Source organism: Clostridium celatum (assembly GCF_021412605.1).
GTDB classification, from domain to species: Bacteria; Bacillota; Clostridia; order Clostridiales; family Clostridiaceae; genus Clostridium; species Clostridium celatum.
Genome location: NZ_JAJKGM010000008.1, coordinates 57,672 through 109,888, shown reverse-complemented (window position 1 = coordinate 109,888; position 52,217 = coordinate 57,672). Strand labels below are relative to the sequence as shown.

Genomic DNA, 52,217 nt, shown 5'->3' with positions numbered 1-52,217 from the left:
GAAGAAAAGAGACAGTTGAGCGAAGCTTCGCAGATTCAAAAAATCTGCATGGGCTTCGCTATGCTCGCTTCCGCGGATGCGAAAAAGTTTCAGAGCAATGCCTGCTAACTGCAGCAGTGCAGAATATGAAGAAGATAGCAACAAGACTATCTTTGTTATTTTCATATTATATTATTAAATTTTATAATATTTTTAATATTAAATTTTATCCACAACTAATAATAGAAAAACCCTCTGTTTTTAAACAGGGGGTTTTTCAACAAACTGAAATAAAAAGTCAGCTTATTGCTGACTTTTTATTTTAATTATAATTATGAGAATAAGCTTTAAATGTTTTAAATAATAATTTTTGTTGTTTAATTTATTTTTAGAGAAAATATAAACATAAAAGCAAGTTGATTTTTTTATGGAAATTATAGTGGGGAAATAGATAAGTTTTTGTTAAATATGATAATTAAATGTAGCTATAGAGATTATTATAGGTTGAAAAGAAAGGGATTCTGGAGTATAATCTAAAAAGTATTAAAATAGAGTAACGGATGAAAGGAATGTTATATAGATGAGATTAGGGATTGTAGGACTACCAAACGTAGGGAAAAGTACATTATTTAATGCTATCACTAAAGCTGGAGCAGAATCAGCAAACTATCCATTCTGTACAATAGAACCAAACGTAGGTGTTGTTAGTGTACCAGATAAGAGATTAGATGTATTAGAAAAAATGTATGGAACAAAGAGAAAAGTATATACTGCTGTTGAGTTTTATGATATAGCAGGGTTAGTTAAAGGAGCTTCAAAAGGTGAAGGTCTTGGAAATAAATTCTTATCACACATAAGAGAAGTTGAGGCTATAGTACATGCTGTTAGATGTTTCGAAGATGAGAATGTAGTTCACGTTGAAGGATCAGTAGATCCAATTAGAGATATTGAAACTATAAACTTAGAGCTTATATTTGCAGATTTAGAAGTTTTAGAAAGAAGAATGGAAAAAGGAGTAAAACTTGCTAGATCAGGTGACAAGAAAGCTAAAGCTGAATATGAAATAATGGAAAAGGTTAAAGCACACTTAGAAGCTAACAAACCAATAAGAACTTTAGAATTAACTGAAGATGAAGAAGTTTTTGTTAAATCTTTATTTATGATTACTTCTAAACCAGTTTTATATTCTTGTAATATATCAGAAGACGATATGATGGCTGGAAATCTAGAAAATGACTATGTAAAAATGGTTAAAGAATATGCTGCAAACGAAAATTCAGGTGTAGTGGTTGTTTGTGCAAAGCTTGAAGAAGAATTATCAGGATTAGAAGATGAAGAAAAAGCAGAAATGCTTGAAGAATATGGATTAACTGAATCAGGATTAGATAAACTTATAAGAGCTTCATACAAATTACTTGGATTAATAAGTTACTTAACTGCAGGTGTTCAAGAAGTTAGAGCTTGGACAATAAAAGAAGGAACTAAAGCACCAGCCGCTGCAGGTAAAATCCATTCAGATATTGAAAGAGGATTTATTAGAGCTGAAGTTGTTGCATATGATGATTTAGTAGAATGTGGTTCAGAGGCAGCAGCTAAGGAAAAAGGTCTATACAGATTAGAAGGTAAAGAATATGTTATGAAAGATGGAGATGTTGTAAACTTCAGATTTAATGTATAATTAACTTTAAATTATATAGGGTATAATATAAAAGTAAAATCTACAAGTATCTTATTGTATTTGTAGATTTTATTTTTTTATTTGAAATTTATTATAAAATTTATAAGAGATTTATAGTAAATATTGTTGAAATTTTCTTAGAGATTTTCATTGTAAATTTTATTTAATAATATTTAAAAATAATGATAGAAAATGATATTTTTTCTGAATAATATTACATAAAAAGGAATAAGAAATGTTTGTTTGTATAGTTTTATTAAAAACTAATAAAAAGTATTGAAAATGCTAAGTTTTATAAAGAAAAATTCAAATAAAACTTGAAGGAATTTCAATTATTTTATAGAATATATAATGTAGTGGTGTAAAGTGGTTAAAAGTGGTTAAATATTACTTACTGGAGGTGCAAAATGTTTATTGGAGAATACCAACATAGTTTGGATAATAAAAATAGAATTGTTGTACCTTCAAAGCTTAGAGAAGAGCTTGGAGAAAAGTTTGTAATTACTAAAGGACTTGATGGATGTCTTTATGCTTATCCACAAAAGGAATGGATTATACTTGAAGAAAAACTTAAGAAGTTACCACTTACAAATAAAGAGGCACGAGCTTTTGTGAGATTTTTTTTCTCAGGAGCATGTGAAGTGGAAACAGATAAACAAGGAAGAGGATTAATTCCATTAAATCTAAAAGAATATGCAGGCATAGAAAAGGAAATAGTAAGTATAGGCGCATTAACCAAAGTAGAAATTTGGAGTAAAGAAAAATGGCAAGCATATAATGAATTAAACATAGATTTTAATTCGATTGCTGAAAAAATGGGCGATTTAGGAATATAAGGAGTTTTAAAATGGAATTTAATCACGTATCAGTTTTGTTAAATGAATGCTTAGAAGCATTAAACATTAAAGATGATGGTATTTATGTTGATTGTACTTTAGGTGGAGCAGGACATTCAAGTGAGATAGTTAAAAGATTATCTAGTGAAGGTAGACTTATAGGTATAGATCAAGATAAAGATGCATTAAGAGCGGCAGGAGAAAGATTACATAATTTTAAGAATGTAACTCTTGTACATAACAATTTTCATAACATAGGAGCTATTTTAGAAGAGCTTGAAATTGAAAAAGTTGATGGTATTCTAATGGATTTAGGTGTTTCTTCTTATCAATTAGATGAAGGTGAAAGAGGCTTTAGTTATATGAAAGATGCTCCTCTTGATATGAGAATGAATAGAGAAAATAATTTTTCAGCTTATGATGTAGTAAATGATTATAGCGAAGAAGAATTATATAGAATCATAAGAGATTATGGAGAAGAAAAATTTGCAAAAAGAATTGCAAAGTTTATTGTTGAGAGAAGAGAAGAAAAAGCTATTGAAACAACTTTAGAATTAGTTGAGATAATAAAAAATGCAATTCCAGCAAAAGCAAGAAGAGAGGGGCCACACCCGGCTAAAAGAACTTTCCAAGCTATTAGAATTGAGGTAAACAGTGAACTTTCAATTTTAAATAAGGCCATGGAGGATGGAGTAAATAAGCTAAACAAAGGCGGAAGAATGGCTATTATAACATTCCACTCATTAGAAGATAGAATTGTTAAAAATAAATTTAGAGATTTAGCTGTATCATGTAGATGTCCAAAAGAGTTTCCAATATGCGTATGTGGAGAAAAAGCAAAGGTAAAGGTTATAAGCAGAAAAGCAATAGAACCAAGTAAAGAAGAAGTAGAAATAAACCCAAGAAGTAGAAGTGCTAAACTAAGAGTTATAGAAAAAATATAAATATTATGAAAAATTAGTGGGGGTGTGAATAAAATGGGTGTAAGAGAATATGATTATATAAGAGGAAATACAGCTCTAGTACCAGAGAGAAAAATTAAAGAAAAAGAACGCCAAAGAGAAGAACAAAAAAGAGCAATAGAAAAGAAAAATCATTTAAAAAGAAAACAATTTATAAAGAATACTTTTAAGGTTGCAAGTTTAGCATTTATATTATCTTTTATTGTTTTACTTATAGATGGATATGTATATAAGTTACAAGAAAACTTAACTACTATAGAAGATGCTGTAAGAGAAGAGTTAGATGTAAATGAAGCATTAAAAGTAGATATGCTACAGTTTGCAGCTTTTGATGTAGTTAAAAGTGCTGCAGAAGAAATAGGAATGGTTTATCCAAAGGAAGAGAGTACTATAAGTATTGATATGTCTAAAGAATATTTTTCTCATATAAAGGAAGAAGAGAAAGGTAATAGCAGTTTATTTGGGAAATTAATAGAAATATTCAATTAATTATATAATTATAGACTCTTAATTGGCCTAAAGTATTTACCTATAAGTAAAGAGATATTGTTATTCATGATTATTTAATTAGTTGAATATTTCATGGAGGAATGAGTATGAATAAAAAGTATTTTAAAGACCGGGCATTGATTAGAAAAAGAATGACGCTTGCCTTATGGTTTATTACAGCAATATTTCTTATACTTATACTTAGGCTATCTTACATAATGATAGTTAAAAGAGAAGATTATTCATCAAGAGCAGAAGAGCAATGGACGAGTGAAGTGCGAATAGATGCACGAAGAGGAAGGATATTAGATAGAAATGGAAACGAGCTTGCAGTATCGGCTAATGTATATAGAGTAGACTTTGATTTAAATTCTATAAGACAATATTTGAAAAAGAATGATAAATCAACAAGTGATATTGCTCCATTAATTGCAGAAGCATTAGCTATGGAAAGTGACAAAGTTTTAGAAAAACTTGAAACTAAATTACCTAGTGGAGCAAATGCTGGATCGGCAACTCTAGTTAGAAGAATAGAAAAAGAAGAGGCTGATAAAGTTAAGGCATTAGAGATTTCAGGAGTTATAGTTTCACCAGATACTAAGAGATATTATCCAGAAGGTGAATTTTTATCTCATGTTTTAGGAAGTACAAATGTAGATGGACAAGGATTAACAGGAGTTGAACTTCAGTATAATGAATATTTATCAGGAGTTCCAGGCCTTAGAAGAACAGAATTAGATAGAAATAGTGAAAATTTACCATATACTATATCAGAATTTACAGCTCCTATAGAAGGTAAAGATGTTAGTTTAACAATAGATAAAAATATTCAGGCTATAGCAGAAAAGGTAGCTGAAAAAGGACTTGTAGAAAATAAAGCAGCCAGAGTATCTATATTAGTTATGAATCCTAATAATGGTGAAATTTTAGCTATGGTTAACAAGCCTGATTTTGATCCGAATAGTCCATTTGATGGATATGAAGATTTTATTGGAGAAACAGATGCAGAAAAACTTCAAAAAATGTGGAGAAATAGCTTAGTAAATGATACATTTGAACCAGGATCAATATTTAAGGTAATTACTATGTCAGCAGCTCTTGAAGAAGGACTTGTTAGTGAAACTGATACTTTTAATTGTGGAGGAAGCTTACAAGTTGGACCACATACAATAAAATGTTGGAAAACTTCAGGACATGGAGAGCAGACATTATCTGAAATTCTTCAAAACTCATGTAATGTTGGTTTTATGAAGCTTGGAGAAAAAATTGGTAAGGAGAAACTTACAGAATATATAAAGAAATTTGGCTTTGGTAAGATATCAGGAATAGACTTACCAGGAGAAGCTAAGGGAATAATTAAGTCTGCAGCTAATATAAATGAAGCGGACCTTGCAACAATATCTTTTGGACAAACTAATACAGTAAATGCAGTTCAATATATGACAGCATTTAATGCTATAGTAAATGGTGGAACTTTAATAGAACCACACATTATGAAGTCTGTAACACATGAAGATAGTCAAGGAAATCTAGTGGTAGATGAAGAATTTGAACCTACAATTACAGAAAATGTTATTTCGGCAGAAACTGCAAGTACATTGAGAGACTTTTTACAAAGAACAGTAGCACAAGGTGGTTCTAATAAGACGTATATTCAAGGATATCATATAGGTGCAAAGACTGGAACAGCACAAAAAGTAAATCCTGTTACAGGTGGATATGAAAGTGGTAAATATATTTCTTCAATGGCAGGATTTGTTATGAATGGAGAAGAAGCTCAATTTACAGTGTTTGTAACCATAGATGAACCAAGTGCTGGCGCTTATTATGCAGGTGTAGTAACAGCTCCATTAGGTAAAATTTTAATTAATGATATAATAAATTATTTAGAAACAGAGCAAGATGAGGATGTTATCTTAAAGGATATAGTAATACCAGAAGTAAGAGATATGTCAGTAGAGGATGCTAAAAATATATTAAAAGATTATAATTTGAAGTATAATATTTATGGAAATGGGTCTATAATAACAAATATGAACCCTTATCCTGGATATACAGTTAAAGAAGGCTCTACTATTAATCTTTACACAGATGAAAATGAAACTTATAATAAGAGTGTTGTTATGCCAGATTTAAGTGGATATTCAAGTGAGGCAGCTACGGAACTTTTAAAATCACTAGGTATTGATTATACTCTTCAAGGTGATGGAGTAGTTAATAAGCAAAGTATTCCTAAGGGTGAGTTAATTTCAGTTGGTACTACAGTAAAGCTTACTTTAAGTGCTGAATATGGTGATTAACAAATTTCCCTTTGTTATTTAGCATGTGGGAAACTCACATGCTAAATTTTTTGTTTATTAGTAGTATAGATATTTTAAAGGAGAGATAGATTATGAATTTAATTGAGTTATTACAAGATGTGGACTTTAATTTAGTAAAAGGAACTTTAGAAAAGGAAATAAATCATATTCAATACGATAGTAGAAAAATAACAAATGGTGATATTTTTGTATGTTTATCAGGCTTTGAAGTTGATGGTCATGATTATGCTAAGAAGGCTATAGAAGCTGGAGCCACAGTAATTATATGTGAAAAAGATTTAGATTTTGATAATATAGATGAGTCAGTAACTGTTATTAGAGTAAATGAGGGAAGAAAAACATTAGCAACTATGTCAGCTAATTTTTATGGACACCCTACTAAAAAGTTAAAGCTTATAGGGGTTACAGGAACTAATGGAAAGACTACTAGTGTATATATATTAAAATCTATATTAGAAAAAGCAGGTAAAAAAGTAGGGTTAGTTGGAACAATTGCAAATTACATAGGAAGCAAAAAAGTTAAATCAGAAATGACTACACCTGAATCGTTAGAGTTACAAAAACTATTTAGTGATATGGTAGAAGAAGGCTGTGAATATTGTGTTATGGAAGCATCTTCACATTCATTAGAGTTAAATAGAGTATATGGTTGCAATTTTGAAGTTGGAATATTTACTAATATAACAAGAGACCATATAGATTTTCATAAGACTTTTGATAATTACTATAATGCAAAGTTTAAGCTTTTTGAAAGAAGTAAAACATGTGTTATTAATGTAGATGATAATTATGGATATAGAATAATAAATGATTTAAAGGGATTAGATAAGAATGTAACTACTTATTCAATAAAAGAAGAAAGTGATTTAAGAGCCTATGACATTAAATTAGAAGAACAAGATATTATATTTAATGTAAATAATGTAGAATATAAATTTGTTCTTCCAGGAGAATATAATATTTATAATGCATTAGGTTGTATAGGAGCAGCTAAAGCTTTAGGCATTGATGATGAAAGCATAAAGAAAGGTTTATTAGATGTAGTAGTTCCAGGTAGATGTGAAAGAATTGGTCAAAAATACAATTTACCGTATGAAATAGTTATTGATTTTGCTCATACTCCAGATGGACTTAAGAATATACTTGAAACATTAAGAGGATTTACAAAGAATAGACTTATTGCTGTTTATGGTAGTGGTGGAGATAGAGATAAGGTTAAGAGAGCTGAGCTTGGAAGAATAGGTACAGAGATTGCTGATTTAGTAATAATTACATCTGATAATCCAAGAACAGAAGACCCACTTGCAATATTAAAAGAAATTGTATTTGGTACAGAAAAGACAAATTATATAGCTATTGAAGATAGAGTAGAAGCAATAAAAATGGCAATGAACATGGCAGAGCCAGGAGATGTAATTGTGTTAGCTGGTAAAGGACATGAAACATATCAAATAATGCCAGAAGGTAAAGTTCATTTTGATGAAAGAGAAGTAGTTGATGACATAATAAATGGAAGAAAGTAGTGTGATAGTTATGGAAATGTCATTTGAAGAGATAGTAAAAGCACTTGAAGGTAAGGTTATAGTAGATAATCATTATAAAAACTTTAATAAATTTTGTATTGATAATAGAAAGATAGAAAAAGATAATATATTTTTAGCAATAAAAGGTGAAAAATTTAATGCTAACAATGTTGCTATAAAAGCCTTAGAAGATGGTGCATCTATAGCCATTGTAGATGAAGTGAATTTTGATTTAAATGAGGCTGAAGGAAAAGGAATTATTATAAAGGTTGATAACACAATAAAGGCTTTATTAAGATTAGCAACTTATTATAGAAATAAATTAAATGTTAAAGTTGTTGGGGTTACAGGTTCAACAGGTAAAACATCGACAAAAGATTTAATTGCAGCACTATTAAGTAGTAAATATAAGGTATTTAAAACAAAAGGTAATTTTAATAGTGAAATAGGATTACCACTTATGATACTAGAATTAACTTCAGATATAGATGTTGCTGTATTAGAAATGGGAATGAGTGATTTAGGAGAGATAGAAGTATTAGCTAGGGTTGCAACTCCTGATATAGCAGCTATTACAAATATAGGATTATCTCATATGGAACACCTAAAAACTCAAGAAAATATATTAAAAGCTAAGATGGAGATAACAACTTGTTTTAATGAAAATAACATTCTAGTTATTAATGCAGAAGATAAGATGCTTAAAAATATTTCACAAAAAGGATATAAACTTAAAAAAATTGGATATAATCATGAATATGATGTTTACGCTTCTAATATTATATTAAGGGAAGAAGAAACAGAGTTTTTAGCTCATGTTGGTAATAAAGAGGCTGTATTTACTTTAAAAATGGCAGGAAAGCATAATGTTTTAAACACAATGATAGCTATTGAAGTAGCCAATAATCTAAATGTATCTTTAGAGGAAATGATAAAAGGCTTAGAAAATTTAGAAGCAACTTCAATGAGATTACAATTAATAAAAAAAGATGGATTTACTATTATTAATGATTGTTATAATGCTAGTCCTGATTCGATGAAATCTTCATTAGATGTACTTTCTGCCTATAAAAACAATAGAAGAATAGCAATTTTAGGAGATATGTATGAATTAGGTACAGAAGCTACTAAAGCACATATGGAAATTGGTGAATATGCAAGAGATAAAGTTGATCTTTTAATAGTAATAGGAGAACAGAGAAATAACTTTAAAGATGGTTATAAAAATGAAAATATATTTATGTATGAAACTAAAGATGAATGCATAAAAGAATTAAAAAATATTGTAAAAAAAGATGATGTAATATTAGTTAAGGCATCTAGAGGTGTGAAACTTGAAGATGTAACACAAGCTCTTACTGAGTTAACAGTATAACTAAGGAGGTGAACTGCTATTAAAGCAGTAGAAAGATGGGGGATAGAATAATAAGTATGTCACAGTCAGAAATTTTTAAGATTTTAGCAATAACATTAATTTTAGGTACACTAATTGCCTTAATTTTAGGACCTATAGCAATACCAATATTAAGAAGACTTAAATTTGGTCAAAACATTAGGGAAGAAGGTCCAAAGAGTCATTTAAAGAAAGCAGGAACTCCAACTATGGGAGGAGTAATATTTATACTTTCAACTTTAATTGTAATGTTAATAATGAGCAGTAGCTTTACAGAAAAAGGTATGATAGCTTTATACTCATTAATAGCATTTGGATTTATTGGATTTTTAGATGATATCTTAAAGATAATAAAGAAACAAAGTGAAGGTTTAAAGGCTTGGCAAAAGATGGTGTTATTACTTATAGTATCTGGAGCTTTAGGGTATTATGCATATTTAAATTTTCAACACGATGTAATAATACCATTTACACAAATTAAAATACCTCTAGGTATTATGTATATACCTTTTATAGTTCTTGTATATGCAGCTACTACAAATGCAGTTAATTTAACTGATGGATTAGATGGTTTAGCATCATCAGTATCAGTATTAGTTTTAACATTCTTTGCTGTAGTTTGTGTAATAATGAAAGAATATTCTTTAGCTATATTTGCAGTTGCATTAATTGGTGGACTTTTAGGATTCTTAAAAAACAATGCTTATCCAGCTAAAGTATTTATGGGGGATACAGGATCTCTGGCAATAGGTGGTGCTATAGCAACTATAGCAATAATATTAGAAGAACCATTGCTAATAGTTATAGTTGGTGCAATTTATGTAATAGAAGCTTTATCAGTAATAATTCAAGTAACTTCTTTCAAGCTTACTGGTAAAAGAGTATTTAAAATGGCTCCAATTCATCATCACTTCGAACAATGTGGTTGGAACGAAGTAAAAATAGTTACAATATTTTCAATAATAACTGTAGTTTTATGTATAATAGGTTTTTTTGCAATTTAGTAATTAAATTGGAGGAATGTCTATGAAATTTTATAAGCCCAATGAAAAGAGACTCTTAGGCGAAATTGATTATGGAATGTTTACTACATTATGCATTTTATTATCTATAGGAGTTATTATGGTATATTCGGCAAGTTCGTTTTACTCAATGTTTCATAATAATGATAGTATGTATTTTTTTAAGAGACAATTATTATGGGCAATTATAGGGCTAGTAGCAATGATATTTATGATGTCTTATGATTATCATAAATTAAAAAAAATTACCCCTGCAATACTAATAATTACAATACCATTATTAATATCTGTATTTTTCTTTCCAGAAGTTAATGGTGCTAAAAGATGGATTCAAGTTGGAATATTTTCTTTTCAGCCATCAGAGCTTGCAAAATATGCAGTAGTATTGTTTTTAGCTTTAAGTATAGATGTTAAAGGGGATAAGGTAAAAGATTTTTGGCATGGGTTAGTTCCATATTTATGTGTTTCAGGATTTTTTGCGGCACTTATATTAGCAGAACATAATATGAGTATAGCAGCTATAATTATGATAGTAACATTTATTATGCTTTTTGTGGCAGGGGGTCAAATTAAGCATTTATTTGGAATAATATTACCAGCTTTAACAACGTTAGCTATATTTTTTATATTTAGTTCAGATTATAGAAGAGAAAGAATGTTAAATTTTATAGATCCGTGGAAAGATGCAGCTGATGCTGGATATCAATTAATTCAATCTTTTTTAGCGTTAGGGTCAGGTGGTCTTACAGGGCTTGGGCTTGGACAATCAAGGCAAAAAACATTATATATGCCAGAGCCACATAATGATTTTATCTTCTCTATCATAGGAGAAGAGGTAGGACTTATAGGATGTCTATTTATAATCTCTTTATTTATAATATTTATATGGAGAGGAATAAAAGTTGCTATAAAAGCTAAGGATACCTATGGAAAACTTTTAGCTATGGGAATAACTTCTATAATAGCAGTTCAAGCTATAATAAATATAGCTGTTGTAACAGGTTCTATGCCAGTAACAGGTGTTCCGATGCCTTTTATAAGTTATGGAGGATCGGGGCTTGTTATAAATTTAATGGCGATGGGAATTTTATTAAATATATCTAGACAAATAGAAGATAAAGCTATTTAAAAGATAACCTATAAGAGCTTCTTATTTTTAAGAAGCTCTTAAATTTTACTTAATAACCATAATTTATTCATTTATACAAAATTATCGTAAAAAAAATTGTAATTTATGATAAAATAGTAAGAGAATAAAATTAATTACAAAGGATATAAGGAATAAATATGAAAGATGTAAAAAAGTTTATAAATTCTAAAAAGAGAAAAAGAAAAATTAAAAAAGTAATATTAATGACTATAGTGACTTTAGTGGCTATAATTATATTTATAGCTAAAGCGCCTATATTCAATGTGGAAAGCATTATATTTTCAGGAAATTCAGCTATAGCAACTGAAGCTTTAGCACCATTAGTTCAAGATAAGATAGGACAAAATATTTTCACTGTTAATCAAACAGCCATAAAGGAAACACTACAAAGAAATAAATATATAAAGGGAGTAACAGTAAAAATAAAAGGAATATCTACGTTAGAAATTAATATTAAGGAGGAAGCTCCAGTTTATTATATAAAAATGAATGAAAAGTACATTATAGTGAACAATAATTTAGAAAAAATAGAGGAAGTAGCAAGTATAGAAGGCAGAAACTTAGTAGAGATAATAGGTGTTGATCTTAATACCATATTAGAAGATAACAATAACAGTGAATTAGATTCGTTTAAAGAAATATTAAATAAGTTTTATCCATATATATCAGAAAATAGAGAAGAGTTAAGGTTAGATGCATTAGATATATCTAATATTATAGATATAAGAGGATATATTGGAGATGTAGAAATATTCTTTGGAGATGATGAAGGGCTTCACAACAAAATGGAAAAAGTATATTCAATAATGTTAGATAATACTGTGAATTTAAAAAAGGGATATATAAATGTAAGCTTTGAAGGTTCGCCAGTAATAAAAAAAGAATAGGAGGAAACATATTTGAAGAAAATTGGTTCACAAATTTTAGTAGCAATTGTCTGTGCATTATTAGGATTTTTATTAACATATCAATTTAAACTGTTAACTGATAAAAATAAAGAAAATGTTATTGAAAATAATTCAGATATTTTATTAGAAATTGAAAATCTAAAAAAAGAAAAAAAAGAATTAGAAGAGACAAATATGTCACTTTCAGAGGAACTTAAAAAATTAGAAGAAGCTGCAGCAAAAGAGGGGGAGGTTGAAGGAGAAATTAAAAAATTACTAGATAATGCAAGAATGCAGATAGGACTTTTAGATGTTAAAGGACCAGGTATAATATTAACAATAACTCCTAAAAACTCTATATTCTCTACTAATTCAACTCAAAATGTAAAATCAATTAGTGAGGAAGAGTTAGTTAACATAGTAAACTCATTGTGGTATTCAAATGCTGAGGCTATATCAATTAATGATATGAGAATAACACCGCAAACAGGAATAAAAACAGCTGGAAGTTATATTTCTATAAGTTCTGCAGGGAGAATAGATCCTAATGCTGAAATTGTAATAAAAGCAATTGGAGATAAATCAAAGTTAAATGTAGGTGTAAACTATGCAGGGGCGTTAGATTATGGTGCATTAAAATATTATGATAAAGATATAAAAACATTAGATGATATTATAATTAATAAAACAACACAATCATTAAAATCAGAATATATGACACCAGTACAATAAGGAGGAGAGATTATGATAGCAGTTATAGGATTATTAATAGGAGTTTTTTTAGGATTACTTTTTGATGTAAATATTCCAGAAAAGTTTTCTCCTTATATGTCAATTGCAATACTTGCATGTTTAGATTCTGTTTTTGGAGCTTTTAGGGCATGGCTTAATAAAAATTTTAAACCTGATATATTCATATCAGGATTCTTTGGTAATTCATTGTTAGCAGCAGCACTTGCTTATTTAGGAGATAGATTAGGAATTCCTATTTATATTGCAGCGGTAATTGTTTTTGGAAGCAGAATATTTGATAATTTCGGTAGTATAAGAAGATTGTTGCTAGAAAAGTTTAAAAATAAGCAAAGAGGTGATTAAATGAAAAACTATAAGTTTAAGTTTTTTGTTTTTATTGCTTCTATTACTTTAGGATTTTTAATTGTAGTAAATGTGGGCATGGGAAAGAATATAGGAATATTCAATTTAAATGCAGTGCAATACAAAGATGCTACAGAAGAAAGAAATAAGTTGTATGATGAAATTGCAAACTTAAAAGATGAAAATTATAATCTTTATGAAAAGATTAGCAGTTATAATGTAGATGAAAATGGGCATGAAAAAATCATAGAGCATATGAAAAGTCAATTAAATGATTATAGTACTGTTGCAGGAATTAATATGGTTAGTGGACCAGGAATAATACTTACTATTAATGATGCTGATTTTGATGTTTATACTAATAGTGAATTTGAAGTAAGCAGAAGCATTTTACATGCATCAGATGTTGCTCTTGTATTAAATGAATTACGAATTGCAGGAGCTGAAGCATTAGGATTAAATTCATATAATAGTGTTACTAGAGAAGTAAATGATGAATTTGATAAAATAATAAAAATAAATGAATTGTCAAGGGAAGCTTATAGAATAATAAATACAACTGGAGTAGAATGTGCATGGGCATTTATTGAATTAGATGATAAAACTAAAAAGATAGAGGGACCATTTGCTTTTTACGCAATTGGAGATCCAGAACAGTTGGAAGCTTCGCTTTTGGCTCAAGGAAGTCACATAAATAATTTAATTATAAGAAATTTAGATATTAGTATAGTGAAAGTAGATAAAATTATACTACCTAAAAGTATATATTCTATTGCACCTACCTATATGCAAAGGGCTGATAGTTAAATTAAAAAAGTTCTTAAAAAAATCCAAGAAAAATGGTATAATTATTTGGAAAAGTATGAAGGGAATTTAAGACTTTTGAAGAATAATATTCTATAGGAACACAAATCTCTTTCAAAGGAGGGGGTTAATATTAGTATTGAAAACAAAATTAAAAATATATTAAATGAAATACCAAAAGATGTAACTTTAATAGCAGTATCAAAAACTAAGCCAGTAGAACTAATAATGGAAGCGTATAATGCCTCACAAAGAGATTTTGGAGAAAATAAGGTTCAAGATCTTATTTCTAAGAAAGAAGTTTTACCAAAAGATATTAGATGGCACTTTATAGGAAAATTGCAAACTAATAAAGTTAAATATCTTGTAAATAATGTATACTTAATTCATTCTTTATCTAGTATTAAACTTGCAGAAAAGATTGAAAATGAATTTGGAAAATCAAATAGTATAGCAAATGTGCTAATACAAATTAATATAGGTAGGGAAGAAAGTAAAAGTGGTATATTAGAAGAGGATATAGAAGATTTAATATCTTTTGTTGAGGAATGTAATTTCATAAAAGTAAATGGAATTATGGTTATAATACCGAAGGGTAGTGAAGAAGAAAATAGATATTATTTTAGAAAAACAAAATCTATTTATGAAGAGTTAAAAAAACGTACATTTAAAAATATAAAAATGGAATTTTTATCAATGGGAATGACAAATGATTATAAAATAGCTATAGAAGAGGGAGCAACTACAATAAGAGTTGGCTCTGGAATATTTGGAGCAAGGGATAATTAGAGGAGGATAAATATGTTTGGAAAGTTTAAAGAAATGATAGGATTAGGTGACTTTGAGGAAGAATTTGATGAAGTTGATGAAACTCTTGAAGAAGAAGAAGATGAAGTTGAAGAAATAGAGCCAATAATATCTAAACAAAGAGGAAATAAGGTTGTAAATATTCATAATGCTGCATCTGCAAAAATAATGGTGGTAAAACCAACATCTTATGAAGAAGCGAGAGAAATTGCTGATGCCATAAAAAATAGAAAAATAGTTGTTGTTAATACTACAGCAATGGAAACAAAAATAGCACAAAGATTAGTTGATTTTATAAGTGGTGCATGTTGTGTTTTAGGAGCTCAGCTTCAAGAAGTAGAACAAAGAGTTTATTTACTTTCTCCATCAAATGTTGAAGTAAGTAACGAACTTAGAACTGAAATAAGTTCAAAAGCACTATTTAATTGGAATAAATAGGAGGGATTTTTATAGGAATTATAAGTAATTTTTTATCTTTATTATTTTCAGTATTATATATAAGTATATTTGCTGAGATAATAATGTCTTATATACCTAATCTTAGACAAAGCCAAGTTTATAAGATAATAACATCGTTTAATTATCCTATTTTAGAACCTTTTAGAAGAGTGCAAGAAAAATTTTTTGGTCAAATGATGTTAGATTTTTCGCCGGTGTTAGCAATTATGTTTTTAAGTTTAATTAAAGGATTATTATTAGGATAGCATGATAAGTAAAGATGATATTTTAAAGAATTTTTCAAAAGAAGACATTGAAGATGTTATAAAAGTATATGAATGTATGAATATAGCTTATCTAAAGGATATTCCTACATTTACAAAGTTTTTTTGTAAACCTAATATTTGGATGTATTTTATTAAGGAGTTTAATTCAAATAATTTTTCTGTGAAAGCTGAATGTGGATTAGATGAAGGTGATAGAAAAATATTATCTTTCAATAATATTTATTCTATACCTTACCCTTATAAAATACTTAAAATAAGCAATAGTTCTAAATTTAATAAATTAACTCATAGAGATTATTTAGGAGCACTTATGGCTTTAGGATTAGAAAGAGATAAGTTGGGGGACTTAAGAGTTAATGATGATTATGCAATAGTTCCTGTTTACGAAGAACTTGCAGATTATATATGTACTGAACTGAAATTAGTTAATAAAGCACCTGTTAAGGTTTGTGAGATATTTGAGGAAGATTTGCCAAAGGCTAATTTTAAAGAAGAGACAATAATAATACCTTCACTTAGATTAGATAATTTTGTTTCTAAGCTATCTAATGTATCTAGGGGGAAAGCTATAACGCTTATAGATACAAATAAGGTTTTAGTAGATTATGCTAAAGTAAAGGGTAAAAGTCAAGAGATAAAAGAAGGGCAAAGAATAACAATCTCTGGAACAGGAAAATTTTTAGTTGGTAATATAATGGGAAATACGAAAAGTGGAAGATATAAAATAAACATTAAAAAGTATATATAGAAGAGGTGACGGGGATGAAATTAACTCCTATGGATATAAACAATAAAGAATTTAAAAAAGCAATAAGAGGATATAGCCCAGAAGAGGTTGATGAATTTTTAGATGATGTAGTTGAAAATTATGAAGAGTTATATAAAGAAAATTCAAGACTTAAGGATAGTTTAAATAGAGCTAATGAAAAAATAGAACATTATGAAAAGCTTGAAATAACCATACAAAACACTTTACTTTTAGCTCAAAATGCAGCTGATCAAGCAAAAGAAAGTTCAGAAAAACAAGCAGATTTAATTATTAGCAATGCAAATGAAACAGCACAAAGAATTTTAGATAAGGCTCACGGTGATGTAGTAACTATTAATGATGAATATGAAAGAGTTAAGGAAGAGTTTATAAAATTTAGAGCTAAGTTTAGAGGATTTATGAATACTCAACTTCAAACATTTGATGAACTTGAAAAAGATTTAACTAAAAATTACAATGTAGCTGAACCAGTTGAAAATTATGAGTTAACAGAAAAGGAAGTAGATATTTTTGAAGAGCCAAAGAAAGAAGAAGTTCTTTCGGATGAATTTAATGATGATATGTCAGAAATAAAAAAGTTTTTTGCTAATAGTTAATACATATAGGAGACCAGAAAGTGGTCTCCTTTAAATTTAATTTAATTACTTTTGAGTAATGTGTATTGAGTATAAGGTATTTATATATTATAATGTCTAAAGAAAAAGAAATGACGGAGATAATTAATATGGAAGAAATTATATTTAATATAGATGAAGAAAAAGTTGGGCAAAGAATAGATAAATATTTAAGTGAAGCAATAGAAGGAAAATCTAGATCATTTATTCAAGGACTTATAGATGATGAAAATGTTAACGTAAATGATAAAAAAATAAAGAGTAATTATAAGTTAAGAAAAAATGATGTTATTACTGTTAAATTAAAAGAACCTGAAGAGTTAAATGTATTACCTGAAAAGATGGATTTAGATATAGTATATGAAGATAGTGATGTTATAATTATTAATAAATCTAAGGGTGTAGTAGTTCATCCAGCTCCAGGTAATTATACTGGAACTTTAGTTAATGGGATATTACATCATTGTACAGATTTATCAGGAATTAACGGTGTAATAAGACCGGGTATTGTTCATAGAATAGATAAAGATACATCAGGAATACTAGTAATAGCTAAAAATGATGATGCACATAATAGTTTAGCTGTTCAGTTTAAAGATCACTCAATAAAAAGAGAATACTATGCTCTAGTTGAAGGAAGATTTAGTACTTTAGAAGGTACAGTGGATAAACCTATTAGTAGAGATAAAAAAGATCGTATAAAGATGGCTATAAATAGTGATGGTAAAAGAGCTGTTACTCATTATGAAGTATTAGAACAATATGATAAAGGTGTATCTTTAATTAAATGTACATTAGAAACTGGAAGAACACATCAAATTAGAGTTCATATGGCATCAATAGGTCATCCTTTAGTTGGTGATTTAGTATATGGTTATAAAAGACAAAAGTTTAATATAGAAGGGCAAGCGTTACATGCAAAGACTTTAGGTTTTATTCACCCAAGAACAAAAGAATATATGGAATTTACATCAGAATTACCAAAGTATTTTGAAGAATTATTAGATAAATTAAGAAAATAGTAGGAGTGAATCGTAGTGAAGTTAAAAGCAAATTTATTAGATGAAAATGCAATAAGAAGAAGTTTAATAAGAATTTCACATGAAATAATTGAAAAGAATAAAGGCGTTGAGGATATTGTTTTAGTTGGTATAAAAAGAAGAGGATATCCATTAGCTAAAAGAATTGCAGAAAATATAGAGAAAATTGAAGGTGTAAATGTAGCAGTAGGGTATGTAGATATAAGCCTTTATAGAGATGATATAACAGAAGTTAATGATATTCCAGAAATAAACTCTGTTGATTTAGGAGTAGAAGTTAAAGGAAAGAAAGTTATATTAATAGATGATGTATTATTTACTTGTAGAACTGTAAGAGCAGCTATAGAAGCTATTATAGATGCTGGCAGACCACTTTCAATACAACTTGCTGTGCTTATAGACAGAGGACATAAAGAATTACCTATTAGAGCTGATTATGTAGGAAAGAATATACCTACATCTAAGACAGAAATAGTAGCAGTGGAAATTAATGAAATAGACGGAAATGATTCAGTAAAAATATATGAATCATAAAAGGAGACAAAAGAAAAATGGAATATAATTTAGTAGCAACAACTACCTTTGGATTAGAAGGAATTACAGCTAAAGAGTTAAAAGCTTTAGGATATGAAGATTTAAAGGTTGAAAATGGGAAAGTACATTTTGAAGGTGATGAAATGGATATTGCTATTGCAAATGTTCATTTAAGAACTGCAGATAGAGTATTTATAAAAATGGCAGAGTTTGAAGCAAGAAGCTTTGAGGAACTTTTCCAAGGAACTAAAGCAGTAAAATGGAGTGAAATTATACCACAAGATGGTGTTATGCACGTTGTAGGAAAATCAGTAAAATCAACACTTTTTAGTGTGCCAGATTGTCAATCAATAGTAAAAAAAGCTATTGTAACAAGTATGAGTGAAGATTATGGAGTAACACATTTTAGTGAAGATGGACCAGTATATAAAATTGAAGTTTCTATATTAAAGGATGTTGTAACTTTATCAATTGATACTAGTGGAGTTGGACTTCACAAAAGAGGATATAGAGAAGAAGCAGGGATTGCACCACTAAAAGAAACTTTGGCAGCAGCTTTAGTTTTAATTTCAAGATGGAAAGAGGATTATACTTTAGTTGATCCATTCTGTGGTTCAGGAACTATATTAATTGAGGCAGCAATGATAATGCAAAATATAGCACCAGGTCTTTGTAGAAACTTTGTATCAGAAACATGGCCAACGATTGGTAAAGATATTTATGAACAAGTTAAAGAAGGTGCTGAAAGATCAATAAAGAAAAAAGATATTAAACTTATTGGTTATGATATAGATGGAAGAATGCTTAAAATTGCAAGAAGTAATGCTCAAAAAGCAGGCGTATCTAATTACATAGAGTTCCAAAAGAGAGATTTTAAAGAGTTTTCATCAAGTGAAAAAAATGCATTTATTATAACTAATCCACCATATGGTGAAAGACTTGGAGAAAAGAAAGAAGTTGAAGAATTATATAAATACTTAGGTATGAATAAGAGAAAGTTAGATACTTGGGATTTTAATATATTAACTTCTTATGAGGGCTTTGAATCACCGTTTGGAAGAAAAGCAACTAAAAATAGAAAGCTATATAATGGTAAATTAAAATGCTATTACTATCAATATTTTGATAATGAAAAAATTAAAAATCATGGAGATATGGTTGTTAATCATATTTAGAAAAATTAAATAATTAAGTACTTAAAATAGAGAGTATGAAAGCTAATTAGCATAACATACTCTCTATTATTTTAAGTAAGTATTTTTGTAGAATTTTTTATATCTTAATTAACAGAATTACCTAATTTGTTATTATATCAAATAATAGTTTTTTAAAGTGCTTAAGTTGTTAAATTTTAGTTATATTAAGATTAGTTAATTGTGAAGGTTCTGCATACATTGTATAGTTGGTATGATAAATAACCATTCCTGGGTTGGCTCCATTAGGTTTTTTAAGATTTTTTACTAATGTATAATCAACTGGTACTTTAGAGGAGTCTTTTGCTTTACTATAAAATGCAGCTAGAGTTGCTGCCTCTTCTAATGTATTATCTGGAATATTGTTTGAACAAACAATAACATGAGAACCAGGAATATTTTTAGTATGAAGCCACATAAAGTTTTTATTTGCAAATTTTAATGATAAATAGTCATTTTGAATATTATTTTTTCCTACAAAAATATCTATTCCATCAGAAGAGATATAATGAAGAGGTTTAGATGATTTTGATTTTTTAGAATTTTTATTAGACTTTTTCTTTCTTACATAACCTGTAGAAATAAGCTCTTCTTTAATATCATCTATTTCAGTGTAACTTTCACAATTTTCTATATTAGTTAATACAGAATATAAATAATTAAGTTCATCAGAATTTTTTTCTAATTGTTCAAGTGCAGATTCTTCAGATTTTTTTAATTTATTATATTTTTTATAGTAGCTTTGAACATTTTCAGAAGGACTCTTATTTTCATCTAAAGGAATTTCTATTTCTTCACTATTTTCGCTATAGAAATTAACTAAAGTTATAGAAGTATCACCTTTCTTTATACTATAAATATAAGAAGTTAATAAATCACCTTCTATTTTAAATTTTTCTTTATCAGAACACTTTTCTAAAAGTGAGTTTAGCTTCATTTCTTTTTTTAAACATCTATCAATATTTGTAGTAACTAGTTTGTGTAAATTTATAGAGCGTGATTTTATTCTTTCTTGTTTATCTTTTTCCATATAATATTTATCCATTAACTGGTTAACATCATCAAAACTTTCAGAAGTATAAGAAGCTTCTAATTGATTTAAGGAAATAGTATAAAAATCAAAATAATTGTTATCAGAATCTATATAAATTTTAAAATCTTTATTATCTGTTAAAGTATTTAAAAAATTAGAAATAAATTTATAAATTAAATCTACAGAGAAATCACTATTGTTTTTTAAATATTCAATATAAAGATGTTCTGATAATGGTTTGCTAATACCGGTAAAGCATGAAGTAAAGAAATTTTTATCAAAAATTATGGGATTTTCATGCAAAAATTGGGTTAAAGTGGTATTATTAAATGTGAATGGATTAATTTTAGTAGATTTAGGCGGAAGTTTATAAGTTATTCCAGGATATAGTACTCTATAACTATTAATGCTAGGAGAAATATGTTTAATACATTCCATTATTTTATTATCTCTTTCTCTAACCAAAGTTATATTACTATGTCTTCCCATTATTTCTACTATTAAAATATAGATACTGTTAAAGCCTAGTTCATCAGCAGCTTCTATATAAAATTTAACTATTCTATCACCCTCATGCTGAGTAATATCAGTTATTTGGCCTCCAATTAAATATTTACGTAAAACCATTGTAAACATTGGGGCTTGTAGAGGGTTTTGTTTTATTACATTTGTTAGATGAAATCTAGGATATTTGGATGAGGCAGAAATAAGCAGTTTAACATTTTTTCTGTCTTTTCTTAGTGTTAAAATTATTTCATCTTTTTCAGGTTGATTTATTTTGTCAATTTTAGAATTTATTATTGATTTTTTTAAATCTTCAACTAAACTATATAAGTAGATACCGTCTATTGCCATAAATGTTCATCCTTTCTTAGGTACTAATTAAGGTTAGTATAACATTAAAAGCGGTATTAGTTCAATGTGATTATTAGGGGGTTATTATGGAATTTGTAAAAATGCATGGAACAGGAAATGATTTTATTTTCATTTTAGATTTAGAATCTAAATTAAAGGGGCAAGAAAGTAAAATAGCAAAAAAGCTTTGTCATAGAAGATTTGGAATAGGAGCTGATGGATTAGTTTTAGTAAGAAATTCAAATTGTGCTGATATGAAAATGGACATAATAAATAGTGATGGCTCTAGCGCTAATATGTGTGGGAATGCCATTAGATGTTTTGGAAAATATGTTTATGAAAATTCTTTAGTTTTAAAAGATGAAATTAAAGTAGAAACTGGAGATGGAATAAAGGTTTTGAATTTGAATATAGATGAATATAATATAGTACAAGATGTTAGAGTATATATGGGTGAAATATCTTTTGATGGAAGCCGTATACCACTAAAAGATAAAAAAGAATTAATTAATGAAAAAATCACTGTAAATGGTAAAGAATATAATGCAACATCTATTTTAGTTGGAGTACCGCATACAGTTATTTTAGTTGATGATGACGATTATAATGTAGAAGAGGGAAAATATATTGAAAAATATGAATTATTTTTAGAAGGAACAAATGTTAACTTTGTAAAAGTTATTGATGACGAAAATATAAGGGTAGAAACTTGGGAAAGAGGAGCTGGAGCAACCTATTCTTGTGGAACAGGATGTTCTGCATCAGCTGTAGTTTGTAATAAATTAAGAAATACAAGGGGTAAAGTAAATGTTTTTGTACCAGGTGGTAAGCTTGTTATAGAAATAGTTAACAATTCTATTTTTATGATTGGTGGTGCAGAAATTATTTGTAGGGGGATAGTATATTAAGAAAAGGAGAAGTAGATGAAAAGGAAAGGGACTATATTATTTTATAGATTATTTATATTATCTATAAGCTTTTTACTTGTTGGCTGTAAGGCGCAAATAAAAATAGAGGAAAAACCATTAGCTTTAAAGGTGAAAATATCTAGAGGAGCTTTTGTAAAGCAAGAAGGAGAAAACTTCGATACATTTAATTTTATTAATGAGTATGACTATGAAGGTGTAGATACAGAAGATAAAGTAATAAATAATTTTAATTTACTAAGTAATACATATACGTATTTTAGAGGCACAAATTATTTTATAAATTATAAAGATAATGACATTAAAGTAGAAGAAGAAAATGTATCAAATTTTAAGATATCACCTAAAGGTAATTATGTTTTTTATTTTGCAAATAATGAATATTTGCAACCAATAAATTTTAATTTAGAAGAAAATACTTCTGAATTAATAGAAAATAAAGCTATAATATCAGGAAAATTTATAGATTGGTTTAATGATGATCAACTGATTTTTTATGGTATTGACGTTGAGAATAAAGTCAATGGTATTTTTACATATGATATAGTAACTAAGAAAGAAGCACTTTTATATGAAATAAATAATGGGTTTATAAGCTTTTTAGAATATATAGATGGAAAGGTTTATTTTGTTCAAAAGGATTTTGATGATAATGGAGTGCTTAAAAGTATAGATGAAGAAGGAAACATAAAAGAGGTATGTCTAGATATTACAGAAATATCAGATGTTGAAGTAAGTGATGAAAAAATATATGTTTTAGGAAAAATAAAAAATAATGTATATTCTATTTATGAAGTTTCAACAGGGGTAGCTCATAGGATTGTATATGATTTTCCAAGTAGCATTAATATAGAAAAGGGATTATCTATAAATGAAAATGGAGAATTAATGTTTATGGGACTTACTAATAATAAAAAAAGTGAAATATATAATTATTCAGATGATGGAATAGCGCTAATATCAAAAAGTGAAGGTGAATACAACTTTATAAATGTAAAATAGCAAGCTTAGAGTAAAATCTAAGCTCTTTTTATTTTTAATTGAATAAAAAAGAAAATAAGTGGACACTATCATAAATAGTAACCTTAAGGTTTAGGAGGGTGAGAAAATAAAGGTTAATATTGGTGATATAGATATTAGTATTTCACGAAAGATAAGCGAAGAAAAATCAAAAAAGCTTAAAGTTTTACCTTTTAAGGAGAAAAATAATGAAGTATTTATTTTTGTTTTAAAAGAAGAAGATTTTATAAGGGAAGAATTAAGTATTATTTTTAGAAAAAACATAAAAGAAATAATAGTAACTGAAGATGAATTAGAATATTATCAAAAGGTTGTATATTTAGGTTTAAGAAAGAACTTGGATCAAATTATATTATTAGAAGCTATTAAAGAAAAAGCATCAGATATTCATATGGAACCACATAAGGATAAGATTATAATACGCTTTAGGGTGGATGGATTTTTGAGAATAGTTTTTATATTTAAAGTAGAGGAATATTTACAGATTGTATCTAAAATTAAATTGAATTCAGACTTAGATATTACAGAAAAGAGAAGACCACAAGATGGTAAAATGACAATTAAAGATCAAGATAAAACATATGATTTGAGAGTATCTATAATACCTGTTTCTTACGGAGAAAAGATAGTAATAAGAGTTTTATATAGAGATGTTTTTAACTACTCTTTAAATAAGTTAAACTTGACAAAAACTCAAATAAATAACATTAGATACATTATGAAAAGTAACAATGGCCTTGTCTTTGTAAATGGGCCTACAGGAAGTGGAAAATCTACAACTTTGTATACTATGATACAAGAGTTAAACAATGAAGAAATAAATATTTCAACATTGGAAGATCCAGTTGAAGTAATTATAGATGGAATATCTCAAATGAGTATAAATACAAAAATAAATATAGGATTTGCACAAGGGTTAAGAAGTATATTAAGACAAGATCCTGACTTAATAATGTTAGGTGAAATTCGTGATGAAGAAACAGCAGAAATGACAGTTAGAGCGGCTCTTACAGGACATAAAGTATATTCTACTATACACACTAAGGATGCTAGAGAAGTTTTTATTAGATTAGAAGATATGGGAGTAGAAAGCTATTTAATAAGGGATTCAATAGTAGGAATAATATCACAAAGATTAATTAGGGTATTGTGTGATGAGTGTAAGAAAAAAGATATAAATATATTGGTATTAAATAAAAAAGTAGAGAGTTATAAGAAGTGTGGATGTTCTAAATGTAATTATAGTGGATATAGGGGGAGAGCTTTGGTAGCTGCAGTTCATATTATTGATAATAATACAAAAGAAGCTATAAGAAGAATTCATGAAGATAGAGATATATTAACCAATAATGAAATGATAGATAATTTAAATGATTTACTTATCAATGGAAAAATTTCATTTGATGACTATAATGATTTTATTAAATGGGAAGGAATAAGTCATAGTTATGAAAACGTTAAATAAAGGAAAAGCAAGAGATAAGGATTTATCTTTAATTGCTATAAATATAGCCAAGTTATATGAAGAAGATATAAATTTTTTGAAAATAATAGACTTATTAGACGAACTTCCACTTAGAAAAGATTATAAAGAATCAGTAAAAATGATATCACAAATTATAAAAAGAGGAGGATCTTTAGAAGAAGGATTTTCTATTGATAATAAACTATTTCCAGGATTTTTTGTATCTATGATTAGTATGGGAGAAAGTACTGGAAAAATTTCAAAGGTTTTTAATTCGCTTGGAATATTTTATGAAAAAATGGAACTTATAAAAAAGAAATTAATAAATACATTAACATATCCAGCAATTTTGATTGTAGCATTGATAGTATTATTTATGTTTGTAATTTTTTTCTTTATACCTAATATGACAAATGTCTATGAAGAAATGGGGAATGGTATGCCTAAAATTTATAATAGTATAAGTAAGTTTACAGAGTTTACAATAGAATATCCATTTATAACAAGTATATTTGTGGTGTTTTGGGGAGTACTTTTACCTTATATTTTATTTAAGAATTATTTTAAAAAATATATAAGAATTTTATGTGCTAAGATACCTATTTATAAGTTATTTAATGAGTATTTAGTTATTTCTATAATGTCAGTAATAGTTAATAGTGGCATAAATATTTCAGCTGGGATTAATCAATGTTGTAATTGTAATTTATTAAACAGTATTGCTAAAGAGAGGTTAATTATTATGAATGAAAGTATTATGAGAGGAAAATCAATAAGAGATTCTATGGATAAGAGTAAATTGTTTTCTAAATATACATTAGCACATATAAAACTAGGAGAAGAAAGTGGGACAATTGATGAAAGACTAAGTGTATTACAAGAAGAATTATTTTTAAGGTTAGGTATTAATATGGATAATTTATTAAAATTAATTGAACCTATATCCATAATTACAATGGCAGCAATAGTTATTGTATTTTTATTTGTATTTATATTACCTCTTTTTAATAATATTTTTAGTATATGATAACAAATATGAAAAAAGAAAAGAAGAAAGGATATACACTTATAGAAACTATAACGGTAATGTTTATGGTACTAATATTATTTTCAGCAATTTCTCATATAGGAAATAGTATAAAGAAAATCAAAGAATATGTGGCGGTAAAGGGTACTATTTTAGAAGTTGTAAATATTATTAGTTATGGAAAGCAATATTGTAGGAATTCAGAAGGTCAAGGAATAGTTGAGATTTATATGGAAAGTGGAGAAGTAAAATTGAAAGATGTTTCTTCAAAATATAAGATTATAAAAGAAATTAAATTGCCAAAGGGGCTAAGATTTTTAAGTAATCAAGAATTATATATAAATAATAAGGGACAAATAGAGTCAAATACTATAAGAATATTAGATAGTGATAAAAATTTATATAGAATAACAATATCTACAGGAGTTGATACAATAAATATTTATGAGGAATAGTAAACTTTTAAAAAAGAAAAAAGCAGTTACAATGCTTGAGGCTATAGTAAGTATTTTTATTATTTTTATTATGTTTAGTGTAGTTGTTAAACTTGTACAACATAACAATAAGATACTAGAGAAAAGGGAAGAAATAGAGCAAGGACATAGAGTAGTTTACTGTATAATGCAAGAAATAAAGTATAATATAAGCTTTAATGATGTAAAAGAACTTTATAATAATGAATTATTAAAGTATAAAAATTATAATGAACTATTAAGTGATTTAAGAAGTAGTAGTTTAAATTACATTGATATTGGTGAAGACATAATAGTTGATATTGAAGAGTTTAATGATAGTTTAAACATATTAATAAGTTTATATGATGCTAATAGTAATTTAGTTGTTGAAAGAGAATTTTTAAAATATAAGTGGATGGATTATTATGAGTAGGTATAAAAGAGGATATACGTTATTAGAATTTGTTGCAGTAATGTCAATGTTTCTTATAATTGGAGCAATAGTCATTAATTTAGGTATTTTTAGTGTTAAAGATTATTTAAATAAAGTTGATAAGGGAGTAATGTTAGAAAAGTTTGATAATGCAATGTTAAATATAGATATTATATGTAATAAAGCATCTATTGTATCTATAGATGGCAATGTAACAGCAGCTTTAGGTAAAGGAAATAATATAGTTATACAGTATATAGAAAATAATGAGGAAATTAAAAAAACAATATATTTAAATGGAAATAGACTTATGGTAAATACTGTGGTTATAAAAAATGGATATAATGTAGATGAAGGTAATAATGTAATATTAAGTAATGTAGAAAATTTTGAAGTTAATAAAAAGGGTAAATTAATATATTACACAATTGAAATTAAGAATAGTGGAGAAAGAATAAGATGTATTTAAATAAAAACAAAGGGATAATAATGTTAGAAGTATTATTAATACTTAATATTTTATTAGTTCTTATTATGTATAGTAGCAAGTTTATAGTTATAAATTGTAGTAAGTTTAATTTATACAATATTAAGGAAGATATAAAAGCAATTACTGAGAATGAAAATGAATTGTTAAGGGAAGTAATTAAAGAAATAAATGAAAAAGATAATATTAAAGAAATTTTTAATTTGTATAAAGAAGATAAAACTATAAGTTATGAATATTTTTATAGCGAAAATAAAGAAATTAGATTTTTAATTAAAAATGGAGAATTGTATATTGAAAATAAGAGCAATAAATCAAGGCCTATTGTTAGTAAATTAGATATGAAGATCTTAGAAAATGAAGAGATAGTTTTTATGCCAACAACTTATAAATTATATAAAAAAATAGTGTAAGGAGATTATATGAAAGAAATTATATTAGTTGATAATAGTAATTTTCATTATAAAGGGATAACTTACACCAAGGATGATATAAAAGAGAAGATAGGAAAGAAAGTAAAGTTTATATTATTAAATGAAAATATAATTGTTAAAAGTTTTGAAGATATAAGTAAAATAAATTATAACTTTATTGATGAAATTATAAAGATTGAATATGGAGAAGATTATGAGATTTTAACAGATTATGATTATTGTAAAAGATTAAAAAGACTTTATTTATATTCAATAGGAAATGGAAACTTGTTATATAGTGTTAGCAAAAAAGTAAATGAATTAAGTGTGGAGCCTATACAGTTTTACGCAAAAAATAGTTTGCCCAAAAAATTTAAACGTATTACTAATTATATATTAGTAATAATGATTGATAAAAGTATTTATTATATAGAGGTATTATATAATTGTATAGTTAAAAGTTATATAGAAAGAAATGTATCAAATATTTCTAATAAAATAAGCAACTATAATGCTAACCAAATATTATTAATTGATAAGAGTGTGGAACAATTTATAGATAGAAATATTAAGGAAAGTACAAATTTAACAATAATAAATATAGGAGGCAAAATAAATGAGCAAATATATAAAGCATAAAAAGTTTATTCCTATAAATTTTATTGAAAGTAAGAGCATGACTATAGAAAAGAATAATGGAAAAGCAATATTTCTTTTATTATTAATAAATATATTTCTATTTCCACAAAATATAAAGGGGATATTTTTAAAAGAGGAAAAGGATGAGTTTGTAGAAGTAAAAGCTAATGACTATATAGATATTAATGAAATAGAGAAATGGATTGCTTTAGATAATGAACATATATTGAGGTTTACTGTTAGAGATAATACTGGAAAAGTAGTATTAAAATCAGATGAAGCTCTTAATTATATTGAACAATTGGGAGTTACAATAAAAAAATATAATATTGAAGATGATGAAATATTAGTTGAGGTAGACTATGATTAGTAATTTAAAATTTCATTTAGGAGTAAATATAACAATAGCAATCTTAACTATAATTCAATTTGCAATATATATTCCTTTAAATTTTAAAAATGTAGAGATTTATGATAATGATATGCAGGTTATTTCAAATAATAAAGTAGAAGCATTTTCTACAATAAGAAATGAGCTTGAAAATATATATTCATTAAAAATAATAAATATGAAAAAAGAAAATGATAAATGGAATGTTAGAATTTCTGTAGAAGGAAGTAAAGAAGAAATATTGAGAATTGTGAATAAAATGGTAGAATTTCAAATATATAATTATAATATTGATGGAAAAGAAGGAAATTTGATATTAACTTTAGATTTATATAGATAAAATAATTAAAAATTTTAACGATATTGATGAAATAATTGCATTTCTTTAGTAATTTTGATAGAATGTTTTTGTTGTGTCATTAATCAACAAGATAAGTTATGACTATTTATTTTGAATAAAGGTCATAATAACTATGAATTCAAGTTATTTGGAGGGAAATTTTTATGATATCAGCAGGAGATTTAAGAAAAGGTACAACTTTTGAGTATGAAGGACAAGTGTATACTGTTATAGACTTTTTACACGTTAAACCAGGTAAAGGAGCTGCATTCGTAAGAACTAAGCTTAGAAACGTTATTTCAGGTGGGGTTACAGATACTACTTTCAACCCAACTGCGAAATTACAAGAAGCAGTAATCGAAAGAAAAGAAATGCAATACCTTTATTCTGATGGAGAATTATACTACTTCATGGATCAAGAAACTTATGAGCAAATTCCACTAAACTATGAAAAAGTTGAAGAAGCTATAAAGTTCTTAAAAGAAAACATGTTTGCAATCATTAAGTTCTACAAAGGAGATGCATTCTCAGTTGAAGCACCAAACTTTGTTGAATTATTAATAACTCAAGCAGATCCAGGAGTAAAAGGAAATACTGCAACAAACGCTATGAAGCCAGCTACATTAGAAACAGGAGCTGTTGTTAACGTTCCTATGTTCGTTAACGAAGGTGACACTATCAGAGTTGATACAAGAACTGGCGAATACATGGAAAGAGTTTAATATTTAAAGTAAATGCTAGGTTTTTAAACTTAGCATTTGTTTTATATTTAAGTACATATAAAATTTAAAAATAATAAAATGTTTTATTTTAGAATTTGTATATAAGGATATAATCAATAATATATAAGTATGAAATAAATTATGTTAAAGTAATTTATTTCTTTAGAAGGGAAGTGTAGCAGATGAAAGATGTTTATAATAAGATAGATAAGGTTAAAGCTGAAATTGAAAAGATAAAAGATGATAATTATTTAAATATATTTAATTCTTTTTCAGATATTTTAGAAAGTTTATCTTCTAAAGTAGAAGAGGTTATTTTACATCAAGAATATTTAGAAGAAAATATGGAGTATATTGGAGATGATTTAACTGATATACAAGATGAACTTTTTGAAGAAGTGTCTTTTGATGATTTATCAGCATTAGATGATGAATATATTGAAATAAGCTGTAAAAATTGTGATAAACCTATTTTTGTAGAGCAACAAGCATTACAAAATGGAAACTTTATACCATGTCCATTCTGTGGTGGAAATGCAAAATAAGGTAAATAAGAGCCGTTTCAAATAAATGATTTTTTAATCACTTATTTGAAACGGCTTTTTATTATTTAAAACAAAAAATAAAGGTAAAGATCAGAAAGTTAAAAATAAATATGTTAAGTATATTTTTAAATAAATAATTTACATATTTTTATATAACATGAATATTTATATAATATGTGAAATAGAAATTTATAGAGAAGTACATTTAAAGGAAGTGATGAAAGTGGAATATGAAGAAATTTATAGAATGCTTCCAAGTGGAATAAATGAAGAAGTAAAAAGATATTTCAAGATAGAAGGAGTGCAGGAAATAAGAGTAAAAATAGGAAAGCAAGTAATGTTAACCACTTCTAAAGGAGAAAAAATATTAGATTATACAATAACAAATGAAGACTTAAAATATATGATGTCTAAAATATCAAATTACTCATTATATGCATTTGAAGAAGAGATAAAACAAGGATATATAACAGTAAAAGGTGGCCATAGAGTGGGACTTGCTGGAGAGTGTGTTATGGTTAATGGAGAAGTTAGAACAATAAAAAATATATCATCCTTAAATATAAGAATATGTAATGAGGTAGTTGGTTCATCAAATAGGGTTATGAAATATATAACAAATAATAATAAAGTATATAACACACTTATAGTATCTCCACCTAAATGTGGTAAAACAACAATTCTTAGAGATATTGCTAGAAATATATCTAATGGAATGTATAGTTTAAACTTAAGAGGAAAAAAGGTTACTATAGTTGATGAGAGAAGTGAAATTGCAGGTTGCTATAATGGTATACCGCAAATGAATGTAGGAGTTAGAACTGATGTTTTAGATAATTGTTTAAAAAGAATAGGAATGATAATGGCTATAAGAAGCTTATCACCAGAAGTATTAATATGTGATGAAATAGGAACAGAAGGCGATTTAGAAGCATTAAATATGGCTTTTAATTCAGGAGTTAATATTATAGTAACAGTTCATGGTAATGATATTAATGATATTTACGGCAGAGAAATGTTTAGAAAACTAATAGATGATTGTATATTAGATCGAATAATAATATTAAGTAGTAAAAATGGAGCAGGTACTTTAGAGAAAATTTATAAAGTAAGTAGGGAGGAGGGATTAGTATGCTTAGATTTGTAATGATAAGTATTATGTTTATTATTTGCACATATATAGGATTTTATTATGGAGAAAAATATAGAACTAGAAGTTCAAATTTAAAAGAAATACAAAAGGCTTTTATTATGTTAAATAGTGAGATAAGTTATTCTAATACCCCACTTCCAGATGCATTAAAAAATATAAGTAATAGAGTAGGAGAACCAATTTCTAAAATATTATTAGATATGTCAATAAATTTAAATGATGTAGATATTAAAGGTGTATATGAGGCTTTTACAATAGCATATAAGAAGTATAAAGATGAGATAAACCTAAGTAAAGATGACTATAAAATATTAAGTGATTTTTTTAAGACTATAGGGGAATGTGATGCAGTAACACAAGAAAAAGTATTTACAGTTGCTTTAGAAAACTTAAATCTAAATTATATTGATGCAAATAATGAAGCAAATGTGAATGTTAAGATGTATAGAACACTGGGGATTTCAATTGGAATTATGATAGCTATATTTTTTATTTAATGGGAGGGTAAAAGATGCTTTTTGATGTAGGAATTTTATTTAAAATTGGTGCTATGGGAATTTTGCTTATGGTAATAGAAAAGGTGTTAGAAGCTAATGGAAAGAAAGAGATTGCAAGTTTAGCCAATTTAGCTGGGGTAGTAATAATACTAGTAACTGTTATAGGTATGGTTGCCAATCTTTTTGATACTGTAAAAACTATGTTTACTTTATAGAGGTTTATTATGGAGATTATTAAAGTTGTAGGATTTGCTTTTGCTGCAGTCTTCATATACTTACTATTAAAAGATAAGAAGTCAGATGTTGCTTTTTATGTATTGGTAGTAGCTGGGATATTAATATTTATGTATATGATAGGGCAGCTAGGTGAAGTTATTAATTTTATTGATGATATTGCAAGTAAGGCTAATATAAACACTGTATATATAGAAATAGTATTTAAAATACTTGCAATTGCTTATATTACATCTTTTTGCAGTGAAATATGCAAAGATGCAGGAGCATCTACTATTGCATCGAAAGTTGAGTTTTCAGGAAAAATTATGATTTTAGCATTAGCTATTCCAATTCTAATGGCTGTATTAGATTCTATTCTTCAAATAATGTAGGTGAGAATATGAAAAAGTATATATTAAAAATTGTGTTATGTGTAGTTATGTTTATTAATTTATATACAGTTATCCCTAGTTTTGGACAAAGTGTATTTGCAGAAGAAAACACTACTATAAGTACAAATGATGAAGTAAATTCAAAGCTAAATGGCTTATACGATTATATAAACACAATGAAAAGTGATGTGGAATTAATGAATGAATTAGATCCAGTTAGCTATATAGAAAGTTATATAGAAAATGGGGAAGGTAATATTTCAGTATCAAAGGTTTTAAGTGCAGTTATAAGTTTGTTTTTTAGAGAAATAAAGTCAGTACTAGCACTATCATTTTCTATAATTGTTATAGGTATAATTTGTTCATTGTTCAAAAATATACAATCAGCATTTTCAAGTGAAGGAATATCACAGGTAGCATTTTATGCATGTTATGCATTACTTATAATAATTTTATCAAAGACATTTATAATATCTTTAGATTTAGCTAAGGACGTTATAGTTGAAATAACAAACTTTATGTCAAAGCTTTTACCTGTGCTTGTTGTAATGCTTGCAGCAGCAGGTGGTTTAACACAAGCCGCTACAATTGATCCTATAGTGTTAGGCGCAACAATAATAGTACCAAAGATATATACAGACATAATAATACCGCTTATATTAATGACATTTGTGGTTAAATTTACAAATAATATTTCAAGTGAGCCTAAGCTTTCAAATTTAAGTGCTATGATGGAAAAGTCGGTTACTTGGATACAAGGTTTAGTATTGACAATATTTATAGGCTTGCTGACAATTAGAGGAATAACTTCATCTACAATTGATGCAGTTACATTAAAAACCAGTAAACTTGCAATAGAAAGCTTTGTACCAATAGTTGGTAAATCACTTTCAGATTCAATTGCATCCGTTGCAGGCTATTCATTAATAATAAAAAATGCAATTGGGTCTATTGGGTTAATAGCAGTAATATTAATAATAATATATCCCATAATTAAGATCGTATTATCATCAATGATATTTAAGCTTTCAGCATCTCTTTTAGAGCCTATAACAGATAAAAGAATAACAAGTTCTATTGCAGCAGCGGGAAAGTCATTAGTATTGATAATGTCCTGTGTTATATCAGTAAGTTTAATGTTCTTTATTTTAATTGCGATGATGATATCGGCAGGTAAGTTTGTTATAGGAGGATAGAAATTGAAATATATAAATGATTTTATTGTAACCTTAGTTATTATGATGATTTTCATAACAGCAGTAGAAATTATTGCACCAGATAATTCAATGAAAAAATACATTAAGTTTGTACTTGGACTTATATTAATATCTGTTATGTTAAATCCAATTATATATTTTTTCACAAAAGGGGAACAGAGTATTATTGAAGCAGTAGAATCTTATGAGGAAATGTTATATATGGGAAGCAGTGAGACTATAGAAAAAAATACAGAAGATGAAAAGGTTCAAGCTTTTAAAGAAAATTTAGATAAAAACTGTGATGCACTTTTAAAAGATGAGTTCTCAGGGAAAACATTTAAGTCAAATGTAGAGTGTACACTAGATATGAATAATATGACATATACAATAGATAAATTAGAAGTAGGAGTTAAAGATAATAGTGTAAAACTAATAGATAAAATAGATATAAGTATTAATAAAAGTGAGGAAACTATTTCTGATAAGGCACAAATAGAAGATGAGGAAAAAATAAAAGAATATTTAGCAGAAACATTTAAAATACCAGTAGAAAAAATAGAGATATATAGTTTAGAGGGAAGGTGAGTAAATGGATAAGGAAAAGTTTGATAAAGAAATTAGCAAATTATTAAAAAATAAAAAATTTACTAATTGTCTTATTGCATTACTGGTTGTTATTTTTCTTTGGTTAGCTGTTAGTACTTTTTCAGGTGGAGAATCAAATAATTCAAAAAGTAGCGAAAATACACCAAATGGAGCTACACAAGTTGCTACAGTAGAGGGAGAAATGACATCAAAAGAATTATTAAGTTATGAAGAAAAGCAACAAGAAGAGTTAAAAGAGATTTTAGGACAAATTGAAGGTGTAGGAAAGGTTACAGTAAAAATTTATTTTGAAAGCGGAGAGGTTAAAGTTCCTGTAACTAATAGTACAACTCAAGTGTCAGAAACACAAGAAGAGGATAGAGATGGAGGAACTAGAGTTACTACATCACAATCAGATTCAACAACAGTTGTAATGAGTAATAATGGAAGTAGTAATGAACCAGTTATTACTAAAGTGTATAAGCCTGAAATAACAGGAGTTTTAGTAGTAGCAGAAGGGGCTCAAAGCAGTAAGATAACATATGATATACAACAAGCAGTAGCTAGTTTATATAATTTAAGTTTTGACAAGGTTAAGGTATATCCAATGGCAAGTTAGCATATAATTTTATAGAAAGATATGGGAGGGAATAAAAAATGACAAAAAAACAATTTGGTATTATTTTCACATTGATGGCTCTTATAGTTTGTGTAGGAGTATTATCTGTAAAGTTAAATGGAGAAGGGTATAATGATCCAACTGATTTAGCTTCAATTTTAACACAAGAGAACACTGATGAATCAAGCAATGCAGACCAAACAGTAAGCACAAGTGAATATTTTTATAGCATGAGATTAACAAAGGAACAACAAGATCAAAAGTATATTGATGATATGAAAGCTATAAGCGAAGATCCAAATGCGTCTCAAGAACAAAAAGACATAGCAAATAATGCGTTAATAGAAAAGACTAAGATTCAAGAACAAGAAGGAAGAGTAGAAGTAGATATAACAAGCAAAGGTTATAAAGATGCAATTTGTATGATAGACCAATCACAAGTAAAAGTTTATGTTAAAGTAGATGATAAACTAAGCGAAGAAAATTCAGCTTCAATAAAGAAAGTTGTTGAGGATATAACTGGATTAACAGATGTTAATATAACAGCAATGAAATAATTCGTTGTAATATAATAGGTATTTTGCTATAATAAACATAAGGAAAAACAGGTTTAGATAATAAACCTTAAGGAGGTTTTTGTTTTGGAAAATAATGTAGGTGAAAAAGCCTTAGGAATAGTTAAAATTTCCGATGAAGTAGTAAGTATTATAGCCGGAATAGCAGCAGATGAGATTCAAGGCATAGTAGGAATTCCACATGGAGTTTCAAATAACATATCACAAATATTAAAAGGTAAAAAGACAACTAATAATAAAAGTGTTAAGGTTACTTTAGAAGAAGACAAAGCTGTTATAGAATTAAATGTAGCAGTAGAATACGGTATTAAAATTCCAGAAGTAGTAAGTGAAGTTCAAGAAAATGTTAGAAAAACAGTTGAAGCTATGACTGGTTTAAATGTAGATACTGTAAATGTAAATGTTCAAAACATATATGTTAAAAAACAAGAACAAGAAGCAGTTAAAGAAGTATAATTAAATTGGCTGTTGCATATTTGCAGCAGCTTTTTGTTGTTAAAAATATTTAAAAATTTGTATCATATTTTTATTTATTATAGACATAAATAAGATAATATTGTAATATACATATGTTTAATTAATATATTATAAGTTTATAATACAATTAAGATAGAAAGTATTTTATATACACTTAGGAGGAAGTTATGAAAAGACAAAAATCAAGAGAAAAAGCAATGGAGCTGCTTTTTAGCATGGAACTTAGCAAAAATAGTTATGAAGAAACAATAGAAACTTTTGTAGAAGACTATGAAATGGATCTAAAAACTATTGATGTAGATTATATAAAAACAGTGGTAAGAACAGTAACTTTTGAAATGAAAAAAATTGATGAAGTAATTGAAAAAGCATTAGTAAACTGGAAGTTAGACAGAATATCAAAGGTTAACTTAACAATATTAAGATTAGCAGTTGGTGAAATGATGTTTATAGATGATGTACCAGGAAGAGTTGCGATAAATGAAGCTGTAGAATTAACAAAGAAGTATTCAGATGATAAGAGTTGTTCATTTGTTAATGGGGTATTAGATAAAGTTTTAAAAGAAGTAGAATAGTAGAAAAAGTATAGTATTGGAGGATTATGTGTGATGGGAGAAAGAATAGATGGAAAAAATATAGCTTTAGCAATAAAAGAAGATATAAAAAAGTTTATAGAAGCTAGAAAAAGCCAAAATCTTCAAATACCTAAAGTTGCATCTATATTAGTAGGAAATGATGGAGGTTCTATCTTTTATTTAAATAACCAAGAGAAGGTAGCCATATCATTAGGATTAAACTTTGAAAAAATTCATTTAAATGTAGAAGTAGAAGAAAAAGAATTAATAAGTAAAATAATTGAATTAAATAATGATGATACTGTATCAGGTATTATCCTTCAATTACCATTACCAAAGCATATAGATGAAAAGAAGGTTATAGCTAATATTTCTCCTTTAAAAGATATTGATTGCTTAACATTTGTAAATCAAGGTAAATTGTATATGGGAGAAGAAACATTTTTACCTTGTACTCCAAATTCAGTATTAACAATATTAAAAAGTTTAAATATTGAACTAGAAGGAAAAGAAGTAGTTGTAATAGGTAGAAGTAATATAGTAGGTAAACCAGTATCTGCTTTAATGCTTAAAGAAAACTGCACTGTTACGACATGTCATTCAAAAACACGTAATTTGAAAGAAGTTTGCAGTAGAGCAGATATTTTAATTGTTGCAATAGGAAAAGCAAAATTTATAGATTCTAGTTATGTAAAAGATGGAGCAATAGTAATAGATGTTGGTACTAATTCTGTTGATGGAAAAATAACAGGAGATGTTAATTTTGATTCTGTAATTGATGTAGCATCTTTAGTTACACCGGTACCAGGAGGTGTAGGAGCACTAACAACTACTCTACTTATGAAAAATGCATGTAAGGCAGTGGAAGAGTATGAAAATTAAAACATTATCAGTTTGTGAAGTTAATAATTACATAAAAAAAGTTTTAGATAATGATTTTATACTTAATAATCTTTCAGTACGAGGAGAGATATCAAACTTAAAATATCACACTAGTGGGCATATTTATTTTTCTTTAAAAGATGAATTTTCTAAGATAAATTGTATTATGTTTAAAGGTAATGCTAATAATTTAGATTTTTTACTTAAGGAAGGGATGTCTGTTATTGTAAGTGGTAGAGCCTCTGTTTATACTGCAAGTGGTTCATTTCAGCTATACTGTAATAGTATAGAACAAGAAGGTGTTGGAAATCTTCATGTTAAATTTGAAAAGCTTAAAGAAAAACTAAGTAGGGAGGGGTATTTTAATGATGAATTTAAAAAGCCCCTTCCTAAAAATCCATATAGAGTAGGTATAGTTACATCAGAAACTGGAGCTGCTATTTGTGATTTAACAAACGTTATAAGACGAAGAAATAGTAAGGTGGATATAGTATTATATCCAGCAGCGGTTCAAGGAGTAAATGCTTATAAAACTATAATTGAAGGTATAAAATATTTTAATAAAAGTAAAAGTGTTGATGTAATTATTATAGGTAGAGGTGGAGGTTCTATTGAGGAACTTTGGAATTTTAATGAAGAAGAGTTAGCAATAGAAATTTTTAAATCAAAGCTTCCAATTGTTTCAGCAGTAGGTCATGAAATAGATTTTACTATTTCAGATTTTGTTGCTGATTTTAGGGCAGCAACACCATCACAGGCAGGGGAAATAGTTGTACCATTAGAAAGTGAACTAAATTATAATATAGATAGATGTAAAGAAAAATTGATAGCAATTATAGAAAATAAAATTTATAACGAAAAGTCAAAATTAGAGACATTAAATAAAGTTTTAAATTTAAATTCTCCATCAAATAAAATTGCTAATGAATATATTAATATAGATAATTTAAAAGAAAAACTTAATAATATTATCTACCATAAGATAAAAAGTAATAAAGAAAAAATATTTTCTTTAAATAGCATTTTACAGGCACATAATCCTATAAATATATTAGGTAAAGGTTATGCTATAATTGAAGGAGAAGATAATAGGGTACTAAAAAGCAAAGAATCTTTTAAAGATAAAGAAGATCTATTAATAAAAATGCAAGATGGATATGTAAAAGGGGAATTTACCCTATTAGAAAAGGGGGAGATTTAAAATGGCTAAAAAAGAAAGTTATAATGATATGCTAAATAATTTAGAGGAAATTTTATCTACACTTGAAAAAGATGAATTAAGTTTAGAAGAAGCCATGAAGGAATACGAAAAAGGAAGTAAACTTATAAATAAGCTTTATAAAACTTTAGATAATTTAGAAGGGAAATTTATTACTATAAAAGAGAATATTGAAGTGGTGAAAGATGATGATAATTAAAGAAGTTAAAGAAGAGATAAATAATTATCTAAAGGATTACTTTGAGAATAAGGGAAGCTATAATAAAATAATATATGATTCGGCAAGTTATAGTATAAACATAGGTGGAAAAAGAATAAGACCCATACTTATGATATTAACTTATAGTATGTATAAGGACAAATGGAAGGATATTATAGAAGTTGCAAGTGCAATAGAAATGATTCATACTTATTCATTAATTCATGATGATCTTCCTTGTATGGATAATGATGATTTAAGAAGAGGAAAACCAACTAATCATAAAGTATATGGTGAAGATATAGCAGTTCTTGCTGGTGATGCATTATTAAATGAGGCAATGACTCTTATGATTAAATATTCATTAAACTCAGTAAATAAGAATGCTTTATTAGCAACTTATAAGATAAGTGAAGCTGCTGGAATGAACGGCATGATTGCAGGTCAGATTGTTGATATAATAAACGAAGGTAAAAAAATATCTGCAGATGAATTAAAATATATGCACGCAAAGAAAACAGGTGAACTTATTAAAGTTTCTATTGTAGCAGGAGCATTACTTGGTGATGCAAAGGAAGAAGAAGTTTCAAAGCTTGAAGTCTTTGGAGAAAAATTAGGGTTAGCATTCCAAATAAAAGATGATATACTAGATGTAATTGGAAGTACAGAAAAACTTGGAAAAACTGTTTTAAGTGATGAAGAGAATAACAAGACTAATTTTATATCTATGTATGGTTTAGAGTTTTGCCAAAAGGAATGCAAGAGGCTAACTAATGAATGTATAGAGATTTTAGAAAGTTTATCAGTAAATACAGAGAATTTAAAAGAGTTAACTTTAAATCTTTTAGATAGAGAATATTAAACAAAGGAATGATATGTATGTCAAAATTTTTAGAGAAGATAAATTCTCCGGAGGATGTGCATTATTTAACTAGCAAAGAATTATATGAGCTTTCTGACGAAATAAGAGAATTTTTAATAGAAAGTGTTTCCAAGACTGGGGGACACTTATCTCCTAATTTAGGAGTTGTAGAATTAACTTTAAGTTTATATAAAACTTTTAATCTAGAAAAAGATAAGATTGTATGGGATGTTGGACATCAAAGTTATGTGCACAAAATATTGACAGGCAGAAAAGAAAGATTTAATACATTAAGAAAATATGATGGACTATGTGGTTTTCCAAAAAGAAGCGAAAGTAAATATGATGTTTTTGGAACAGGCCACAGTAGTACATCAATATCAGCTGCACTAGGAATGGCTAGAGCTAGAGATATAAAGAAAGAAGATTATCATGTTGTAGCAGTAATAGGCGATGGTGCATTAACTGGTGGAATGGCTTTAGAAGCATTAAATGATGTAGGGTTTAATAAAACCAATATGATAGTTGTATTAAATGATAACCAAATGTCAATATGTAAAAATGTAGGGGGATTATCTAATCATCTAAATAAATTAAGAATTGGACCAGGATATAATAAATTAAAAGAAGATATAAATTCAACTTTAAATACATCAAATACAGGAAAAGTTATAAGCAGTTATTTACATAGAATAAAAGATGGAGTAAAGCATGCATTAGTTCCATCTATGTTGTTTGAAAACATGGGAATTAAATATATAGGACCAATTAATGGGCATGATATTGAGCTTATGAATGAAGTTTTATCAAAGGCAAAACAAATTCACGGTCCTGTAATTATTCATACAGTAACTCAAAAAGGTAAAGGATATGAGTTTGCAGAACAAAATCCTAATAAGTTTCATGGTGTTTCTCCATTTGATTTAGGAAGTGGAGAATGTGCTATGTCAGGTAAAAAAACTTATTCTAAGGTTTTTGGTGACACTATGATAGATATTGCTAAAAATGATGAAAATGTTGTGGCAATTACTGCGGCTATGCCTGATGGTACAGGCTTGAAAGAATTTTCAAAAGAATATCCTAATAGATTTTTTGATGTAGGGATTGCTGAAGAACATGCAACTACACTTTCAGCAGGAATGGCAAGTGCAGGTTTAAAACCTGTTTTTGCAGTGTACTCAACTTTCTTACAAAGAGCATACGATCAAATTGTTCATGATGTATGTATTCAAAACTTACCAGTTGTTTTTGCTATTGATAGAGCAGGGATAGTTGGAGAAGATGGTGAAACACATCAAGGTGTTTTTGATTTATCATATTTAAGCCAAATTCCAAATATGAGAATATTAGCACCAAAACATTTAGATGAATTATCACTAATGCTTAAATGGGCTCTTAAAGAAAATAAAGGACCAATAGCTATAAGATATCCAAGAGGCACAGATTGTACAGATAATATAAAACCATTAAAAGAAATAGAAAATGGTAAATGGGAAAAGATAATAGATGGAGAAAAAATAGCAATAATAGCTGTTGGAAAGATGGTTCAGCATGTTATGTTAGCTAAAAAGTTATTAAATGACAATGATATTAATCCAACTATTATAAGTGCAACATTTGTAAAACCAATGGATACTGAAATGCTAAAAGAAGTATGTGACAAGGGTTATAATGTTATAACTATTGAAGATAACAACATTAGTGGTGGTTTTGGAAGTTATGTTTTAATGGAGTTAAATAAATTAAACTTTAAAGGTAAATTTAAAGCACTTGGATATGAAGATAAGTTTATTCCTCATGGAGATTTAAAAAATCTTTATAGAGATTCTGGATTAGATGCAGATGGAATAGTAAAAAGTGTTTTAGATATACAAAAGTAAAGGAGAAAATAATGGCATCAAAAAAAGAAAGATTAGATATATTATTAGTTGATAAAGGTATATGTACCTCAAGAGAAAGAGCTAAAACTAATATTATGGCAGGCTTAGTATTTGTTGATGGTCAAAGAGTCGATAAAGCAGGAGAAAAAGTAAATATAGATGCAGATATAGTTTTTAAAGGTGAAGAACTTAAATATGTAAGTCGTGGTGGACTTAAATTAGAAAAAGCTATGAATGAATTTAATATTTCTCTAAAAGATAAAGTCTGTATGGATATTGGTGCATCTACAGGTGGATTTACAGATTGTATGCTTCAAAATGATGCAAGCAAAGTTTTTTCAGTAGATGTAGGATATGGCCAATTTGCGTGGAAATTAAGAACAGATGAGAGAGTAGTTTGCATGGAGAGAACAAATATAAGATATGTAACTCCAGAGGATATTGGTGAAAAATTAGATTTTGCATCAATAGATGTATCTTTTATTTCTCTTAGAACTATTATGCCTGCTGTTAAAAATTTATTAAAGGAAACAGGTGAAGTTGTAGCATTAATAAAACCACAATTTGAAGCTGGTAGAGATAAAGTAGGAAAAAAAGGTGTGGTTAGAGATAAGGAAGTTCATCATGAGGTAATATTAAAGATAGTTAATTACCTTATAGAAAATGAATTTAATATCTTAGGCTTAAGTTATTCACCAATTAAAGGCCCAGAAGGAAATAGAGAGTACTTAGTTTACTTTACAAAAGATAAAGAAAAAGAAAGTAATTTTGAATTAAGTATAATTGATAATATTGTAAATGAATCACATAGCCAGCTTTAAAAGCTGGCTTTAGGTGTATGATAGTGATATAGGAGATTGAGATGAATAATATTGTAATTGCGATAAATCCATCAAAGGATAATGAAGGGAAAATATTGTCTTTAGTAATATCTAAAGTTACTTATGTTTTTTCAAAATCAAAAGTAATTGTACTAAATAGTTATGAATTAAATAAGTATGATTTTCAAGAAGAAGTAGATTTACTGATTGTCTTAGGTGGAGATGGAACATTATTAGGAGTAGCAAGAGATATTAATGATAGATATGATATCCCTATATTAGGAGTGAATATTGGAAATTTAGGATTTTTATCAAGTATAGAAATTCAAGATTTGGACAATGCTTTAAATAAGATAAAGGCTAAAAAATATTCTATAGAAAATAGAATACTGTTAGAATGTAAAGTTGGTATGGAAAATGAGGAAAAGAGTTGTAAAGCATTAAATGATGTTGTAATTGCAAGAGGAACATTATCAAGAATGGCAAGATTTGAAGTTTTTATAGATGGAAAACTTTATTATGAGTTTAAGGGTGATGGTATAATAATTGCAACACCTACTGGTTCTACAGCATATTCTTTTTCAGCAGGAGGTCCTTTTGTATATCCAGACGTAGATGTAATTACATTAACACCTATATGTCCACATACTAGAGGAATGCAACCAATAGTTTTAAAAAGTAGTAGTAAAATAGAGATAAAATCTGAAAATTATAATGGTGAAATATATGTAACTTTTGATGGTCAAGAAGTTATGGAAATAAAGGATAACACTTCAATAATTATAAGTAAAGCAAAAAAAACTGCGAAAATTTTATTGTTTGAAGATTATGATTACTTTAAAGTACTAAGGAAAAAGATTCTTAGTAATTAGTGAGAAGATAAAAGGAGAAAATTATGAAATCAAAAAGGCATAGTAAGATATTAGAAATAATTAATAATATTGATATAGAAACTCAAGAAGAATTAGCAGAAGAATTAAAAAGATCAGGATATGATGTAACTCAAGCTACAGTATCAAGAGATATAAAACTTTTAAAACTTGTTAAGGTGCAAAGTGAATCTGGAAAATATAGATATATAGCTCCAACAAAAGAAGAAAGAGATATAAATGATAAGTTATATAGTATACTAGCTAATGCAGCTATTTCAGTTGATAAAGTAGATAAATTTGTAGTAATAAAGACACTTACAGGTGCAGCATCAGCAGTTGCTGAAGCTATAGATAATATTTATACTAATGATGTAGCAGGAACTATAGCTGGAGATAATACTATTTTTGTATTATCAAGAACAGAAGAAAAGGCTATAGAGCTTATGGAAAAAGTAAGAAAAGTTATTTCTTAATTTTATAAAGGTGGGGTACAATGCTAGTCGAGTTAAATATTAAAAATTTTGCGTTGATTCAAGAATTATCTGTTGAATTTGGTACAGGGTTTAATATATTATCTGGAGAAACCGGTGCAGGGAAATCAATACTTATAGACACTATAGATTATGTATTAGGTGGAAAGTTTTCAAAGGATCAAATAAGATATGGTGAAAATAAAACTATTGTAGAAGCATTATTTTCTATAGAAAATGAAGATATTTATGATGTTTTAGATGAGTTTTCTATTGAAAGAGATGATATGTTAGTTATATCTAGAGAAACTACTATAAATGGGAAGAGCATAATTAAAGTAAATGGTAGAAGCATAGTATTGTCTCAATTAAAGAAAATTAGAGAAAAGCTATTAGATATACATGGTCAGCACCAAAATCAAAATCTTTTAAATAGAGGAACTCATATTTTATACTTAGATGAATTTTGTATTGAAAAGATAAAAGATTTACTTAATGATTTTGAAGAGTTAAGAAGTAAATACTTAGAAAATCAAGAGAAAATAAATAGTTTAAAAGGTAATGAAGATAGAGAAAAGTTAGCCGATTATATTAAGTTCCAAATAGAAGATATAGAAAAAGCAAACTTAAAAATTGGCGAAGAAGAAGATTTAAAAGAAGAATTTAATTTATTATCAAATGCAGAAAAAATTTCAAATAGCTTAGTTAAGTCTTATAGTTATTTAAATTCTTCTAATGAAGGAATATCAGTATTAGAAGGATTATCAAAAGTAATATCAGAATTATCTCATGTAGAAGAACATTTTGAAAAAATAAAAGAAAAGAAAAATCAAATTGAAGAAGCATATTATAATATAGAAGAAGTTACTAGAGAAATTAGAGATATTGGTAGCGAAATACATTATGATGAAGAAGCTTTAGCAAAAATAAATGAAAGAATTTATACTATTGCTATATATAAGAAAAAATATGGAAACTCCATAGAAGAGATATTAGATAATTTAAAAGATCTTAAAGAAAGATATAACGAACTTGTAAATTCGGAAGAAATAATAAACAAGTTAAAAGAAGAGCTTAAAGTATTAGAAGAAAAGATGAAGAAAATCGGTGAAAAGCTTCATCATATAAGAACTGAAGCTAGTGAAATTTTAGAGGAGAAAATAAAAAGAGAATTATCATATGTAGGACTTGAAAAAGCTATTATTAAAATAGATGTAGAATTAAGTGAAAATATGAATACAAGAGGATATGATGAAGTTCAATTCTTAGTTTCAGCAAATCCAGGTGAACCTTTAAAGCCACTGGAAAAAGTTCTTTCAGGCGGAGAATTATCAAGAATAATGTTAGCACTTAAATGTGTCTTTGTAGATAAAGATAAAATCCCAACATTAATTTTTGATGAAATAGATACAGGTATAAGTGGTGCAATTGGAAAAAGAGTTGGTGAAAAAATGTACGAAGTATCTGTAAAACATCAAGTCTTATGTATAACGCATTTACCACAAATTGCAGCTTTATCAGACAATCATTACTTTGTTTCTAAAAAAGTTGAAGATAACAAAACCTTCACAGGAATTAGAGTATTAAATAGAGAAGATAAGATTAAAGAAATAGCAAAAATGGTAGGTGGTGACGAAATAAGTGAAGTTACTATCGAAAATGCAGAAGAAATGGTGAAATTTGCTGAAATAAAAAAAGAAGAAATTAAAAAAGATTCATTTTAGATACATAAGGTATAGAATTAAGGTAAAAAATAAAATCATGGTAATTTAGCATGGTTTTATTTTTTTTATGTAATTTTTTTTAAAATAATAATTTTTGACTTATATAACAAAGTTACTACAGCATATAAAAAAGTCATAGGGGAAAATTAATATTAGAGAAGCAAGGAGGAGATAAAATGATAAAAAAAATAATAAAAAATTTTAGCATAATAACTGCTCCAATAGCTATATTAGCGTTAATTACTTATATTAGTATTTCCCATCTACCTGATAAGATATATGTTAATGAGAGTACGGAAGTATCTGATATATGTATACAAAATTCAAGTATATTAAATAAAATAAACGTTAAAAAAGATAAATTAAATGTAGATTTTTTAGGTGTTATCCCTGTAAAATCAGTTGCGGTACAAAAGGTGGAAGATATAAAGCTATATCCTGGCGGAACAAGTGTTGGAATAAAACTTTCCACTGAAGGTGTTTTGGTTGTAGGCTTCTCAAAAGTTGATGGTGTTAATGGAAGTGAAATTAGTCCAGCAAAAAATGCAGGAATACAGCTTGGAGATGTTTTATTAAAAGTAAATGAAGAAGCTATTGAAAGTTCAAAACAACTTAGTTCAATACTAAGAAACAATAATTCAAGCAGTGTAAATATAGAGTTTTTAAGAGATGGATGTAAATTTAATAAAGAAGTAGAATTAATTAAAGAAGGCGATGAATATAAATTAGGCCTTTGGGTAAGAGATTCTACTGCGGGAATTGGAACTCTTACATTCTATCATAAAGATAGTGAAACTTTTGGTGCTTTAGGACACCCAATTACTGATGGTGATACAAATACTACATTTACCATTAAAGAGGGTGAACTTTTATCTGCATCAGTATTAAGCGTAAGAAAAGGTGAAAAAGGTACTCCAGGAGAATTAAGGGGATTATTTGTAAATGAAAAAAATTCTATAGGAAATATTCAAAATAATACTTCCTCAGGAATTTTTGGTCAATCATATGTTCCTTTAGTTAATTCAGAGTTTAATCAACCGATGTCTATAGGGTATAGAAATGAAATAACAGAAGGAAAAGCTACCATTATTACAACAATAGATGATAGTGGTCCTAAAGAATATGAAATAGAAATAGTTAAGCTTCTCCAACAAGATAAACCAGGTCCTAAGAGTATGATAATAAAAGTTACTGATGAAGAGCTTTTAAGTAAAACTGGTGGTATAGTTCAAGGAATGAGTGGAAGTCCAATTATCCAAAATAATAAAATAGTTGGAGCTGTAACTCATGTGTTAATAAATAAACCTGATATAGGATATGGAATATATATAGAGTGGATGCTAGAAGATGCAGGTATATTAAATTAAGATAAAACAATAAAAAAGGTAAAGATTTTAGAGATTTTTACCTTTTTTTATTTAAAAAACTTATTTGCGTATATAAAGATGTTGCGAAATTACAAAAATATTAAGAATATATAAAATATATAAAAAAATTTCAAGAAAATGTAAAATTAACTGTTTTTATTTTAAATTTTATGTTATAATATAATCAATGTAGTTATAAAAATAGTAAATATAATTAATTTTACAGGAATTACAGTAATATTAGCAAATGGATTAAATACTTATAATATAAGTTTTATTTGAAAGCCAAATTAATAAGGGGTAAGAAAGGGAGATCAAAAATGAATGGAAATAAAATATCAGTTATAATTGCTGACGACAACAAAGAATTCTGTAGTATTTTAAATGATTACTTATTAAATCAAAGAGATATAGTTGTAACAGGAATCGCTAAAGACGGACGTGAAGCTTTAACGTTAATTGAAGAAAAAGAACCAGATTTAGTAATACTTGATATAATAATGCCTCATTTAGATGGATTAGGAGTTTTAGAAAGATTAAATTCTATGAATTTATCTAAATTCCCAAGAATAGTTGTTTTATCTGCAGTAGGACAAGATAAAATAACACAAAGAGCAATTACTTTAGGTGCAGACTACTATGTTGTTAAGCCTTTCGATATGGATATATTTACAAAACGTATAAGAGAAATGTTCAATGATAGTATCATAGCTGAACCGGTAAAAAGACAATCAACTATGCCAACAACAGAAATGATTACAACAAACAGAGGTCCAGTTGACTTAGAAACTGAAATTACAAACATAATTCACGAGATAGGTGTACCGGCTCACATAAAAGGATACATGTATTTAAGAGAAGCTATAACTATGGTTGTTAATGATATGGAATTATTATCAGCTGTAACTAAGGAATTATATCCTTCAATCGCTAAGAAATATAATACAACAGCTTCAAGAGTAGAAAGAGCTATAAGACATGCTATCGAAGTAGCTTGGGGTAGAGGACAAGTTGAAGCTATCAATAAATTATTTGGATACACTGTTCATAATGAAAAAGGTAAGCCAACAAATTCAGAATTTATTGCAATCATTGCTGACAAGCTAAGATTAAAGAATAAAGTATCTTAGTAGCTTATAAATGCAGTAATATAGCGGTTGAGCATATAATTGCAGTTTTGTCAAATTCATTGTAATTATAGCACTAAACTGTTTTTCGTATCATAAGATTAATAAAATTTAATATTTAAGAATGTAAGCCTTCTTTGGTCGTATGACTAAAGGAGGTTTTTTTTGTGCCTAAAATTATAAAAAGGAATAATATCAATGTTTATATAGAAAATTTTATGGAACATTGTAAGTTAAAAGGCCTAAGTAAAAAGACAATGAATTCTTATGAAGGAACTTTAAGATTATTTTCAAAATTTCTAGAAGAAGAATATCAGATAGGAAATGTTGTCGGAGTTAAGCATAAACACATAAATGAGTATTTAAAGTTTACTAAAGAGCGAGGTAAGTATAGTTATGTTTCTAATGATAAAACTGTTGCTTTAAATAATCCTGCTAATAGACAAGACCTAGGTAAGAAAATATCTAATATAACGATTAATAATTACATTAGGAATATGAAAGTATTTTTTAATTGGTGTATTGTCGAAGGAATAATTAAAAAAAGTCCAATGGATGATATAGAATTTCTTAAAGCAAAAAGAAAAGCAAAAGAAGATATTTCAGATGAAGATTTTATGGCACTTATTAAAGTAATGGATATAACTAAGTTTCATGAGTATAGAGATTATGTTATAGTTCAGCTGATCATGGATACTGGAATGAGATTAGGAGAAACACTATCTTTAGAAATAACAGATGTGCATTTAGAAAAGAGATATATTGAAATCCCAGCAGAAATAACTAAAGGTAAAAAAGATAGAGTAGTATTCTTTAGTAATACAATGATGACGATTTTAAGAAAGTGGATACAGTATAAAGATAGATATACAGATGATGAAATAAGGGTATTTTGCACTAAATCTGGCACTAAGTTTGAAGTGAGGAATTTTGAAAGAAATTTTAGAGTGTATAGAGAAAGAGCTGGTATTAGTAAGAATATTACACCACATGGATTAAGAAATAATTTTGCAAAAAGATTTTTAATGAGTGGCGGTGATATATATACACTTTCAAGGATATTAGGTCATAGTTCTGTTGTAGTTACTGAAAAAGCTTATTTAGATTTAACAGTAAGTGATATAAGAAAAAACTATAAACAGTTTAGTCCATTAGAAAATATGAATAAAAGATAAAACAAAAGGAGCTACGCCAATAGCTCCAACTGCAACAATTAAATATTGTTAAATTAACTTTGTATATCCCTCTTGGAGATACCTAAACCGTAATTAAATGGTATCAAAAAAAAGAAGGATGTGCAAGGCTTAGTTTCCTATTGCCTAAAATTGCTATAGGTCAGTTGTCTAAGCACTAGAACAACTATAAATAACTCTAGAGGTCAGTTGAGCCAATGCAGTAAAATCAACTATAACACGATTATATACTATTCCCTTCTTTAGTGGTGTTATGTACGGTGAGGGCTACCATAAAAGGCTCGGAGGTTACTTGGGAGATTAATATCTCGGTAGGTACTGGCATTGTTTCGACAACTTGTAGGACAAGCATTATAAGTAAAAAGCTAGTATTGTTTTAAACAGTAAATAAGAAGGGTGTCTAGGCGAAGGCTCAATGCTTTATACAGACTATATATGACAGTTTATCTACTTATGTTGCAATAGTAATAGTTTTATGTTGCAATAATAGGTAGATAAATTATCATGACTCTGAACTCATACATAACCAGACTATATGGAGGGAAATACATGAAGGATTATGAAAAAGAATTAATTAAGTTATATAATGAAACTTTTGGTACTTTAGAAGAAGTAAGCAGGGTAGTTGGTATATCAAGAAATAAAGCTGCTTCAATATTGCAGAAATATGATGTAGTTAGAAATAGTAAAAGGGTTGAAGTTGCAAAAGAATTATACAGTACTAAGAAATATTCAGTAACTCAATTAGCAGTAAAAGTTGGGATGACAAGAACAACATTAGCTAAATATCTTAAAGAAGATAATGATATTGAAATGTTTAATCCGTTAAAAATATATGAGTATAATGAAGATTATTTTAAATGTATAGATAGTGATGAAAAAGCTTATTGGTTAGGGTTTATTTGCGCAGATGGCTCCATAGTAGAAGCAAAAACATATCTAACTTTAGAAATAGGATTACAACTTAGTGATAGAGAACATTTAGTGAAATTTCTAAGAGCATTAAGTTTTAAAGAAAGTGATATAGATAAGAAAATAAGAGTTAAAAATATAAGATTAAAAGATAAGACTTATAAAAGCTGTAGTATTGTAATTAACAGTACAAGGATGTGTGAAGATTTAATTAAACTAGGTGTTGTTCCAAGAAAATCATTAGTAATGAAGTTTCCGAATAAAATAAGCAAACAGCTAATACCTGCATTTTTAAGAGGATATATTGATGGAGATGGTGGATATAATATTAGGTATAGAAGAGATGGAAGTAAATCAGTAAGACTATATATAATCGCAACAGAAGAGTTTTTAAATGAATTCTATAATTTTTATAAAAGACAAGTATCACCTACTAAATTATTAAGCAAAAAAGGCACTCCTGTGCGACAGTTAGAAAAGGGTGGTAGTGAAGCAGAATATATAATTAGAAATATTTATGAAGGAGCAACTGTTTATTTAGAGAGAAAATATAATAAAATTAATTATTTATTTAAATAATATAATAAGATTATATGATTAGGTTAAGTAGAAATAATAAAAAAATTAAGGAAGATTTTCATATATAGTACCCGATGATAAGGTATAGATAATATGATAAATCTCCCTTGTTATTATATAAAAGGCAATTACATTATAATTTAAAATAACTATTATTTTCAGTAGGGATAAATCCTTTAAACATGTTTTCTCTAAGTGGATTTAGTATATTAATAGCAGAAGTTATATTCGGATATGTTAAAGCAGAATACACATCTGGCTCCATTTCAATTTCAAGTTCAGCATAAATAGCTTTTAATTCATTATTTAGAATATGATAATCTTTAGTAGTTTCAGTCATAGAATAATAAATATCCCATTGAGAATTAACTAGCTTTTTAAATTCATAAGCATAATCATTTAGGATAGATAAGCATTCTTTACTACGATCACGCATGCCATTAACAACTAATATATCTAAGTCATGCTTAATTTCTGCAAGATATGTAACAACAAAATTATTATAAATATCAGTTAAGAAAGCTTTTTCTTCTAATAATCCATCTATAGATTTAGTAAGTTTTTTTATTTCAGAAATTTTACTAATGTCGCCTGTTGCTAACAGCATTTCTTTCTTTTCATTATTCTCTTTTATTTTTTTAGATAAAGTATCTATTTTCTTAGATAGCTCTTCTTTTCTAGCATTTGCAGTATCAATTTTATTTCTTAAATGATTTAGTTCATTTAATGATTGTTGATATATTTTAGCATTATTTAATTTACTCATTTTTTATTACTCCTTTTTAAAAATTATTTGCTTCTTCTAATATTTCCTCTAGTGTTATATTAGCAAGATTAGAATGTTTAGTATTAGTTATTGGTTCCTCTTTAAAATGTTCAGATAGCTTAGCTATAATTTCAAAAGCTTTTAACTTATGATTTGGATTTAGCGAGTGAAGTAATATATCCTCAATCTCTGTTAATCCTTGAAATGTTAACCAAGTAAGTTTCTTATCTAAAGCTTTATTTAATTCTGATTTAAAGTTCTTATTATCAAACCAACTGTAAATAGTACTTCTACCAATATTTAATTCACAGCTAGTTTCTGTTATAGATTTACCAATTGATAGCATTTCAATAGCTTGTTTTTGGTTTACTGTTAGATTATTTTTTTGAATAACTTGCTGCATAATGACGTTTGACCTCCGAGTGATTTAGATTAAGTTTAGTATCTAAATGATATAATATCCTTAAATAAGTCTCTTCCTTAA

The 52,217-nt window shown here is 27.3% G+C and carries 61 protein-coding genes and 1 pseudogene (1 of these 62 only partly in view); 58 read left to right on the top strand and 4 right to left on the bottom strand.

Translation table 11 applies throughout. From position 1 onward, the window contains the following. From LPC13_RS05790 to LPC13_RS05685, 22 genes and pseudogenes are all read left to right on the top strand, one after another. Window positions 1-244 (top strand): annotated as a pseudogene (locus LPC13_RS05790) (transposase); the annotation flags it as partial. Window positions 245-559: 315 nt separating this feature from the next. Further along, window positions 560-1,657: a redox-regulated ATPase YchF gene (gene ychF / locus LPC13_RS05785; RefSeq protein WP_005213007.1), complete on the top strand. Its 1,098-nt coding sequence runs from the start codon at window positions 560-562 to the stop codon at window positions 1,655-1,657. A 407-nt stretch (window positions 1,658-2,064) separates the two neighbouring features. Next, window positions 2,065-2,493: a division/cell wall cluster transcriptional repressor MraZ gene (gene mraZ, locus LPC13_RS05780; protein ID WP_005213008.1), complete on the top strand. Its 429-nt coding sequence runs from the start codon at window positions 2,065-2,067 to the stop codon at window positions 2,491-2,493. 11 nt (window positions 2,494-2,504) lie between these two features. After that, window positions 2,505-3,437, top strand: coding sequence for a 16S rRNA (cytosine(1402)-N(4))-methyltransferase RsmH (gene rsmH, locus LPC13_RS05775; RefSeq protein WP_005213009.1), 933 nt, complete (start codon window positions 2,505-2,507; stop codon window positions 3,435-3,437). A 33-nt stretch (window positions 3,438-3,470) separates the two neighbouring features. Next, on the top strand, window positions 3,471-3,944 hold the full coding sequence (locus LPC13_RS05770; RefSeq protein WP_005213010.1) for a hypothetical protein: 474 nt from the start codon (window positions 3,471-3,473) through the stop codon (window positions 3,942-3,944). Between the two features lie 107 nt (window positions 3,945-4,051). Then, window positions 4,052-6,244 carry a stage V sporulation protein D gene (locus tag LPC13_RS05765; RefSeq protein ID WP_005213011.1) on the top strand — a complete coding sequence of 731 codons (2,193 nt, stop codon included), beginning with the start codon at window positions 4,052-4,054 and terminating at the stop codon, window positions 6,242-6,244. Window positions 6,245-6,336: 92 nt separating this feature from the next. After that, complete coding sequence (locus tag LPC13_RS05760) at window positions 6,337-7,788, top strand: UDP-N-acetylmuramoyl-L-alanyl-D-glutamate--2,6-diaminopimelate ligase (RefSeq protein ID WP_005213013.1); 1,452 nt, start codon at window positions 6,337-6,339, stop codon at window positions 7,786-7,788. Continuing rightward, window positions 7,775-9,163 carry a UDP-N-acetylmuramoyl-tripeptide--D-alanyl-D-alanine ligase gene (locus tag LPC13_RS05755; protein ID WP_005213014.1) on the top strand — a complete coding sequence of 463 codons (1,389 nt, stop codon included), beginning with the start codon at window positions 7,775-7,777 and terminating at the stop codon, window positions 9,161-9,163. The genes LPC13_RS05760 and LPC13_RS05755 overlap by 14 nt, the downstream gene beginning before the upstream one ends. A gap of 35 nt (window positions 9,164-9,198) precedes the next feature. Further along, window positions 9,199-10,185 carry a phospho-N-acetylmuramoyl-pentapeptide-transferase gene (mraY, locus tag LPC13_RS05750; protein ID WP_005213015.1) on the top strand — a complete coding sequence of 329 codons (987 nt, stop codon included), beginning with the start codon at window positions 9,199-9,201 and terminating at the stop codon, window positions 10,183-10,185. A gap of 22 nt (window positions 10,186-10,207) precedes the next feature. Beyond that, entirely contained in the window at window positions 10,208-11,332 is a 1,125-nt protein-coding gene (gene spoVE, locus LPC13_RS05745; protein ID WP_005213016.1) for a stage V sporulation protein E, read from the top strand. 158 nt (window positions 11,333-11,490) lie between these two features. Beyond that, entirely contained in the window at window positions 11,491-12,240 is a 750-nt protein-coding gene (locus LPC13_RS05740) for a cell division protein FtsQ/DivIB (RefSeq protein ID WP_005213017.1), read from the top strand. A gap of 12 nt (window positions 12,241-12,252) precedes the next feature. Further along, window positions 12,253-12,972, top strand: coding sequence for a DUF881 domain-containing protein (locus tag LPC13_RS05735; RefSeq protein WP_005213018.1), 720 nt, complete (start codon window positions 12,253-12,255; stop codon window positions 12,970-12,972). Between the two features lie 12 nt (window positions 12,973-12,984). Next, complete coding sequence (locus LPC13_RS05730; protein ID WP_005213019.1) at window positions 12,985-13,335, top strand: small basic family protein; 351 nt, start codon at window positions 12,985-12,987, stop codon at window positions 13,333-13,335. Continuing rightward, window positions 13,336-14,142, top strand: a complete 807-nt coding sequence (locus tag LPC13_RS05725) for a DUF881 domain-containing protein (RefSeq protein WP_005213020.1) — start codon at window positions 13,336-13,338, stop codon at window positions 14,140-14,142. A gap of 129 nt (window positions 14,143-14,271) precedes the next feature. After that, window positions 14,272-14,928: a YggS family pyridoxal phosphate-dependent enzyme gene (locus LPC13_RS05720; RefSeq protein WP_234088685.1), complete on the top strand. Its 657-nt coding sequence runs from the start codon at window positions 14,272-14,274 to the stop codon at window positions 14,926-14,928. Window positions 14,929-14,940: 12 nt separating this feature from the next. Then, window positions 14,941-15,384, top strand: a complete 444-nt coding sequence (locus LPC13_RS05715; protein ID WP_005213023.1) for a cell division protein SepF — start codon at window positions 14,941-14,943, stop codon at window positions 15,382-15,384. Next, on the top strand, window positions 15,381-15,650 hold the full coding sequence (locus LPC13_RS05710; protein ID WP_320414746.1) for a YggT family protein: 270 nt from the start codon (window positions 15,381-15,383) through the stop codon (window positions 15,648-15,650). Before LPC13_RS05715 ends, LPC13_RS05710 begins: the two co-directional genes overlap by 4 nt. A 1-nt stretch (window position 15,651) precedes the next feature. Continuing rightward, a complete protein-coding gene (locus LPC13_RS05705) occupies window positions 15,652-16,419 on the top strand; it encodes a YlmH/Sll1252 family protein (RefSeq protein ID WP_005213027.1) in 768 nt (255 codons plus the stop codon). Between the two features lie 14 nt (window positions 16,420-16,433). Continuing rightward, complete coding sequence (locus tag LPC13_RS05700; RefSeq protein ID WP_005213028.1) at window positions 16,434-17,036, top strand: DivIVA domain-containing protein; 603 nt, start codon at window positions 16,434-16,436, stop codon at window positions 17,034-17,036. 128 nt (window positions 17,037-17,164) lie between these two features. Further along, window positions 17,165-18,076, top strand: a complete 912-nt coding sequence (locus LPC13_RS05695) for an RluA family pseudouridine synthase (protein ID WP_040419308.1) — start codon at window positions 17,165-17,167, stop codon at window positions 18,074-18,076. A 15-nt stretch (window positions 18,077-18,091) separates the two neighbouring features. Beyond that, a complete protein-coding gene (gene pyrR, locus LPC13_RS05690; RefSeq protein ID WP_195244625.1) occupies window positions 18,092-18,628 on the top strand; it encodes a bifunctional pyr operon transcriptional regulator/uracil phosphoribosyltransferase PyrR in 537 nt (178 codons plus the stop codon). A 17-nt stretch (window positions 18,629-18,645) separates the two neighbouring features. Next, a complete protein-coding gene (locus LPC13_RS05685; RefSeq protein ID WP_195244624.1) occupies window positions 18,646-19,803 on the top strand; it encodes a THUMP domain-containing class I SAM-dependent RNA methyltransferase in 1,158 nt (385 codons plus the stop codon). Window positions 19,804-19,972: 169 nt separating this feature from the next. On the opposite strand, the gene LPC13_RS05680 is transcribed toward LPC13_RS05685, so the two are convergent. Next, window positions 19,973-21,709, bottom strand: coding sequence for an Rqc2 family fibronectin-binding protein (locus LPC13_RS05680; protein ID WP_005213033.1), 1,737 nt, complete (start codon window positions 21,707-21,709; stop codon window positions 19,973-19,975). Between the two features lie 86 nt (window positions 21,710-21,795). On the opposite strand from LPC13_RS05680, the gene dapF reads away from it, so the two are divergent. The 36 genes from dapF to LPC13_RS05500 all read left to right on the top strand — a co-directional run bounded on the left by dapF (window position 21,796) and on the right by LPC13_RS05500 (window position 50,967). Then, on the top strand, window positions 21,796-22,617 hold the full coding sequence (gene dapF, locus LPC13_RS05675) for a diaminopimelate epimerase (protein WP_005213034.1): 822 nt from the start codon (window positions 21,796-21,798) through the stop codon (window positions 22,615-22,617). Between the two features lie 15 nt (window positions 22,618-22,632). Next, window positions 22,633-23,637, top strand: coding sequence for a hypothetical protein (locus LPC13_RS05670; protein WP_005213036.1), 1,005 nt, complete (start codon window positions 22,633-22,635; stop codon window positions 23,635-23,637). 355 nt (window positions 23,638-23,992) lie between these two features. Beyond that, window positions 23,993-25,120, top strand: a complete 1,128-nt coding sequence (locus tag LPC13_RS05665) for a GspE/PulE family protein (protein ID WP_005213038.1) — start codon at window positions 23,993-23,995, stop codon at window positions 25,118-25,120. Further along, the gene (locus tag LPC13_RS05660; RefSeq protein ID WP_195244623.1) at window positions 25,104-26,147 is read left to right on the top strand and encodes a type II secretion system F family protein; all 1,044 of its coding nucleotides are present in this window, start codon (window positions 25,104-25,106) and stop codon (window positions 26,145-26,147) included. The genes LPC13_RS05665 and LPC13_RS05660 overlap by 17 nt, the downstream gene beginning before the upstream one ends. Next, window positions 26,144-26,602 carry a hypothetical protein gene (locus tag LPC13_RS05655; protein ID WP_005213041.1) on the top strand — a complete coding sequence of 153 codons (459 nt, stop codon included), beginning with the start codon at window positions 26,144-26,146 and terminating at the stop codon, window positions 26,600-26,602. The genes LPC13_RS05660 and LPC13_RS05655 overlap by 4 nt, the downstream gene beginning before the upstream one ends. Further along, complete coding sequence (locus LPC13_RS05650; protein WP_005213043.1) at window positions 26,592-27,035, top strand: hypothetical protein; 444 nt, start codon at window positions 26,592-26,594, stop codon at window positions 27,033-27,035. The genes LPC13_RS05655 and LPC13_RS05650 overlap by 11 nt, the downstream gene beginning before the upstream one ends. Then, a complete protein-coding gene (locus tag LPC13_RS05645; protein ID WP_005213044.1) occupies window positions 27,028-27,504 on the top strand; it encodes a prepilin-type N-terminal cleavage/methylation domain-containing protein in 477 nt (158 codons plus the stop codon). Before LPC13_RS05650 ends, LPC13_RS05645 begins: the two co-directional genes overlap by 8 nt. After that, window positions 27,495-27,935, top strand: coding sequence for a hypothetical protein (locus LPC13_RS05640; protein ID WP_005213045.1), 441 nt, complete (start codon window positions 27,495-27,497; stop codon window positions 27,933-27,935). The genes LPC13_RS05645 and LPC13_RS05640 overlap by 10 nt, the downstream gene beginning before the upstream one ends. A 9-nt stretch (window positions 27,936-27,944) precedes the next feature. Then, on the top strand, window positions 27,945-28,574 hold the full coding sequence (locus LPC13_RS05635; protein WP_005213046.1) for a hypothetical protein: 630 nt from the start codon (window positions 27,945-27,947) through the stop codon (window positions 28,572-28,574). After that, on the top strand, window positions 28,552-28,944 hold the full coding sequence (locus LPC13_RS05630) for a hypothetical protein (protein WP_005213047.1): 393 nt from the start codon (window positions 28,552-28,554) through the stop codon (window positions 28,942-28,944). The genes LPC13_RS05635 and LPC13_RS05630 overlap by 23 nt, the downstream gene beginning before the upstream one ends. After that, window positions 28,937-29,305: a hypothetical protein gene (locus LPC13_RS05625; protein ID WP_005213048.1), complete on the top strand. Its 369-nt coding sequence runs from the start codon at window positions 28,937-28,939 to the stop codon at window positions 29,303-29,305. Before LPC13_RS05630 ends, LPC13_RS05625 begins: the two co-directional genes overlap by 8 nt. Window positions 29,306-29,469: 164 nt before the next feature. Continuing rightward, a complete protein-coding gene (efp, locus tag LPC13_RS05620; RefSeq protein WP_005213049.1) occupies window positions 29,470-30,027 on the top strand; it encodes an elongation factor P in 558 nt (185 codons plus the stop codon). A gap of 182 nt (window positions 30,028-30,209) precedes the next feature. Then, window positions 30,210-30,572, top strand: coding sequence for a CD1247 N-terminal domain-containing protein (locus LPC13_RS05615; protein WP_005213052.1), 363 nt, complete (start codon window positions 30,210-30,212; stop codon window positions 30,570-30,572). Between the two features lie 217 nt (window positions 30,573-30,789). Then, on the top strand, window positions 30,790-31,719 hold the full coding sequence (gene spoIIIAA, locus LPC13_RS05610) for a stage III sporulation protein AA (RefSeq protein ID WP_040419316.1): 930 nt from the start codon (window positions 30,790-30,792) through the stop codon (window positions 31,717-31,719). After that, the gene (gene spoIIIAB / locus LPC13_RS05605) at window positions 31,704-32,222 is read left to right on the top strand and encodes a stage III sporulation protein SpoIIIAB (protein ID WP_195244621.1); all 519 of its coding nucleotides are present in this window, start codon (window positions 31,704-31,706) and stop codon (window positions 32,220-32,222) included. The genes spoIIIAA and spoIIIAB overlap by 16 nt, the downstream gene beginning before the upstream one ends. Window positions 32,223-32,236: 14 nt before the next feature. Continuing rightward, entirely contained in the window at window positions 32,237-32,437 is a 201-nt protein-coding gene (gene spoIIIAC / locus LPC13_RS05600; RefSeq protein ID WP_005213056.1) for a stage III sporulation protein AC, read from the top strand. A gap of 9 nt (window positions 32,438-32,446) precedes the next feature. After that, window positions 32,447-32,830 (top strand): stage III sporulation protein AD, encoded by a 384-nt coding sequence (gene spoIIIAD / locus LPC13_RS05595; RefSeq protein WP_005213057.1) that lies wholly within the window; start codon window positions 32,447-32,449, stop codon window positions 32,828-32,830. A gap of 8 nt (window positions 32,831-32,838) precedes the next feature. Next, the gene (gene spoIIIAE, locus LPC13_RS05590; RefSeq protein WP_005213059.1) at window positions 32,839-34,026 is read left to right on the top strand and encodes a stage III sporulation protein AE; all 1,188 of its coding nucleotides are present in this window, start codon (window positions 32,839-32,841) and stop codon (window positions 34,024-34,026) included. A gap of 3 nt (window positions 34,027-34,029) precedes the next feature. Further along, window positions 34,030-34,614, top strand: a complete 585-nt coding sequence (gene spoIIIAF / locus LPC13_RS05585; protein WP_195244620.1) for a stage III sporulation protein AF — start codon at window positions 34,030-34,032, stop codon at window positions 34,612-34,614. A gap of 4 nt (window positions 34,615-34,618) precedes the next feature. Further along, complete coding sequence (gene spoIIIAG, locus LPC13_RS05580) at window positions 34,619-35,233, top strand: stage III sporulation protein AG (protein ID WP_005213062.1); 615 nt, start codon at window positions 34,619-34,621, stop codon at window positions 35,231-35,233. A 38-nt stretch (window positions 35,234-35,271) separates the two neighbouring features. Then, entirely contained in the window at window positions 35,272-35,790 is a 519-nt protein-coding gene (locus LPC13_RS05575; RefSeq protein ID WP_005213063.1) for a SpoIIIAH-like family protein, read from the top strand. Window positions 35,791-35,874: 84 nt separating this feature from the next. After that, window positions 35,875-36,264, top strand: coding sequence for an Asp23/Gls24 family envelope stress response protein (locus LPC13_RS05570; protein ID WP_005213064.1), 390 nt, complete (start codon window positions 35,875-35,877; stop codon window positions 36,262-36,264). A gap of 188 nt (window positions 36,265-36,452) precedes the next feature. Further along, a complete protein-coding gene (gene nusB / locus LPC13_RS05565; RefSeq protein ID WP_005213065.1) occupies window positions 36,453-36,860 on the top strand; it encodes a transcription antitermination factor NusB in 408 nt (135 codons plus the stop codon). Between the two features lie 33 nt (window positions 36,861-36,893). After that, a complete protein-coding gene (locus LPC13_RS05560; RefSeq protein ID WP_040419339.1) occupies window positions 36,894-37,742 on the top strand; it encodes a bifunctional 5,10-methylenetetrahydrofolate dehydrogenase/5,10-methenyltetrahydrofolate cyclohydrolase in 849 nt (282 codons plus the stop codon). After that, a complete protein-coding gene (gene xseA, locus LPC13_RS05555) occupies window positions 37,732-38,943 on the top strand; it encodes an exodeoxyribonuclease VII large subunit (RefSeq protein ID WP_195244619.1) in 1,212 nt (403 codons plus the stop codon). Before LPC13_RS05560 ends, xseA begins: the two co-directional genes overlap by 11 nt. A gap of 1 nt (window position 38,944) precedes the next feature. Continuing rightward, a complete protein-coding gene (gene xseB / locus LPC13_RS05550) occupies window positions 38,945-39,160 on the top strand; it encodes an exodeoxyribonuclease VII small subunit (RefSeq protein WP_005213070.1) in 216 nt (71 codons plus the stop codon). Next, on the top strand, window positions 39,150-40,022 hold the full coding sequence (locus LPC13_RS05545) for a polyprenyl synthetase family protein (protein ID WP_040419342.1): 873 nt from the start codon (window positions 39,150-39,152) through the stop codon (window positions 40,020-40,022). The genes xseB and LPC13_RS05545 overlap by 11 nt, the downstream gene beginning before the upstream one ends. A gap of 17 nt (window positions 40,023-40,039) precedes the next feature. After that, window positions 40,040-41,902, top strand: coding sequence for a 1-deoxy-D-xylulose-5-phosphate synthase (gene dxs, locus LPC13_RS05540; RefSeq protein WP_005213073.1), 1,863 nt, complete (start codon window positions 40,040-40,042; stop codon window positions 41,900-41,902). A gap of 11 nt (window positions 41,903-41,913) precedes the next feature. Next, entirely contained in the window at window positions 41,914-42,723 is an 810-nt protein-coding gene (locus LPC13_RS05535) for a TlyA family RNA methyltransferase (RefSeq protein ID WP_005213074.1), read from the top strand. A gap of 41 nt (window positions 42,724-42,764) precedes the next feature. Further along, entirely contained in the window at window positions 42,765-43,595 is an 831-nt protein-coding gene (locus LPC13_RS05530; protein WP_005213087.1) for an NAD(+)/NADH kinase, read from the top strand. A 23-nt stretch (window positions 43,596-43,618) separates the two neighbouring features. Further along, window positions 43,619-44,068 (top strand): arginine repressor, encoded by a 450-nt coding sequence (locus LPC13_RS05525; protein WP_005213089.1) that lies wholly within the window; start codon window positions 43,619-43,621, stop codon window positions 44,066-44,068. A 20-nt stretch (window positions 44,069-44,088) separates the two neighbouring features. Continuing rightward, the gene (recN, locus tag LPC13_RS05520) at window positions 44,089-45,789 is read left to right on the top strand and encodes a DNA repair protein RecN (RefSeq protein WP_005213095.1); all 1,701 of its coding nucleotides are present in this window, start codon (window positions 44,089-44,091) and stop codon (window positions 45,787-45,789) included. A 176-nt stretch (window positions 45,790-45,965) separates the two neighbouring features. Next, a complete protein-coding gene (spoIVB, locus tag LPC13_RS05515; protein WP_005213096.1) occupies window positions 45,966-47,156 on the top strand; it encodes a SpoIVB peptidase in 1,191 nt (396 codons plus the stop codon). 320 nt (window positions 47,157-47,476) lie between these two features. Next, window positions 47,477-48,286, top strand: coding sequence for a sporulation transcription factor Spo0A (gene spo0A / locus LPC13_RS05510; protein WP_040419320.1), 810 nt, complete (start codon window positions 47,477-47,479; stop codon window positions 48,284-48,286). 164 nt (window positions 48,287-48,450) lie between these two features. Then, window positions 48,451-49,458 (top strand): tyrosine-type recombinase/integrase, encoded by a 1,008-nt coding sequence (locus tag LPC13_RS05505; RefSeq protein WP_005213098.1) that lies wholly within the window; start codon window positions 48,451-48,453, stop codon window positions 49,456-49,458. 567 nt (window positions 49,459-50,025) lie between these two features. Further along, window positions 50,026-50,967: a helix-turn-helix domain-containing protein gene (locus LPC13_RS05500; protein WP_005213099.1), complete on the top strand. Its 942-nt coding sequence runs from the start codon at window positions 50,026-50,028 to the stop codon at window positions 50,965-50,967. Between the two features lie 133 nt (window positions 50,968-51,100). Here the strand turns inward: LPC13_RS05500 and LPC13_RS05495 are convergent, their stop codons facing one another. The 3 genes in view from LPC13_RS05495 to LPC13_RS05485 are tightly spaced (at most 16 nt apart) and all read right to left on the bottom strand, a layout consistent with a single transcriptional unit that may run on beyond the window. Further along, window positions 51,101-51,733 carry a hypothetical protein gene (locus tag LPC13_RS05495; protein WP_005213112.1) on the bottom strand — a complete coding sequence of 211 codons (633 nt, stop codon included), beginning with the start codon at window positions 51,731-51,733 and terminating at the stop codon, window positions 51,101-51,103. A 16-nt stretch (window positions 51,734-51,749) separates the two neighbouring features. Then, window positions 51,750-52,136, bottom strand: a complete 387-nt coding sequence (locus LPC13_RS05490; RefSeq protein WP_005213119.1) for a phBC6A51 family helix-turn-helix protein — start codon at window positions 52,134-52,136, stop codon at window positions 51,750-51,752. Then, on the bottom strand, window positions 52,111-52,217 hold the end of the coding sequence (locus tag LPC13_RS05485) for a hypothetical protein (RefSeq protein WP_005213120.1). 178 nt of this gene lie beyond the right edge of the window; the window shows 107 of its 285 coding nt (coding positions 179-285); its start codon lies off the right edge, out of view; its stop codon occupies window positions 52,111-52,113. Before LPC13_RS05485 ends, LPC13_RS05490 begins: the two co-directional genes overlap by 26 nt.

What these genes read in the sequence shown, in the direction of transcription:
- spoIIIAA (WP_040419316.1), top strand. Translation starts at nt 30,790, where the DNA reads ATGAAAGTGGAATATGAAGAAATTTATAGAATGCTTCCAAGTGGAATA.
- LPC13_RS05615 (WP_005213052.1), top strand. Translation starts at nt 30,210, where the DNA reads ATGAAAGATGTTTATAATAAGATAGATAAGGTTAAAGCTGAAATTGAA.
- spoIVB (WP_005213096.1), top strand. Translation starts at nt 45,966, where the DNA reads ATGATAAAAAAAATAATAAAAAATTTTAGCATAATAACTGCTCCAATA.
- LPC13_RS05670 (WP_005213036.1), top strand. Translation starts at nt 22,633, where the DNA reads ATGAAAAGGAAAGGGACTATATTATTTTATAGATTATTTATATTATCT.
- LPC13_RS05500 (WP_005213099.1), top strand. Translation starts at nt 50,026, where the DNA reads ATGAAGGATTATGAAAAAGAATTAATTAAGTTATATAATGAAACTTTT.
- recN (WP_005213095.1), top strand. Translation starts at nt 44,089, where the DNA reads ATGCTAGTCGAGTTAAATATTAAAAATTTTGCGTTGATTCAAGAATTA.
- spoVE (WP_005213016.1), top strand. Translation starts at nt 10,208, where the DNA reads ATGAAATTTTATAAGCCCAATGAAAAGAGACTCTTAGGCGAAATTGAT.
- LPC13_RS05530 (WP_005213087.1), top strand. Translation starts at nt 42,765, where the DNA reads ATGAATAATATTGTAATTGCGATAAATCCATCAAAGGATAATGAAGGG.
- spoIIIAC (WP_005213056.1), top strand. Translation starts at nt 32,237, where the DNA reads ATGCTTTTTGATGTAGGAATTTTATTTAAAATTGGTGCTATGGGAATT.
- LPC13_RS05560 (WP_040419339.1), top strand. Translation starts at nt 36,894, where the DNA reads ATGGGAGAAAGAATAGATGGAAAAAATATAGCTTTAGCAATAAAAGAA.
- LPC13_RS05650 (WP_005213043.1), top strand. Translation starts at nt 26,592, where the DNA reads ATGAGGAATAGTAAACTTTTAAAAAAGAAAAAAGCAGTTACAATGCTT.
- LPC13_RS05715 (WP_005213023.1), top strand. Translation starts at nt 14,941, where the DNA reads ATGTTTGGAAAGTTTAAAGAAATGATAGGATTAGGTGACTTTGAGGAA.
- LPC13_RS05685 (WP_195244624.1), top strand. Translation starts at nt 18,646, where the DNA reads ATGGAATATAATTTAGTAGCAACAACTACCTTTGGATTAGAAGGAATT.
- spo0A (WP_040419320.1), top strand. Translation starts at nt 47,477, where the DNA reads ATGAATGGAAATAAAATATCAGTTATAATTGCTGACGACAACAAAGAA.
- xseA (WP_195244619.1), top strand. Translation starts at nt 37,732, where the DNA reads ATGAAAATTAAAACATTATCAGTTTGTGAAGTTAATAATTACATAAAA.
- dapF (WP_005213034.1), top strand. Translation starts at nt 21,796, where the DNA reads ATGGAATTTGTAAAAATGCATGGAACAGGAAATGATTTTATTTTCATT.
- LPC13_RS05635 (WP_005213046.1), top strand. Translation starts at nt 27,945, where the DNA reads ATGAAAGAAATTATATTAGTTGATAATAGTAATTTTCATTATAAAGGG.
- LPC13_RS05545 (WP_040419342.1), top strand. Translation starts at nt 39,150, where the DNA reads ATGATAATTAAAGAAGTTAAAGAAGAGATAAATAATTATCTAAAGGAT.
- dxs (WP_005213073.1), top strand. Translation starts at nt 40,040, where the DNA reads ATGTCAAAATTTTTAGAGAAGATAAATTCTCCGGAGGATGTGCATTAT.
- spoIIIAD (WP_005213057.1), top strand. Translation starts at nt 32,447, where the DNA reads ATGGAGATTATTAAAGTTGTAGGATTTGCTTTTGCTGCAGTCTTCATA.
- mraZ (WP_005213008.1), top strand. Translation starts at nt 2,065, where the DNA reads ATGTTTATTGGAGAATACCAACATAGTTTGGATAATAAAAATAGAATT.
- LPC13_RS05725 (WP_005213020.1), top strand. Translation starts at nt 13,336, where the DNA reads ATGAAAAACTATAAGTTTAAGTTTTTTGTTTTTATTGCTTCTATTACT.
- LPC13_RS05755 (WP_005213014.1), top strand. Translation starts at nt 7,775, where the DNA reads ATGGAAGAAAGTAGTGTGATAGTTATGGAAATGTCATTTGAAGAGATA.
- spoIIIAB (WP_195244621.1), top strand. Translation starts at nt 31,704, where the DNA reads ATGCTTAGATTTGTAATGATAAGTATTATGTTTATTATTTGCACATAT.
- mraY (WP_005213015.1), top strand. Translation starts at nt 9,199, where the DNA reads ATGGGGGATAGAATAATAAGTATGTCACAGTCAGAAATTTTTAAGATT.
- rsmH (WP_005213009.1), top strand. Translation starts at nt 2,505, where the DNA reads ATGGAATTTAATCACGTATCAGTTTTGTTAAATGAATGCTTAGAAGCA.
- xseB (WP_005213070.1), top strand. Translation starts at nt 38,945, where the DNA reads ATGGCTAAAAAAGAAAGTTATAATGATATGCTAAATAATTTAGAGGAA.
- LPC13_RS05490 (WP_005213119.1), bottom strand. Translation starts at nt 52,136, where the DNA reads ATGCAGCAAGTTATTCAAAAAAATAATCTAACAGTAAACCAAAAACAA.
- LPC13_RS05770 (WP_005213010.1), top strand. Translation starts at nt 3,471, where the DNA reads ATGGGTGTAAGAGAATATGATTATATAAGAGGAAATACAGCTCTAGTA.
- efp (WP_005213049.1), top strand. Translation starts at nt 29,470, where the DNA reads ATGATATCAGCAGGAGATTTAAGAAAAGGTACAACTTTTGAGTATGAA.
- LPC13_RS05630 (WP_005213047.1), top strand. Translation starts at nt 28,552, where the DNA reads ATGAGCAAATATATAAAGCATAAAAAGTTTATTCCTATAAATTTTATT.
- LPC13_RS05645 (WP_005213044.1), top strand. Translation starts at nt 27,028, where the DNA reads ATGAGTAGGTATAAAAGAGGATATACGTTATTAGAATTTGTTGCAGTA.
- LPC13_RS05640 (WP_005213045.1), top strand. Translation starts at nt 27,495, where the DNA reads ATGTATTTAAATAAAAACAAAGGGATAATAATGTTAGAAGTATTATTA.
- LPC13_RS05495 (WP_005213112.1), bottom strand. Translation starts at nt 51,733, where the DNA reads ATGAGTAAATTAAATAATGCTAAAATATATCAACAATCATTAAATGAA.
- LPC13_RS05535 (WP_005213074.1), top strand. Translation starts at nt 41,914, where the DNA reads ATGGCATCAAAAAAAGAAAGATTAGATATATTATTAGTTGATAAAGGT.
- LPC13_RS05660 (WP_195244623.1), top strand. Translation starts at nt 25,104, where the DNA reads ATGAAAACGTTAAATAAAGGAAAAGCAAGAGATAAGGATTTATCTTTA.
- LPC13_RS05695 (WP_040419308.1), top strand. Translation starts at nt 17,165, where the DNA reads ATGGAAGAAATTATATTTAATATAGATGAAGAAAAAGTTGGGCAAAGA.
- LPC13_RS05705 (WP_005213027.1), top strand. Translation starts at nt 15,652, where the DNA reads ATGATAAGTAAAGATGATATTTTAAAGAATTTTTCAAAAGAAGACATT.
- ychF (WP_005213007.1), top strand. Translation starts at nt 560, where the DNA reads ATGAGATTAGGGATTGTAGGACTACCAAACGTAGGGAAAAGTACATTA.
- LPC13_RS05765 (WP_005213011.1), top strand. Translation starts at nt 4,052, where the DNA reads ATGAATAAAAAGTATTTTAAAGACCGGGCATTGATTAGAAAAAGAATG.
- LPC13_RS05680 (WP_005213033.1), bottom strand. Translation starts at nt 21,709, where the DNA reads ATGGCAATAGACGGTATCTACTTATATAGTTTAGTTGAAGATTTAAAA.
- LPC13_RS05525 (WP_005213089.1), top strand. Translation starts at nt 43,619, where the DNA reads ATGAAATCAAAAAGGCATAGTAAGATATTAGAAATAATTAATAATATT.
- spoIIIAE (WP_005213059.1), top strand. Translation starts at nt 32,839, where the DNA reads ATGAAAAAGTATATATTAAAAATTGTGTTATGTGTAGTTATGTTTATT.
- spoIIIAG (WP_005213062.1), top strand. Translation starts at nt 34,619, where the DNA reads ATGGATAAGGAAAAGTTTGATAAAGAAATTAGCAAATTATTAAAAAAT.
- LPC13_RS05655 (WP_005213041.1), top strand. Translation starts at nt 26,144, where the DNA reads ATGATAACAAATATGAAAAAAGAAAAGAAGAAAGGATATACACTTATA.
- LPC13_RS05730 (WP_005213019.1), top strand. Translation starts at nt 12,985, where the DNA reads ATGATAGCAGTTATAGGATTATTAATAGGAGTTTTTTTAGGATTACTT.
- LPC13_RS05625 (WP_005213048.1), top strand. Translation starts at nt 28,937, where the DNA reads ATGATTAGTAATTTAAAATTTCATTTAGGAGTAAATATAACAATAGCA.
- nusB (WP_005213065.1), top strand. Translation starts at nt 36,453, where the DNA reads ATGAAAAGACAAAAATCAAGAGAAAAAGCAATGGAGCTGCTTTTTAGC.
- LPC13_RS05700 (WP_005213028.1), top strand. Translation starts at nt 16,434, where the DNA reads ATGAAATTAACTCCTATGGATATAAACAATAAAGAATTTAAAAAAGCA.
- LPC13_RS05760 (WP_005213013.1), top strand. Translation starts at nt 6,337, where the DNA reads ATGAATTTAATTGAGTTATTACAAGATGTGGACTTTAATTTAGTAAAA.
- LPC13_RS05575 (WP_005213063.1), top strand. Translation starts at nt 35,272, where the DNA reads ATGACAAAAAAACAATTTGGTATTATTTTCACATTGATGGCTCTTATA.
- LPC13_RS05740 (WP_005213017.1), top strand. Translation starts at nt 11,491, where the DNA reads ATGAAAGATGTAAAAAAGTTTATAAATTCTAAAAAGAGAAAAAGAAAA.